Source organism: Haemophilus sp. SZY H35, from assembly GCF_018829705.1.
Taxonomy (GTDB): domain Bacteria; phylum Pseudomonadota; class Gammaproteobacteria; order Enterobacterales; family Pasteurellaceae; genus Haemophilus; species Haemophilus haemolyticus_K.
The window spans coordinates 1-42,711 of the sequence record NZ_JAHKJZ010000007.1; the positions used below are offsets into that span (position 1 = coordinate 1).

Consider the following 42,711-nt stretch of genomic DNA (forward strand, 5'->3'; position numbering starts at 1 on the left):
CTACTTAAAAAAGTAATTATGAATTTTCAGTTAAGCACCTATTAAGACTTCAAAATTAAAATATTTTAAAACAAGTCAATCAACAAGTGCCCACACAGATTGTCTGATATATTGTTAAAGAGCAAAAAACAACGACGCACTTGGAAACTTAAAGACTTCACAACAGTGCGTCGTTGTGTGCGGTGCATTATAGGGATTTTCAAAACCCTTGCAAGTACTTTTTTGTAAAAATATTTAAAAAAATGATCTTTTGATTAAACCTCAATCAATTTATATAAATTTTTCTCCAAAGCTAAACGCCCATTTCATTAATTTGATTAGCGAATTTCTTCACTTTATCCCAATTTGTATATTCGATCTCTTTCTTAGGATCTGTCTCGCCACCAGTAATTTTCATAATAATCTGAATCATAACACGATCAATCCATCTGTATCGTGGATAAAAGAGTGCACCTGCAAATACTGCGGCTAATTTAGGTTTCCATTCTGTACGTTGTAAAAATTTACGTACATAAGTATTACTTTCTGGATTATCTTTGCCTTCTTTACGAGCAGTTAAATTAACCCCAAAAAAAACCGCACTTTTTTGTTCAAGTTGATAACGATTGCTTTCAACAAAGCGATAAAGCGCTTTATTAAAGTGCCCATATCGTATAGATGCACCAACTATTACACGATCAAAAGACTCAATCGTATAATTTTCCATTAATGCATCTACATAAACCTCTCCATCAATATATCTAGATAAAAAATCAGCAATTTTTTTCGTCTGTCCATCATGGCTTGAATATAATATTAACGTTTTCATTAGTTTTTCCAAAAAGTAGGTGTAAATAAAGCGAGAAGAGTAAAAATTTCAAGTCGCCCACATACCATTGCGATAATTAAAATCCACTTAGCACTATCGGGTATACTCACCATATTACTATTTACTTCCCCTAGTGCAGGTCCTAAATTATTTAGGGTTGCCAATACGGCATTAAAGGCATTAAAAGGGTCAACACCACAAGCAACGACACCAAGTAAACAGATAATAAACACTAGAAGATAAGCTGAAAAGAATGCCCAAATACTACCAATCACTCTTTCATCTAACACATTTCTTCCCCACTTGATGGGATAAACTAAATTAGGGTGAACAACACGTTTAAGTTCTCGTTTCCCTTGTAAATACAGTACAAGTATACGTGCAACACGTAAACCACCACCGACAGAACCAGCACAACCGCCCATAAATGAAGCCAATATTAAAAGAACAGGTACAAAAGAAGGCCAAACAGTGAAATCAGAAGTTGTATAGCCCGTTGTCGTTGAAATAGATACCGTCTGGAACAATACTTGCTCAAAATCTTTCCATGATGAAGTAAAATAATTATGACTCCACATCACTAATGTACAGATTATTACTAGTATAGTCTGGATACTTATAAAAAAACGAAATTCAGGGTCACGTAGATAAATCTTAAAAAAATTCTCATGGCCAATGGTCGAAAACGCACGAAAGTGTAATCCAAAATTACAGGCGGAAATCAGTAAAAATAATACGGTGATCAAATTAACTAATGGACTATTGAAATAGCCGATACTCGCATCATGAGTTGAAAAGCCACCGATTGAAACAGTAGAAAAGCTATGAGTTATAGCATCAAAAACTCCCATCCCAGCCAACCAATATGCTAATGCACAAAAAACAGTTAAAGAAATATAAATCACCCAAAGAACTTTTGCTGTTTCAGTAATCCTTGGTCTAATTTTTTGTTCTTTCATTGGCCCCGACATTTCAGCTCTATAAAGTTGCATCCCCCCCACACCTAATAATGGAATGATAGCTATTGCGAGTACAATAATTCCCATTCCACCAAGCCATTGCAAAAATTGACGATAAAATAACATCGCTTTTGGAAGGTTATCCAATCCTCTCATCACTGTTGCACCAGTTGTCGTTAATCCAGAAAAGGCTTCAAATGCTGCTGAAGCAACTGTTAAATTTAGTACATCAAATAATAAAAATGGTAACGTCGCTAAACCACCTAGAACAAACCAAAATGCGACAACAATTAAAAAACCATCACGAGAACGCAATTCTTGTTTGTAGTGATGGCAAGGCCACCAGAGCAGTACGCCAACAGTCAAGCTAAAAGTAAATGCCTGTATGAAAGCTTTTCCGCCTCCATCACCATAAATCAATGCAATGAATGCCGGAATAAGCATCGTTCCGGAAAAACAGATAATCAGGATACCAATAATTCGTATTATAGATAAAATATGCACAGTTATTCGCCTATTCAATTGATTTAATCACTAGTTTTCCCATTGATTTATCTCTCAATTCTCTAACAAAAGATTCAACCGTTTGTTTACTAATACCCAATGTTAAAAATACTTGGGACTGAAAATTTTGAGCTAATATTTCTACTTCATACTTATCACAAAGTAACTGTACTAGACTCAATTGACTATAATGACAATCTAAACCAAAAAGGGAACGTTCTACTCTTATTTCTGTTTCTAATAATTTCAATGCTTGCTGTACTCCATTACTATAGGCTCTAACTAATCCTCCTGTACCTAACAAAATTCCACCATAATAACGTACCACTATAGCGCTAATTTCACCAATATTACTACCTTGAAGAACACTAAGCATTGGTTTACCCGCCGAACCTGATGGTTCGCCGTCATCAGAAAAAGCACATTGTAAAGAATCTACTGGATTTCCCATTACCGCAGCCCAACAATGATGGCGCGCTGCTCTATGCTCTCGTTTAATCTCTTCCAAAAAAGCTTTAGCTTCAGCGATCCCTGTAGTCCTCTGTAAATAAGTGATAAAACGGCTTTTCTTAATTTCTTCTTCAAAAATAACCGAACTTTTAGGAACAAGATACGCAAACATATTATTTTTGTTCATTTTTGATTACATCGGTCGTCACTAAAACAAGTAATTTATCAAATACGATATATTCACAATAATAAAAAAACCCAGTAAAACCTGGGTTATCATCTAATTATTTCACAACCGTAAATGTTAAAGGACCATATTCCATCTCTCCTAACTTAATAAAGATAGTATATTTACCTCGAGGATCTTTTTGATCAAAACTCCAACAATTTATTACTAATTTCCCATCGTTTAAGGAATCGCGCTGACTCGTTATTGTATGTGTTTTTTTATCTTCAGATAAAGTTACCATTCCTATATCTGATGAAATATAAAAATTTGCTTTAGCTGGAGATGTAAAAATCTCTGTGGCTTGAACTTTCTTTCCAAATGAGCCATTTATTCGCCAGCATAATTGTTGTTTTTTAGAAGAACGTGAAATTTCTAATTTATCCAATAAAACTGGCAGTTTACTTGATACATCATAAACACCTAAATAAAGACGAGATTGTTGTTCTTGAGCATTTGGTGTTTCAGAAAGAGCCACCTGAGCACTTAGACTTGCTGATAATGCAGCAATAATTAAAGCTTTTTTCATCATTATACCCCTCTTAATAGAGGTACTGATTATACAAAAAATCGCACAAAAATCTACCGCACTTTCATTTCACTTACTGAACAACCATAACACCAATACATCCCATATCAGCTAACATTAAATTCGATACACCAAATAAAAATGGGTAATTATTTGAAGAAACCTGATCAAACCGAACTAATATATGTGTTTTTCCTTTTACCCAAACAGTATCTTTCCAGGCTAACTCATCCGCTTGATAAATATGATCATCCTGACTTTCTACGACAAATTTTGCCCCCTGAATAGTAAACCCCACAGGTAAATTAGCATTTAAAATCCAACGCTCTACCGTACCTTTTCGAACCACTACATCAATTCTTCTAGGATCAAAACGTCTTTGATTAATTAGCCCATTCGTCACATCAATATTGAACTCACGAATTTGCGCTATAGGTTGAACTAACATTTCTGGTGCATCTGTATCAAAAGTAAGATTTAATGTCTTGCTAAAAACTGTAGCTTCACCTTGTGCTCGTAACTCAATAACTGTATTATCCAGTAAATCATCACCACTGCTAAAAATATTTTTTATCTTATCTAACACGTCTCGTTTTTTACCATCAATCAATGAAACAGAATCAACCTCACTCATATTAATAAGTACTTCAACTCGTTCTCCTGGAGCAAGAATCACAGACTGAATACTTTTTGCCTTAGGTAAAAACCCCAGATCCTTAGCAATCAATAGCATACTCTGCTCATTATCTAGACGTAAATCATAAGCTCGCGCTAAAGATGCATTTAATAATCGTAAACGAACCCAACCACGAACAACATTTAAATAGGGTGCTTCTATACCGTTAACTAATAAACGATTTCCAACAAAATTTGGTTGATTTTGCTTAAAAAGTTGAAGGCCATTACTATTAAATGACATATCCTGTAAAATCAAAGGGATATCATCTACACCATATTTATGAGGAATATTCGCCTGAATACTTTGCTCATCTTCAACTAACCACATTCCTACAAGCCCTCGGTATGTTTGATAAGCCGAATTCGCTAATATAGAAGAACGGTACCAACACGTTGCCGCAGCTTGCTCAATCGGTACTATCGGAGCCCAAGTCTCGTCTTTTTTTAATACCCGAGCAGCACCTCCAAAAAGCTCCCCTGAAGCCTGCAACCCTTGAATGGACAAAGCTATCGATTGCGGCAAATTATTATGGTAATTTAGTTTAGCAAAATTAGTTGATTTGATTTTTATCGTTGGCCCCAAATAATTGCCATTGAATCCCCATGCTGTTACATTATGCTTTCCATCTAATTCATAATTAACTTCCTGCATAGTAAGCACTATTGGACGTCCTCGACGAACTTCTATCAAAGGTGGAACAATTAATTTATCACGTACAGCAGCCCATAATGGCATTGGTAAACTAAAAAGTGCAGCTGAAATAGTAGTATTTTTTAATAATTGACGACGAGAGAAAGTTTGCATTTTAATTCCTTTTCGCAATTTCCATATCTAGTTCAGCAATGCGTTTCTCCATCAAATCATGACAATAAGTAGCAAGATCACGCACATTATCTTTGTTGTAACCTGAAACATCAATAGGATCTAACATTTCACAAATCACTATTCCATTATTCCAACGATTTAAATTAATTTTATTGTGTGTTGTTGAACAAACAACTGGAATAATTGGTACCCCCGCAGAAATTGCTGCATGAAACGCCCCTGTCTTAAAAGGCAATAACCCACGGCCTCGACTACGAGTACCCTCTGGAAACATCCAAATAGACAAATTGTCTTCATTAATCCGGTGAGCAAGTTGCGCCATAGTACTATGAGCTTTAGTCCGATTCTCACGATCTAAAAATATATTACCTGTAATCCAATATAGGATCCCAAAAAAAGGAATCCAAATTAAACTTTTCTTACCAACACTCACAGTTCTCGGACGAACCATATAAGATATCGTCACCATATCATAATTATTTTGATGATTGCCAATATAAATAGCTGGACTTAATTTATTGATAGAATTTGGAAAACGATATTCTACTTTCAAACCAAACAACGGATGTAAGCGCCCAAACCAACGAGCCATAATCCCTACATTACTCGGATTTTTAAACCTAATAAATGAATAAACTGTACCCAATACACAAATCAGAATACAACAAACTGTAACAATAAAAATTCTAAGCAGTTTTAACATATCTTGATCCTATTTAATTTTTTAATTCACATCTATAGTTAATAAACTAAAATATAGTTATATTTTTCAAATTATAACAAATTAAGTTATAGTTTACGTCTATCTAGAAGAGATTAATGGAATATTTATGAAACATTCTTATTTTATTTCTGATTTGCATTTAAGTGAAACAAAACCTGAATTAACCGCACTTTTTATAAGCTTTATACAAAACATCGAACCAGAAACTGAACAAGTTTATATATTAGGTGATTTATTCGATTTCTGGGTTGGTGATGATGAACAGTCCCCACTAATTATAAAAATAAAGAACCTACTAAAATCCTTGCATGATAAAGGAGTGCAATGTTATTTCCAACATGGAAATCGCGATTTTCTTATTGGAGAGCGTTTTTCAAAAGAAACGGGAGTTGAATTATTACCAGAATACAAGCTCATCAATCTTTACGGAAAAAATATCTTACTATGTCATGGTGATAGCCTTTGTATTGATGACACTGCCTATCAGAAATTTCGTAACAAAGTTAATAATAAGTGGCTACAACGAACATTTCTATGTTTACCATTAAAACTTCGAATAAAAATTGCTGAAAAAATCCGCTCTAAAAGTAATCAAGATAAACAAAAAAAATCAGTAAAAATCATGGATGTAAATAAAACATTCACTATACAAAAAATGCAGGAGTTTAATGTGGATTTGCTAATTCACGGACATACCCATAGAGAAAATATTCATAAAGAAGAGGGAATGACTAGAATTGTGCTGGGAGACTGGCGCAAGGAATATGCATCTATCTTAGAGTTAAGAGAAGATTCTCTCATTCATTTTAAGAAATAATAATCATGGACTATTAAATAATTTTCTAAAAATCCATAAAAACATATTAGAAACTAACGCTCTTCTACTTTATATCATTAATTCTCTAAATATATAAAAAAACCCACTATAAAGTGGGTTTTTCTTAAAATATCAACTACTATTCCGCAGATGCTGCATCAACAACTTCTGGGCGGTCAACTAGCTCAATATATGCCATTGGAGCATTATCACCTGCACGGAAACCACATTTCAAGATGCGAGTGTAGCCACCTGCACGTTGAGCAAAACGTGGACCTAATTCATTGAATAATTTTGCAACAGTTTCAACGTTGCGAGTACGAGCGAATGCTAAACGACGGTTTGCAACGCTATCTACTTTTGCTAATGTAATTAACGGTTCAACTACACGGCGTAATTCTTTAGCTTTAGGCAAAGTAGTCTTAATGATTTCATGACTAACTAAAGCACTTGCTAAGTTACGAAACATCGCTTGGCGATGGCTGCTATTACGGTTTAGTTGACGACCACTCTTACGATGGCGCATGATCTTATCCTTCTCAGAAAAATCTTAACCTATGACCAAACTAGTCTTCAGCAATACTTGCTGGTGGCCAATTTTCAAGGCGCATACCAAGTGACAAGCCACGTGAAGCGAGCACATCCTTAATTTCAGTAAGAGATTTCTTACCAAGATTAGGTGTTTTTAATAATTCAACTTCTGTACGTTGTACTAAATCACCGATATAATGAATTGTTTCTGCTTTCAAACAGTTAGCAGAACGAACTGTCAACTCTAAATCATCTACAGGACGTAATAAAATCGGATCAAATTCCGGTTTTTCTTCCTTAATTTCAGGTTGACGAACATCACGCAAATCAACGAATGCATCGAGTTGCTCTGCTAAGATTGTTGCAGCACGACGAATTGCTTCTTCAGGCTCAAGCGTACCATTAGTTTCTAACTCAATAACAAGTTTATCTAGATCAGTACGTTGTTCAACACGAGCTGCTTCAACATTATATGCAATGCGATCAACTGGGCTATAACAAGCGTCAACAAGTAAGCGGCCAATTGGACGCTCCTCTGCTTGACTATGAGTGCGAGCTGAAGCTGGAACATATCCTCTACCACGCTGAACTCGAATACGCATACTGATTGATGCATTTTCGTCAGTTAAGTGACAGATTACATGATTCGGATTCACAATTTCAACATCACCATCATGGGTGATATCCGCTGCAACAACAGGGCCAATTCCAGATTTATTTAGTGTCAGAATAACATCATCTTTATTCTGTACTTTAACCGCTAGACCTTTAAGGTTTAAAAGAACTTCAAGAATATCCTCTTGAACACCTTCCTTACTACTATATTCGTGCAATACGCCATCAATTTCCACTTCAGTTACAGCACAACCTGGCATTGAAGACAGAAGGATACGACGTAATGCATTACCTAGAGTATGGCCAAAACCACGCTCTAACGGCTCTAAGATCACTTTAGCATGAGTTGAACTAATTTGTTCAATATCTACTAAACGTGGTTTTAAAAATTCTGTAACAGAACCCTGCATTTTATCCTCTCTTTGCTTTTAAGCTTAACTATTATTTAGAGTAAAGCTCAACGATCAGATGTTCGTTAATATCTGCTGATAAATCAGAACGCTCAGGAACACGTTTGAACACACCTTCCATTTTTGCAGAATCAACTTCTAACCATGTTGGTTTTTCTCTTTGTTCTGCTAATTCTAATGATGCTTTAATACGTGCTTGTTTTTTAGATTTCTCACGAACAGCAACAACATCATTTACAGAAACTTGGAAAGATGGAATGTTAACAACACGACCATTTACAACAATCGCTTTATGGCTCACTAATTGGCGAGCTTCTGCACGAGTTGCAGCAAATCCCATGCGATAAACAACGTTATCCAATCTACCTTCTAATAACACTAATAAATTTTCACCAGTGTTACCTTTTAAACGGTTTGCTTCTTTATAGTAGTTACGGAATTGACGTTCTAAAATACCATAGATACGACGAACTTTTTGTTTTTCACGTAATTGACTACCATAGTCAGACAAACGCGGTTTACGAGCACCATGTTGACCAGGTGCTGTATCAATTTTACATTTTGAATCAATCGCACGCACGCCTGATTTAAGAAATAAATCAGTACCTTCACGACGGCTGAGCTTGAGTTTTGGACCCAAATATCTTGCCATTTTCTTTCTCCAACTATCCTATATACGTCTTAAACGCGACGTTTTTTCGGTGGACGACAACCGTTATGAGGAATCGGAGTCACATCAGTAATATTCGTGATACGGAAACCCGCTGCGTTTAACGCGCGAATTGTAGATTCACGACCTGGACCCGGACCTTTAACCATAACTTCCAAGTTCTTTAAGCCGAATTCTTTAACAATTTCAGCACAACGTTCAGCAGCAACTTGCGCAGCGAACGGGGTAGATTTACGAGAACCACGGAAACCTGAACCACCTGCAGTCGCCCATGCTAGAGCGTTACCTTGACGGTCAGTAATAGTAACGATTGTATTATTGAAAGATGCGTGAATATGTGCTACGCCATCTACGACTTGTTTTTTTACACGTTTACGTGCACGAACTGGTGTTTTAGCCATTCTTTATTTACCCCGACTATTTTTTGATCGGCTTACGTGGACCCTTACGGGTACGCGCATTAGTTTTAGTACGTTGACCACGTACCGGTAAACTACGACGGTGACGTAAACCACGATAACAACCTAAGTCTAAAAGACGTTTGATGTTTAGTGTTACTTCACGACGTAAATCACCTTCAACGGTAAATTTACCAACTTCGTCACGCAGTTTGTCAATCTGCTCTTCAGACAATTCTCTGATCTTAACATCTTCAGCAATACCCGCTGCAGCACAAATAGCTTTTGAACGAGTCTTACCAATACCGTAAATTGCAGTTAAAGCGATTACAGCGTGTTTGTGATCAGGAATGTTAATGCCTGCAATACGGGCCACTATGCACTCCTATTATTTTAACTAATTTGGTATTCTGATCTTGAAAAGCCCGTTTTCAGGATACTCAAACAGAATACCAAGGACATAAATGAGTTGAGCAGTATAACTGCTCAACTGGTTCTTTGCAAGAAAAAATATGAATTAACCTTGACGTTGTTTATGCTTAGGATCGCTGCACAATACACGTACAACACCTTCACGTTTAACAATTTTACAGTTACGACACATTTTCTTTACGGAAGCACGAACTTTCATTGCTTATCCTTTTCTACTAAATGAACAATTATTGTCCAAAACCTTTAAGGTTTGCTTTTTTCAACGCAGACTCATATTGAGACGACATTAAGTGACTCTGAACCTGCACGATGAAATCCATAATTACAACGACTACAATTAAAAGAGATGTTCCACCGAAGTAAAATTTAACATCCCAAGCCGATGTCATAATATAAGGAACTAAACACACAAACGTTACATAAAGACCGCCAATCAGTGTAAGACGAGTCATAACTTTATCAATATAACGAGAGGTTTGTTCCCCTGGTCTAATTCCTGGAATAAATGCACCAGATTTTTTTAGATTATCTGCTGTATCTCGCGGATTATACTGCATTGCAGTGTAAAAGAAGCTAAAGAAAATAATTGCTACAGCATAAACAAGTAAATAAAGAGGCTGACCAGGATTCAACAACATAGATAAGTTATTTAACCACTCAAACTTATCATTTTGTCCAAACCATTGAGTTAAGGTAGCTGGAAATAAAATAATACTTGAGGCAAAAATTGCCGGCATTACGTTTGCCATATTTACTTTCAATGGTAAATGTGTCGAATGACCACCTAAAATTTGACGACCTTGTTGACGCTTTGCATATTCAACGCGAATTCTGCGCTGTCCTCTTTCAACAAAAACAACGAAATAAGTTACTGCAAATACAATAGCTGCGATCAGAAGAAGCACTAATGGATGCATCTGTCCTTGACGAGCCTGCTCAATAGTTTGAAGTATAGCTGATGGTAAACCAGCTACGATACCGCCAAAAACAAGAATTGAAATACCGTTACCAATACCTCTTTCAGTAATTTGTTCACCTAACCACATGAGGAACATAGTTCCAGTTACTAAGCTAACAACTGAAGTGAAGTAAAAGCCAAATCCAACATTTGGCACTAAGCCAGGTAACATATTTGGTAAACCTGTTGAAATAGCTACTGCCTGAATGGTCGCAAAAACAACTGTCGCATACCGAGTATACTTAGAAATTTTACGTTGACCAGCAGCACCTTCTTTCTTTAATTCTGCTAAAGCAGGAGAAACCGTTGCAAGCAACTGAATTACAATAGATGCCGAGATATACGGCATAATACCTAATGCTAAGATAGATGCACGGCTTAATGCACCACCAGAGAACATGTTAAACATGTCAATGATGGTGCCTTTTTGTTGTTCAACTAATTGAGCTAGCACAGCCGCATCAATACCAGGAACCGGAATGAAAGAACCAATTCGGTAAACGATAAGCGCACCTAAAACGAAAAGTAATCGGCTTTTTAATTCACCTTTACCGCTATTAGTACTTCTTGCTTGATAACCTGGTTGTTTAGCCATTTGCTAATTATTCCTCAACTGAACCGCCAGCAGCTTCAATTGCTGCTTTTGCACCCTTAGTTACACGCAAACCACGAACTGTTACTGCAGATTTCACTTCACCCGCTAAAACTACTTTAGCGAATTGGATATCTTTAGTTAAGATATTTGCTGCTTTTAATGTTTCTAAGGTTACTACATTACCTTCAACTTTGGTTAACTCATTCAAACGAACTTCTGCAGTTACTGCAGCCTTCATTGAAGTAAAACCAAATTTTGGTAAACGACGGTATAACGGCATTTGACCACCTTCGAAACCGCGACGAACACCGCCACCAGTACGAGATTTTTGACCTTTATGACCACGGCCACCAGTCTTGCCTAAACCTGAACCAATACCACGACCGAGGCGTTTAACGCTATGCTTTGCACCTTCAGCCGGAGATAGAGTATTTAAACGCATCTCTTACTCCTCCACTTTAACCATGTATGAAACTTGGTTAATCATACCACGTACTGCAGGCGTATCAATTAACTCAACAGTGTGGTGCATATGGCGAAGACCAAGACCACGCAAGGTAGCTTTATGCTTCGGTAAACGAGCAATTGAGCTACGAACTTGTGTTACTTTAATAGTTTTAGCCATTATTCATTACCCCAAGATTTCATCAACAGTTTTACCGCGTTTTGCAGCAACCATTTCTGGTGATTTCATGTTTGCTAATGCATCAATAGTTGCACGAACAACGTTAATTGGGTTGGTAGAACCATACGCTTTAGAAAGAACGTTACGTACACCTGCAACTTCCAATACTGCACGCATTGCACCACCAGCGATGATACCTGTACCTTCGCTTGCTGGTTGCATAAATACACGTGAACCAGTATGAACACCTTTAACTGGATGCTGTAATGTACCTTCATTCAAAGCAACGTTAATCATATTACGACGTGCTTTTTCCATTGCTTTTTGGATCGCTGCTGGAACTTCGCGTGCTTTACCATAACCAAAACCTACTCGGCCATTACCATCGCCCACCACAGTTAATGCAGTGAAACTCATAATACGACCACCTTTTACAGTTTTTGATACACGGTTTACTGCGATTAGCTTCTCTTGCAGTTCACCAACTTGTTTTTCGATGTTTGACATCTCAATTTACCTCATTAGAACTGTAGACCAGCTTCACGTGCAGCGTCCGCTAAAGTTTGGACACGACCATGATATTTAAAACCGGAACGATCAAAAGCAACAGCTTGAACGCCTTTTGCTAATGCGCGTTCTGCAACAGCTTTACCTACTGCAGCAGCAGCATCTTTATTACCGGTGTATTTTACTTGCTCACGAATTGCTTTCTCAACAGTTGAAGCAGCGGCAAGCACTTCTGAACCGTTTGGTGCAATAACTTGTGCATAAATATGACGTGGAGTGCGGTGAATAACTAAACGAGTTACACCTTGCTCTCTCATCATATGACGAGCACGAGCTGCACGACGGATACGAGCTGATTTCTTATCCATAGTGTTACCTTAATTATTTCTTCTTAGCCTCTTTGATACGTACCACTTCATCAGCGTAACGTACCCCTTTACCTTTATAAGGTTCAGGACGGCGATAAGCACGAATATCTGCTGCAACTTGACCGATCAACTGTTTGTCTGCACCTTTCAACACGATTTCGGTTTGAGATGGACATTCTGCAGTAATACCTGCCGGCAAAGTGTGCTCTACTGGGTGAGAATAGCCTAAACTTAATGCAATTGCATTGCCTTTAAGTTGAGCTCTGTAACCTACACCCACCAATACTAATTTTTTAGTGAAACCTTCAGTAACACCGATAACCATAGCATTAACTAATGCACGAGCAGTACCCGATTGAGCATTTGCTTCAACAAAACCTTCACGTGGAGTGAACGTAAATTGTCCGTTATCTTGTTTTACTTCAACTGATTCATGAATTGTGCGAGATAACTCGCCATTTTTACCTTTTACTGTTAATAGCTGACCGTCGAGTTTAACTTCAACGCCGGCAGGAATATTAACAGGTGCCTTTGCAACACGAGACATTTTCCTACCTCTCTATTAAGCTACATAACAGATGATCTCACCGCCTAAACCTGCTTGACGAGCAGCGCGGTCAGTCATAACACCTTTAGATGTAGAAATAACTGCAACACCTAAACCGCCCATAACTTTTGGTAATTCATCTTTACGTTTGTAAATACGAAGACCAGGACGACTTACACGTTGGATGCTTTCTACAACTGGTTTGCCTTGGAAATATTTTAAAGTAATTTCCAATTCAGGTTTAGCACCTTCTAAAACTTTTACGCTTTCGATATAACCTTCAGCAGCTAATACGTTGGCAATTGCCACTTTTAGCTTGGAAGAAGGCATATTGATTGCAACTTTGTTCGCAGCTTGACCGTTACGAATACGGGTCAGCATATCTGCGATTGGATCTTGCATACTCATTGTACTTTTTCTCCGATTCCAAAATAAAGTGGTATATTACCAGCTCGCTTTTTTAAGGCCTGGGATTTCACCGCGCATTGCAGCTTCACGAACCTTAATTCGGCTTAAACCAAACTTACGTAAAACGCCATGAGGACGTCCAGTTTGGCGGCAACGGTTACGTTGACGAGATGGGCTAGAATCACGTGGTAAAGTTTGTAACTTTAACACTGCATCCCAACGATCTTCATCAGAGGCATTGACATCAGAAATGATTTTCTTTAATTCAACACGTTTTGCGTAGAATTTTTCAGCCAATTTAACGCGTTTTACATCGCGTGCTTTCATTGATTGTTTAGCCATTATAACCTGCCTTATTTACGGAATGGGAAATTAAAGGCAGCAAGTAGTGCTTGACCTTCTTCATCATTCTTAGCAGTAGTTGTGATAGTGATATCTAAACCACGTACACGATCTACTTTATCGTAATCGATTTCAGGGAAGATGATTTGTTCACGCACACCCATGCTATAGTTACCACGACCATCGAATGATTTCGCGCTTAAACCGCGGAAGTCACGAATACGTGGAACAGCAATTGTAATTAAACGTTCAAAGAACTCCCACATACGCTCACCGCGTAGTGTTACTTTACAACCGATTGGATATCCCTGACGGATTTTAAAGCCAGCAACAGATTTACGAGCTTTAGTTACTAAAGGTTTTTGACCGCTGATTGCTGCTAAGTCCGCTACTGCGTTGTCTAGCAATTTTTTGTCGGTCAATGCTTCACCCACACCCATATTCAGGGTAATCTTTTCGATTCGTGGGACTTGCATGACAGATTTGTAGCCGAATTTATTTTTTAATTCGCTTACTACTTGATCTCTGTAGTAATCATGCAGTTTCGCCATCGCATTACTCCAGTTTGTTAGATAATTTCATTGTTAGATTTGAAGAAACGTACTTTTTTGCCGTCTTCGAATCTAAAACCTACACGGTCAGCTTTATTTGTTTTAGGATTGAAAATCGCAACATTTGAAACGTCAATTGCAGCTTCTTTTTTCACTAAACCACCAGCTTTTCCTAATGCAGGAACTGGTTTTTCATGTTTAGTAATAATGTTGATACCTTCAACAAACACTTTACCGTTTGGTAACACTTTAGTTACCTTGCCACGTTTGCCCTTATCTTTACCAGTAAGAACAATTACTTCATCATTTTGACGGATTTTAGCAGCCATTACATTCCCCTTACAGTACTTCTGGAGCTAAAGAAATGATCTTCATGAATTTCTCAGAACGAAGTTCACGAGTCACTGGTCCAAAAATACGAGTACCGATTGGTTGCTCAGTGTTATTATTTAAAATTACACAAGCGTTACCATCGAAACGAATAACTGAGCCATCTGGGCGACGAACACCCTTCTTGGTGCGCACAACAACTGCTTTTAATACATCACCTTTTTTTACTTTACCGCGTGGAATTGCTTCTTTTACAGTAATTTTGATGATGTCACCAATCGCAGCATAACGACGGTGCGATCCACCTAGAACCTTGATACACATTACGCTGCGAGCGCCTGAATTATCAGCAACATCCAGCATAGTCTGTTCTTGGATCATATTAGTGCTCCGTTAAGATTAAAAAAACACCCTTTCGGGACGAACCTATCCGCACTACTCGGATAGAACGGCGGATAGGTAGCGGATTTTATCAAAAGAAAAAGAGAAAGGCAATGATAATTTACCTTTATCCTCTAAACCCATTTACTAAAAGTGCGGTTGAAATTTACAATACTTAAATGTAAAAAAGCCAATGGAATTAACCATTGGCCTTTTATTGTTACATTGTGAATTAAGCGATTACCGCTTTCTCAACAACACGAACTAAAGTCCAAGATTTGGTTTTTGATAGAGGGCGACATTCGCGAATCTCTACAGTATCACCAACTTTGGCTTCATTGTTCTCATCGTGTACGTGTAATTTAGTTGTACGACGGATAAATTTACCATATAAAGGGTGTTTTACCTTACGTTCAATAGCAACAACGAAAGATTTTTCCATTTTGTCGCTAACAACTTTACCTTGTACGCTACGAATTTTATCAGTCATTACTCACCCGCCTTTTCGGTTAATACAGTTTTTACACGTGCAATATCACGACGCACTTGTTTAGCCTGATGGGTTTGTTGAAGCTGACCGGTGGCTGTCTGCATACGCAACTTGAATTGTTCACCTAAAAGGTTTACTAATTCAGCATTCAGCTCTTCAACACTTTTTGTACGTAAATCTTGAGCTTTCATTACATCACCGTCTTAGTTACGAAAGTGGTCTTAACTGGCAATTTAGCAGCTGCTAATGCAAATGCGTTTCTTGCTACTTCTTCAGACACACCATCCATTTCATAAAGCACTTTACCCGGTTGGATTAAGGCTACCCAGTACTCAACGTTACCTTTACCTTTACCCATACGGACTTCTAATGGTTTTTCAGTAATTGGTTTATCTGGGAATACACGAATCCAGATTTTACCTTGACGTTTTACTGCACGTGACATTGCACGACGTGCCGCTTCGATTTGACGAGCGGTTAAACGACAACGACCAACTGCTTTTAAACCGTAAGTACCGAAGCTAACTTCAGTACCGCCCGCGATACCACGGTTGCGGCCTTTGTGAACTTTACGGAATTTTGTACGTTTTGGTTGCAACATTTAGCGTTTCTCCTTACTTACGACCTTTACCGCGAGGAGCCTTTTTAGGCTTGTCGGCAGGTTGTTGTTCTGATTGCGCAACGGCAGCCATTCCACCAAGAATTTCACCTTTGAAGATCCATACTTTAACGCCGATTACGCCGTAAGTTGTATGAGCTTCTGCAGTGTTATAATCGATGTCCGCACGAAGAGTATGTAGAGGTACACGACCTTCACGATACCATTCTGAACGTGCGATTTCTGCACCACCTAAACGACCACTAACCTCAACTTTGATACCTTTAGCACCTAAACGCATTGCGCTTTGTACCGCACGTTTCATTGCACGACGGAACATTACGCGACGTTCTAATTGAGAAGCGATGCTATCTGCAACTAATTTCGCATCTAATTCAGGTTTTTTCACTTCAGCAATGTTGATTTGAGCAGGAACACCAGCGATTTTAGACACTGCGTTACGTAATTTTTCAACATCTTCGCCTTTTTTACCGATTACGATACCAGGACGAGCTGTGTGAATAGTTACACGAATACTTTTAGCTGGACGCTCAATAGTAATACGTGAAACTGAAGCATTTGCTAATTCTTTATTTAAGAATTTGCGTACTTTGAAATCGCCTTCAAGATTGTCAGCGAAGTCTTGTGTATTCGCGAACCAAGTAGAGCTCCAAGGTTTAACAATACCTAGGCGAATACCATGTGGATGTACTTTTTGACCCATTGCTATTCCTCTACTTATTAACGATCTGACACAACCACAGTAATGTGGCTAGTACGTTTTAAAATACGATCTGCACGACCTTTAGCACGTGGCATAACACGTTTCATGCTAGGACCTTCATCAACGAAGATTTTAGCAACTTTAAGATCATCGATATCTGCACCGTCATTGTGCTCTGCGTTTGCAATAGCTGACTCTAAAACTTTCTTCACTAAAGCTGCTGCTTTTTTGTTAGTGAAAGTTAAGATTTCTAATGCTTGCGCAACTTTTTTACCACGAATTAAATCGGCAACTAAGCGAGCTTTTTGGGCAGAAGTGCGAGCGTAACGATGTTTTGCGATAGTTTCCATCTATTTACCTCTTATTTCTTAGCTTTCTTATCTGCCGCGTGACCGCGGTATGTACGAGTCGGTGCAAATTCACCAAGCTTATGACCGATCATTTCATCAGATACATAAACAGGAACGTGCTGACGACCATTATGGACTGCGATGGTCAATCCGATCATTGATGGAATGATCATTGAACGACGGGACCAAGTTTTGATTGGTTTTTTATCCCCGCTTTCCACCGCCTTCTCTACCTTCTTCAACAAGTGTAGGTCAAGGAAAGGACCCTTCTTGAGAGAACGTGGCATGGCTAATCCTCTTTAATTTAATCTATTATTTGCCACGACGACGTACGATATATTTATCAGTACGTTTGTTGTGACGAGTTTTCTTACCTTTGGTTTGAACGCCCCAAGGAGTTACTGGGTGTTTACCAAAGTTACGACCTTCACCACCACCATGTGGGTGATCTACTGGGTTCATTGCAGTACCACGAACTGTAGGGCGAATACCTCTCCAGCGGTTAGCACCAGCTTTACCCAATACGCGAAGCATATGTTCTGAGTTACCAACTTCACCGATTGTTGCAACACATTCAGCTAATACTTTACGCATTTCGCCAGAACGTAAACGTAAAGTTACATAGTTGCCTTCACGTGCGATGATTTGTACATAAGCACCAGCAGAACGAGCGATTTGACCGCCTTTACCTGGTTTTAATTCAACGTTATGTACTGTTGAACCAACTGGGATATTACGCATTGGTAATGAGTTACCCACTTTAATTGGTGAGTTTACGCCAGCTTGGATTTGATCGCCTACTGACAGACCTTTAGGTGCTAAGATATAACGGCGTTCACCATCTTTATAAAGCACTAAAGCAATGTTAGCAGAACGGTTTGGATCATATTCTAAACGCTCAACAACCGCTGGGATGTCTAACTTGTTACGTTTGAAATCGATTAAACGGTAGTGTTGTTTGTGACCGCCACCAATGTGACGAGTAGTAATACGACCATAGTTGTTACGACCACCAGTTTTAGACTTAGTATCTAGAAGAGGTGCGTAAGGTTTACCCTTGTGTAATTCAGGGTTCACGATTTTAACAACGTGACGACGACCAGCGGAGGTCGGCTTACATTTAACGATAGCCATTCTCTAATTTCCTCCGATTACTCTGCACTGTCCACGAAGTCCAAGTTTTGGCCTTCGGCTAAAGTTACATAAGCTTTTTTCCAGTCGCTGCGACGACCCATTTTGCTACCACGGCGTTTAGTTTTACCTTTAACAACCACGGTACGAACAGAGTCAACTTTTACTTCAAATAATTGAGCAACAGCAGCAGCAATTTCAGCTTTGTTCGCATCTAAAGCAACTTTAAGTACAACAGTGTTAGATTTTTCAGCATTGTTAGTTGCTTTTTCAGAGATGTGCGGTGCACGTAGCACGCTTAGCAAACGTTCTTGACTCATGCTAGGATCTCCTCAATTTGTTTCACAGCGTCAACAGTAACAATCACTTTATCGAAAGCGATTAAGCTAACTGGATCGATACCTTGAACATCACGTACATCAACTTTGTATAAGTTACGTGCTGCTAAGAATAGATTTTCATCTAAACTTGCTGTGATAATTAATGCATCTTCAACTGCTAAATCTTTTAATTTTTGTACTAAAACTTTAGTTTTTGGTGCATCTAATTCGAATTTTTCAACAACAACCAAACGGTCTTGACGAACTAATTCAGAAAGAATGCTTTTGATAGCACCACGGTACATTTTCTTGTTCACTTTTTGGCTGTGATCTTGTGGTTTAGCCGCGAAGGTTATACCACCAGAACGCCAGATTGGTGATTTGATATCACCAGCACGAGCACGACCTGTACCTTTTTGACGCCAAGGTTTTTTACCTGAACCAGACACTTCAGCACGAGTTTTTTGCGCACGAGTACCTTGACGCGCACCTGCTGCATAAGCAACAACAACTTGGTGGATCAACGCTTCGTTAAACTCACGTCCGAAGGTAGTTTCAGAAACAGTTAGTGCGTTTGCACCTACAACTTGTAATTCCATCTCTATCTCCTAGACTTATGCTTTAACTGCTGGCTTAACGATAACATCGCCATTGATAGCACCAGGTACAGAACCTTTTACTAATAGCAATTTACGCTCAGCATCTACACGAACAACTTCAAGTGATTGAACAGTTACACGTTCAGCACCTAAATGTCCTGCCATTTTTTTACCTTTAAACACACGACCTGGAGTTTGGTTTTGACCAATAGAACCAAGTACACGATGTGATAAAGAGTTACCATGAGTCGCATCTTGAGTACGGAAGTTCCAACGTTTAACACCACCTTGGAAACCTTTACCTTTAGAAGTACCGGTAACATCTACTTTTTTAACATCTGCAAAGATGTCAACATTGATTTCTTGACCTAAAGTGAATTCTTCACCTTCAGTACGAAATTCCCATAAACCGCGACCAGCTTCAACACCTGCTTTCACGAAATGGCCTGCTTCAGGTTTAGTTACACGATTCGCTTTTTTAGAACCAGTAGTAACTTGAACTGCAGTATAGCCATCGTTTTCAAGAGTTTTAACTTGAGTTACGCGGTTGGCTTCGATTTCGATAACGGTAACTGGTACAGAAACACCGTCTTCATTGAAGATACGGGTCATACCAACTTTACGACCGACTAAACCAATCATTGTAATAACCTCTTAATTAACCTAGGCTGATCTGCACGTCCACGCCGGCAGCCAAATCTAAACGCATTAATGCATCAACAGTTTTTTCTGTTGGCTCTACGATATCTACTAAACGTTTGTGAGTACGAATTTCGTATTGGTCACGTGCGTCTTTGTTTACGTGTGGAGAAATCAACACGGTGAAACGCTCTTTACGAGTTGGTAAAGGAATTGGACCACGAACTTGTGCACCAGTACGTTTAGCTGTTTCTACGATCTCCGCAGTAGATTGATCGATCAAACGGTGATCGAAAGCTTTTAAGCGGATACGGATTCTTTGGTTCTGCATTAGACCAGAGCTCCAATAAAATTTAGCTAATAAAAAACTAACACCAATCACAATTCTAACTTCAAAATAGAAAAGGAGGTGCAAGTTACCTGTTATATAGTCTCCAAATCGGAAACATTGTTTAGCGTGACATATCGTCATGCACGTTTAATAAATGATTACATTAAACGGCTTTCACATTGAAAGCCTGCAAATACTACACAAAAGTTAAACAAATTGCAAGGGATTTATTCAAAGCAAATAAAAAGTGCGGTCATTTATCACCATATTTTCTCATCGAACACTTAGAAAAATCACCGCACTTCACATATTAAAATTAATGATGGTTATCTAATAGCGTAATATGTCGTTTTGCTACAATCCACGCACCAACATATCCCATAATTAAACAGCACACTAATAAGAATACAAATTCGCCAACGCCTAATCCATTCAAACTGAATTGAACGGCAAAAATATCCGTTACATATTTCACTGCAGAAGTAAAATAGCTGATAATAAAGCTACTAAAAATTGCTGCAACTAACCCGCCTAACACCGCATAAATCATCCCTGTATAAAGATAAGGACGAAGAATAAATTGATCTGTTGCACCAAGCAATTTCATCACATCAATACTTGATCGGCTACTGTACACATCAGAGCGAATGCTGTTACCAATAACCAAAAATACCGCTATCGTCATTAATACAGTACAGAAAATTGCCACATGGGCAATTAACCAAGAAAGTGCGGTTAATTTTTCCATCCAGTCGTTATCCAAGCGAACTTCTTGTACCCCTTTAATTTTAGTTAAATTGGTACGTAACTCATCACGTTTTTCTGAAACATTAAAGTCGCTCGTTGGTTTTACCATAACGACCGCAGGTAATGGATTATCATCTAGAATTTCTAATTCTTCACCAAAGCCAGACCAGCTTTTAAATTCCTTTAAACTTTCTTGGCGAGAGACATAATTCAGTGATTCCACTCCATCTTGTTGACGGATTTTCTCTACCACTAAATTCGCATCTTCTTCACTTAAATTCTTATGAAGATAAATCGTCAATTCACTTTCAGGATAAAATTGAGTGGTTGCTAAATGTAAATTTTTCCACATTAAATAGCTCACGGTTGGGATTGTCAGAGATACAGCAATCACCAAAATCGTGAGCAGCGTGCCAAATTTACGTTGCCATAAATCCGTCCATACTGCACGCAAAGTATAGGCTATTTGAACAAAAAAGGATGCATCCGTTGGTCGGCTCATGATTATTCCTTAATAACGTAAATAACCTTGTTCAAGTACAAGACAAGGTTTTGGTTTTTGTTGAATTAAATTAATGTCGTGAGTAGCAATTAACACGGTCATTCCGAGGCGATTAAATTCTTCAAACAAATTAAAAATGCCTAAAGAAAGTTCATCGTCTAAATTACCCGTTGGTTCATCCGCTAGTAAGAGTTGAGGTTTATGCACAATCGCACGTGCAATATCAACGCGTTGCTGCTCCCCTCCAGAAATTTGTGGTGGCAAATAGTGCGCTTTATTACGCAACCCTACACGATCTAAAGATGCCATCGCACGTGTATGCGCATCTTTTGGATGCATACCTGCAATAATCAATGGCAATGCCACATTTTCCACCACCGTACGATCTGTTAATAAACGATAATCTTGGTGAACCATACCAATTTGGCGACGCAAAAATGGAATTTCATATTTTGACAAGCGAGTAATATCGTGTCCGTTAAACCAAATTTGACCCGCGTTGGCTTTTTCCATCCCCATAATAAGCTTGAGTAATGTACTTTTCCCTGCGCCTGAATGCCCAACTAAGTAAGTCATACTTCCCACTGGAAGATGAAAATTCAAGCCTTGTAACGCGGGCTGCGTTGCACCATGATAGGCTTTAGAAACATTTGAGAACTTAATCACAATTTTTCCTTATTCTTTTTATTCTTCTTCATGAACGAATAATGCCTCAATAAATTCTTTGGCATTAAACTCACGTAAATCTTCAATTTTCTCACCTACACCGATATAGCGAATAGGCAACTTAAACTGATCGGCTATGGCAAAAATCACGCCGCCTTTTGCCGTGCCATCTAATTTAGTTAGAGAGATCCCTGTTAAACCGACAGCCTCATTAAATAACTTCGCTTGGCTAACAGCATTTTGTCCTGTCCCAGCATCCAGCGTAAGCATAATTTCATGTGGAGCAGTTTCATCATATTTTTTCATAACACGAACAATTTTTTTCAGTTCGTCCATTAAGTTATTTTTATTTTGTAGACGACCCGCTGTATCCGCAATAAGAATATCAATATTGCGTGCAGCCGCTGATTGCATCGCATCAAAAATCACCGATGCAGAATCAGAGCCAGTGCTTTGCGCAACAACTGGAATGTGATTGCGTTCTCCCCAAACTTGAAGCTGCTCAACAGCCGCCGCACGGAAAGTATCGCCCGCCGCAAGCATCACCGATTTTCCTTCAGCCTGAAATTTACGTGCAAGCTTACCAATTGTCGTCGTTTTACCTACGCCATTTACGCCCACCATTAAAATAACATAAGGTTTCTTCGTAGTATCAATCACAAGAGGCTGTGCCACTGGCTCAAGAATATCCGCCATTTCTGCTTTTAATTGTTGATATAAAAGCTCAGCATCTTGTAATTCTTTGTGACTTGCATGTTCAGTCAAATTTTTGATGATTTTACTTGTTGTCGGCACGCCAATATCCGCAATCAAAAGTTGTTCTTCTAATTCTTCAAACAACTCGTCATCAATTTTCTTTCCTAAGAAAAAACTACGAAAACCTGCGCCAATATTTTGTTTGGTTTTCAGTAATCCCTTAACTAAACGACTAAAAAAGCCCCCTTCACTTGGCTTTTCGCGAGTTTCAATTTCAACAACAGGCTGAAGCTCATCTTTAATATCTTCAACAATTTCAGATTCAACCACGGCTTCTGTAACCGGAAGATCATCTTCTAAATTTTTTAATTCGATGATTTCTTCGACTGGCTCAAATTCGGTTGAAATTTCCTGTATTTTTTCTTCTTCAACTATTTCATTCGTCTCAATACTTTCAGCTAAAAACGGCTTAGAATCCACCGCACTTTCTACTGCCTCTAATTCAGACGGTTCTTCAACTAAATCATGAGTTTCAAGTTTTTCAATAGATGGCTCGATATCTTTAATCTTTTCTTCTTCAATTGTCGGCTCAATTTTAGGTTCATCTTGCTTTTTATTACGCCCAAATAACGACGCCCAAAATCCGCCTTTTTTATTTTCTTCAGCCATAAAATGCTCTCTTAACTGTAATCCGATAAAAATGTCGTTTATTCTAGCAAAAAATCGTCTAAACTAAGCACAATTTTCAATAAAAATCGAATCTTTATGAAAAAAATACAAACGCCAAATGCAAAGGGCGAGGTTCGCATTATTGCTGGGCTATGGCGAGGGCGAAAACTTCCAGTATTAAATTCAGAAGGCTTACGCCCGACTGGCGATAGAGTGAAAGAAACGCTTTTTAATTGGTTAATGCCTTATATCCATCAGTCTGAATGTTTAGATGGCTTTGCGGGAAGTGGTTCATTAGGTTTTGAAGCACTTTCTCGCCAAGCGAAAAAGGTGACTTTTTTAGAATTAGATAAAACCGTCGCCAATCAATTAAAAAAGAATTTGCAAACGCTCAAATGCTCATCAGAACAGGCTACAGTGATTAATCAAAGTAGTTTGGATTTTCTAAAACAGCCACAAAATCAACCGCACTTTGATATCGTGTTTTTAGATCCACCCTTTCATTTTAATTTGGCAGAACAAGCAATTAATTTGCTTTGTGAAAATAATTGGCTAAAACCCAATGCGTTAATTTACGTAGAAACAGAGAAAGATAAACCACTCATCACACCTCAAAACTGGACGTTATTGAAAGAAAAAACGACAGGAATGGTGAGTTATCGTTTATATCAAAATTAGAGAAAAAATTATGTTAGATATTGTTTTATACGAACCAGAAATTCCCCAAAATACGGGCAATATTATCCGCCTTTGCGCCAATACAGGATTTCGCTTGCACTTAATTGAACCGCTAGGTTTCACTTGGGATGATAAACGCTTACGCCGCTCAGGTTTGGATTATCACGAATTTGCGGAAATCAAACGCCACAAGACTTTTGAAGCCTTTTTAGAAAGCGAAAAACCCAAACGTCTCTTTGCACTTACAACAAAAGGCAGTCCAGCACATAGCCAAGTGAAGTTTGAACTTGGTGATTATTTAATGTTTGGCCCAGAAACTCGTGGTATTCCAATGTCAATTTTAAATGAAATGCCGATGGAACAAAAAATCCGTATTCCAATGACAGCCAATAGTCGCAGTATGAACTTGTCTAATTCAGTCGCAGTAACGGTTTATGAAGCTTGGCGACAATTAGGCTATGAAGGCGCAATCAATTTACCTGAAGCCAAATAAAAAAATAGGTGATCGATAAAATCAACTCGATCACCTGTTTTTTTAAACTGCCTTATTCACCCAGTGAGTAAGGCAATACGACATACTCTAGCGCTACCCCATTTAGTAAGCGAAATTTTTGTTGAGCTGTCGTGTCGTTATTCATCACAACTTGCAACCATAAAACACCATCTAAATTAACCGCACTTGTAATCGTGCCGGTTTTTCGCCAATTAGATTCAATCTGCATTTCGATTTCACTGCCAATTTCCACTTCCTGCTGGGTTTGAGCTTTAAAGACAAACATTGAGCGTTTATTCGCACCACGATATTTCGCACGAGCTACGGTTTCTTGCCCAATATAGCAACCTTTAGTAAAAGAAATGGCTTGCTCAATTACCTGTAAATTTAGCGCTTGTGGGATAAATTCATTTTGCGTTTGTGAGCTTAAATTTGGCAATCCCGATTGAATATCGGCTACATCCCAAATTTTTTCATCGCCACTAAAATTCACTGGCAATTCGGTTTCATTCAATAAAATTGAACGTTGTCCATCAATTTCCAAGGAAAATTGCGGTGTAATTTTTCCACATTTTTCACCTATCACGCCAATGATTTGCCAATCACGTAAATCAAAACTCACTTTGGAAAATACCGCATATTTTTTCAAGGCATCTAGCCCACTTGGCAAAAGATCTTTCTTAACGAGTAAAAAGAATTGTTCACTACTTATTTTAAACAAACGGTAAATTGCATTCATTTTACCTTTTGGATCACAGTGAGCAGTAAGTGTTGTTGCTCCACTTGCTAATCGCATAACATCCGTCGTTAACTGCCCTTGCAAATATTTTTCTGCATCCACACCATGTGCCTCAATCAGTTGATATTGAGTAAGAGAAATAAATTGAGACATTCTACTTTCCTATTCTAAATTCTGAATTTGCTCACGCATTTGTTCGATAAGCACTTTTAGCTCAACCGCAGAAGCCGTGATATCGGCATTAATGGATTTGGACGCAAGGGTATTGGATTCACGATTCAATTCTTGCATCATAAAATCTAATTTACGACCAACTGCACCGCCTTTTTTCAAAATATTCGTGGTTTCTTTCACGTGCATTTGCAGGCGGTCAAGCTCTTCCGCTACATCAACACGTTGAGCCAATAAAATCATTTCTTGTTCCACACGTTGCGGATCAAGATTAATTTGAGCATCTTCAAAACGCTGCAATAAACGTTCACGCTGCCATTGTAAAACTGCCGGCATTTGTGACCGCACTTTATCCGCTTCCACGGCAATAGCATCCAAGCGTTGTTGAATAATATCGTTCAGTTTTTCCCCTTCACGACCACGCATTGCAATAAAATCTGTCAGCAAATCATCAAAGGCTGTCAACAAATCTTGACTAATCGCATCTAAGTCTTGCTCTTGCGCTTCCACCACACCGGGATAACGCAAGACATCCGTCAAATTAATTTCACCTTCTCCAGCCTGAGCTTTAATCCATTGTAAAGATTGAATAACTTGATTCGCAAGCTCTTTATTTAAATTCAATTCTGCATTTGTTTGTTTTTTTGTTTCAATGCGCAAAGAACATTCAATTTTACCGCGAGTAAGACTTTGACGAAGTTTCTCACGCAACGTGTTTTCTAATCCGCGAAATTGCTCGGGCAAACGGAAAAAGTTTTCTAAATAACGTTGGTTAACGGAACGAATTTCCCATACCGCATCGCCCCAATCTTTTTTCACTTCAAGGCGTGCAAAGGCGGTCATACTGTAAATCATAAGCTCTCCTATTTTGTCTTAGCTTTGTCTTAGTTGATTCGCTAAGTATTTTAACGAGATGAACACAGAAAGGGAAAAGAAAAGTGCGGTGAATAATAAAGATATTTTGTATTCTGTTGTTTACACTCTGTAAATTTTAAAATACAATAATTGTAAATTTTACATTACACCATAAGGGGCAAACATGAACAAAACTGTAGGCAGCACACTTCTCGTTGCCGGCACGATGATTGGCGCGGGAATGTTGGCTATGCCACTCACTTCCGCCGGTATCGGATTCGGCTTTACTTTAGTCTTATTATTAGGGCTTTGGGCATTATTAACTTTTAGCGCACTTTTATTCGTTGAGCTCTATCAAACTGCGGAAAGTGATGCGGGTATCGGCACACTCGCTGAACAATATTTTGGTAAAGCAGGACGCATTATTGCCACAGCCGTGCTAATTATTTTCTTATACGCATTAATTGCCGCTTATATCAGCGGTGGCGGTTCACTACTAAAAGATTTATTACCAGAAAGTTTTGGCGATAAAGTTAGCATCTTATTATTTACCGTGATTTTCGGTTCATTTATTGTCATCGGCACACATAGCGTAGATAAAATTAATCGCGTGTTATTTTTTGTGATGCTTGCGGCCTTTACTGTGGTGTTAAGCTTAATGTTGCCAGCAATCAAATTTGATAACTTAATGGCGACACCAATTGATAACGCTTTAATTATCTCTGCAAGTCCTGTCTTTTTCACGGCATTTGGTTTCCACGGTTCTATTCCAAGTTTAAATAAATACTTAGACGGTAACGTAAAAGCATTACGCATTTCTATTTTGGTCGGTTCAGCCATTACCCTTTGCGCTTATATTTTGTGGCAAATGTCGACGCACGGCTTGCTCACACAAAATGAGTTCTTACAAATCTTAAAAGAAGATGCCACCTTAAATGGTTTAGTAAAAGCAACGCTTGCTATCACTGGCAGTAACATGATCGCAGGTGCGGTAAAATTATTCTCAACTTTGGCGCTGGTTACTTCTTTCTTAGGCGTAGGGCTTGGCTTGTTGGAATGTATCGAAGATTTATTAAAACGATCCTTTAATATTTCTGCAGGGCGCATCTCACTTGGCTTAATGACGTTCATTCCACCACTCGTATTTGCGCTTTTCTATCCTGAAGGTTTCATTTTAGCGCTAGGCTACGCGGGCCAAATGTTTGCATTCTATGCCGTAGTATTGCCAGTGAGTCTGGTTTGGAAAGCTCGTCGAGCTCACACCAATTTGCCATACAAAGTATGGGGAGGAAATCTAACTTTAATTATCGTATTGGTATTAGGCGTAATCATTACATCCATTCCATTTGCGATTCGTGCGGGTTACTTGCCATTTGTTGTGGGTTAATAATATAAATATCAAAAAACGTCATTCAATTAATCTGTACCCCAAAAGTTAGGCTAAATAACTAATTGAGGTACAGATTTTTTATAATCTTGGACTGAAAAGAAGAATATTTTTATGGCAAGGAATTTGAATAAATAAACGAAATCATCAAACTTTATATTAGCTATTAAAACGAAGAACAAATAAAATTACACCATAAGCTGCTACTTATCTTTATAAAAAACTAAATCATTGATTTTCTTTTAATTTTCTTAATAACGCAATTTCTCTTTCTAACCCATTTATAATTTTATCTTTTTGAACCAATAATTCATCTTTATGGCTTAATATTAATTGTAATTGTTGAATAGTTTTTTCTAAATTTTCATTTCCAATTGCAAACAAAAAATTATTTGAGTTGCTTGATTCAGTTACTGTATTATTAAAATACACTTTTTCAGCTCCCCCCATAGAGAGCAACTCACAAATATCCATATTAAATACTTCAGAGATCTGTTCTAAACGAGATAGATTTGAACGCACTTCACCTCGTTCAATTTTCCCATATCCCGTTACTGACATCCCTAATTTATCCGCCATATTTTCTTGCGATAACTGGTGTTGTTCGCGTAACTGACGGATTTTCTCATTAATTTTCATACATTGCCCTCTCAAGGTAAACTGTTATCTTAATTAGGTAACTAACTGTAACTGTTGGTTTATTGTACATAATTTCGACCAAAATTATAATTCTTTTGGATTTTTTCTCCTACTTTTATTTATTGAGGTTCCTATGAAATTAAAAAATGTAACTATTGCAACAGCACTTTTAGCTGTATTAACAGGCTGTGGAAGTAGTGGTGGCAATTCAAGCACACTAAACACCAATCAACCAACCGCTCAAAATGAACAAAATCGTCAGCAAGTAACTGATGCTAAGAAAGCTGAAGAAGCTCGTAAAGCCGAAGAAGCGCGTAAAGCTGAAGAAGCTCGCAAAGCCGAAGAAGCTCGCAAAGCCGAAGAAGCTCGCAAAGCCGAAGAAGCTCGCAAAGCTGAAGAAGCTCGTAAAGCTGAAGAAGCTCGTAAAGCCGAAGAAGCTCGTAAAGCCGAAGAAGTGCGTAAAGCTGAAGAAGCTCGCAAAGCCGAAGAAGCTCGCAAAGCCGAAGAAGCTCGCAAAGCTGAAGAAGCTCGCAAAGCTGAAGAAGCTCGTAAAGCTGAAGAAGCTCGCAAAGCTGAAGAAGCTCGCAAAGCTGAAGAAGCTCGTAAAGCTGAAGAAGCGCGTAAAGCCGAAGAAGCTCGTAAAGCTGAAGAGGCTCGTAAAGCTGAAGAAGCTCGTAAAGCCGAAGAAGCTCGCAAAGCTGAAGAAGCCCGCAAGGCTGAAGAAGCCCGTAAAGCCGAAGAAGCTCGTAAAGCCGAAGAAGCTCGCAAAGCTGAAGAAGCCCGTAAAGCTGAAGAGGCTCGTAAAGCCGAAGAAACTCGTAAAGCTGAAGAGGCTCGTAAAGCTGAAGAAGCTCGCAAAGCTGAAGAAGCCCGTAAAGCCGAGGAATACCAAGCAGGATTATTAAAAGCACAATCAATAAAAGAAACAAAAATAGGGCAGGCACTTCCTTATCACTTAGGCAATAATGAAATCGGATATATTGATCGTAGCAAACAAAGCATATCTCAAGATGGTAAATTAACTAAATTTTCTGGAGGAACATATATTTATAATCAACCCTACTCTATTGTTATTGCAAATACTGAAAGTGAGAATATTCAAAATGATGTTGATTTAACACCTGAATGGTATGCTTATGATGTGGATGTTGCAGGTTTAGCAACCGAGGAGAAAAATATTCCAACGAATGGAAAAGCCACCTATATGGGGCAAGGATTTTTTAATGGAGCTACCGCAACATTTATATATAACGTAAATTTTAATATTAAAAAAGGTCAAGGTAGATTAACTGAAATGGGCGGCTCAGGAAAATTAACCTTACAAGAAGCAGATATTAAGCGTATTAATTTAAAAGGTAATAATATTATTGGCGTAGAAGGAAAAGCAGAATCATCTTATAATCATTTAGTTGATGGTCACTATCAATTAGGATTCTTTGGTCCTAATGCAGAAGAAGTTTCTGGTTTAGCAACTTTCTCTATGGAAGAAAAGAGAAAAACAGCTGGAACAACAAAAAACGATCATAATAAATTTGAGTTTGGTTTAGGTGGCACCCGCGGTGAAATTCAAAAATAACCTTTCTGTAGGGGAGAATTACATTCGCTCTGATATTCCACCGATGTTTTAGAGCAAATGCGATTTACCCCTACAAGAAAATGCCGTTTGAAGTGGATTTAAACGGCATTTATTTTTCATCATACCCCAACAAGGTAACTTATCATAACAGCAAGTATATGGTTCATTTTTAATTGCAAACCTATAATTCATCATTTCTTTTCTCATCTGTAATATCATGAAAAAACTCGCAAATTTCCTTATTATTCTACCGCTTGCAACACAAGCAGAAACCTTTCACGCACCTCAACCTGTATTCTTTGAGAACAACGTTTTGCCAAAACAGGCAGAGCCGCAAATAAAAACGCAGTCTAAAGCAGAGAGTGTACCCACATCTTCATTTGCCCTTTCTGATGCAGATAGCACCAAAACCAAGCTCGAGAAGTTGATTAACAATGGTGTAGTAAAGCAACAATGGCATTTGTTGAAGCAGCTACTGCCGTTGTATCAACAGCAGGCGAATTATGATGAAACGCTTTATCGTTACGCAATGGGGGCGATGTTGCGGGCAGAAAAAGAATACCCACAGGTAATTTCGCTTTATCAGCAGATTTTAGCCGAGAAGCCAGAGTTAGCTTATCCGCGTTTTGATTTGGGTGTGATGTTGTTTGAAAACAAGCAATATCGCCAGGCGAAAGCAGAGTTAGAACGTGCTAAGCCCGAACTTTCACCACAAATGCAGCAGCTTACCGAACGTTATATGCAAGCAATGGCGGAGCGGCAAAGCTGGCAGCCTGATATGGAGCTACAATATACCCAAACCGATAACATAAACAACGCCTCTTCTCAGCAAGATATTATATTGGGAGGATTGAGATTTAAAAAAGATGCGGACTCCTTGCCGCAAAAGGCACACGGTTTTCGCTACAGTGTGGGTGTAAACCGTGAATTGAACATATCCGGCAATCATTTTGTTACAGCAAATGGTCGTTTTGGTGGGGTGCATTATTGGGATAACCAAGATTATAGCGAAAAATCGCTGTATGCCTCGCTCGGTTATCGATACCGTTCTGCATTGCAAGCAGTCGGATTTTCCCCATTTTTTGAACAGAATTGGCTCGGCTCACCATGTTATAGCAAAAATTTTGGTGCAGTTGCAGATTTTCGTCGAGAATTGACTGCTTACTGGGCAATGTCAGGATCTTTTTCGCATACGCAAAAACGCTATGCACAAGAAAGCGTGGCTCGCCGTCATAATGGTTACTTAAACGGTGTTTCACTTTCGTTAAGCTATCAAGCCAAGCCGAATTGGTTGCTTTTTAGTGGTGTGGAAGGCAGTGTTGATCATAGTAAAGATAAAGCAGAATCTTCTCTTCGCCGTGGGGTGAATATTGGTTCGGTGTGGAAACTTAAAGAGTTTGTCAGCCATATTAGCTTACGTTATGTGAAGCGAGATTTTCGTGCGGAGAATTTTTATTTTCCAACCAAAAAACGCCAAGATAAAGAATATAGCTTGAATGTGTCGATTGGGAATAACCGTTTGCAATGGTTAGGTTTTGTGCCGAAGTTGAATTATCGTTATCGTAAAATTGATAGCAATATTCCAGAATTTTATTCAAGAAAAAGTGGGGAATGGTTTATTTCTGTGGAAAAAGATTTTTAAGTTCAGAATACCAATAACCGTTTACAGATTGATCTGCACCTAAATGTTGGACTAAATAACCATTCAGGTGCAGATTTTTATAATTAAACAGATGAATTTTGAATAATGTTATCACATGATAAATTTTTTAATGCGTTTTATGGCTTGTGCTATATAAAATTTTGTCCGTATACGCCAAAGCAATTGCCGACACCAAAAAGCCCAAGTGCAACAGCAATTGCCACATCATGGTTTTTTCTGGTGTATTGCTTGCGTTCACAAAGGTTTGCAACATATGGATAGATGAAATGCCGATAATAGACATAGAAAGTTTAACCTTCAATACCGTCGCATTTACATGGCTCATCCATTCAGGCTGATCGGGGTGATTACGCGTACGCAATTTGGATACGAAAATTTCATAGCCACCGATAGTCACCATCACAAGCAAGTTTGCGATCATCACGACATCAATCAAATTCAACACACCCAACATAATCGTGTTGGAATCCATCTCATTGACATTAATCACCAATGCCCATAAGCCTTTAATAAACTTATAAGAGTAGATCGCAAGAGTGACAATCAACCCCAAATAAATCGGTACTTGCAACCAGCGACTAGCAAAAATTATTTTCGCGATAATATTCGATTGTTCGTTATATTTCGCATAAGGATCAACAGGTTTGTTTTCTTCCATTAGATTTTATTCCTAAATTAAATAGTGGGTTAAATAAACAAAAACCGCAAGAAAATAGCAGTTTTTTTGAAAATAGCAATAAAGAAATCGAGTTATTCTTATTTTATTTTTACATTTGAAGGGGAGGAAATTGATTCTCTCAAAATACAGGTCGGCTCCAACACTAAAGTGCGGTAATTTTCATTGGGTTCTTGTATACGTTGCAATAAAGTCTCAACAGCAAGCTTACCTAATTCAGCTTTAGGTTGACTGATTGTAGATAAAGAAGGGAAAAGATAACGAGCTAATTCAATATCATCGTATCCCATGATAGAAATATCTTGCGGAATACGTAAACCTTGATTCTGAATTGCCTGATAGGCGCCAATGGCAATAGTATCGCTACAACAGAAAATAGCCGTTGGTCTATCTAATAACGCAAGCAGTTTTTGCGCCCCAACTATCCCTCCTTCAAAATCAAAATGACTTTCTACAATCCAATCGGGATTTAAAACTATATTAGCTTCAGACAAAGCTTTCTTATATCCCTGCAAACGATTTTTAGCTACTGACTTTCTGAGATTACCCGTAATAATGCCAATTTTCTGGTGTCCCGCATCAACCATAGATTTCGTTGCAAGATAACCGCCACGTTCTGAGTTCTCTAAAATTTTGTCTGCATTTAACTCGGTAAACCACCAATCCATCACAACTAAAGGCAAAGATACTTCAAGCTCCATATCCGCCTGAAAACGACTATCTCCGCACATCAGTAATACACCATCTACTTGTTTATGTATTAAGGTTTGTAGATTTTGCTGTAAACGCTTGGAATCACCACCCGTTGTAGCAATAATGAGATTATATTGATTTTTCTGACAATATTGCTCCACTCCAGTCATAACTTCAGAGAAAAAAGGATTATTAGTCGCAGTAACAAGCAACCCTATCGTTTTTGTCGTTTTTACCTTTAAGCTACGAGCTATATAAGAAGGCGTATAATTAAGTTCAACAACTATACGCATTACCTTATCTCGAATTTCATCACTGACAAAACGAGATCCATTAATCACATGAGAAACAGTAGACGTAGATACTTGCGCCAATCGAGCAATATCTTTCATTGTTGCCATAAAACACCTAAAAAATTGACCGCACTTTAAACATGAGCCAGAAATTCTAATGTTTCTTGACGAGTAGGAATAGATGGTTGAGCGCCTTTACGTGTTACACTAATCGCTGCTGCCGCCTGACCAAATCTAACGGCCTTTTCAAAGGATTGACCTTCTAGCAAGGCTGTAACAAATCCACCATTAAATGTATCACCCGCAGCCGTTGTATCTACTGCTTTTACACGGAAACCGTTAATTATACGAGTTTCACCATTTTGGCTAACAAATACACCTTTCTCACCTAATGTAATCATGACACAATCAATTCCTTTTTTATGGAAAACTTGAGCAGCTTCCACCGCACTTTGTTCATCACTCACTCGTACACCAGTAAGGATTTCAGCTTCTGTTTCATTTGGTGTAATGATATCAATCATACTTAATAAGGTGTCCGATAAATCTCTCGCAGGCGCAGGATTTAGTACGACTTTCACACCATTTTCTTGAGCAATTTTTGCAGCGAGCTCCACACCTGAAATAGGTGTTTCTAACTGCATTAACAAATAATTAGATTGAGCAATTTTTGCTTCACTATGCTGTACCAATTTTTCATCTAAATATGCGTTTGCTCCACGAGCTAATACAATGCTATTTTCACCTGATTGAGCTACTTGAATAAATGCCATTCCCGTCATTTCTTGAGAAATAGAATGAATATTTATCGTATCAATTCCCTCTTGTGAAAATGCATTTTTCATTGTTTCGCCTATAACATCGGAGCCAACACAGCCAATAAACTCTACATTTGCCCCTAACCGAGCAGCAGCCACCGCCTGATTTGCACCTTTTCCACCATAGATAAGCTGGTAATTATCACCAGTTAATGTTTCACCAGGCTTAGAAAAATAAGGAACAGAAATCACATGATCAGCATTAATACTGCCAAGAACGATGAGTTTTTTGTTCATGTTAAACTCCTTGAACAATTAAAATTTGTCTTTATAAATTTAAAGAGACATGGATCTGAAGAAACTGGAACTCCCCCTGCCATTAATGTAGTCTGTCGCATATAAGCAAGGGGGAGATACAAAGTGATACAATAACTATTCACTAATTACTTTTAAATCTACTGGGATTTTTGATTCCACTTTTTCACCTTTTAAGATTTTATCAGCTGTAACAACACCCAATGAACCAATAAGATCAGGTTGTTGTGCAATAGTTGCAGCCATTTTTCCACCTTTCACCGCTTTAACACCATCATCTGTACCATCAAATCCCACAACAAGGGCTTTTTTGTTAGATGCTTTAATTGCCCGTAATGCACCTAATGCCATCTCATCATTTTGAGCAAAAATAGCCTGTACATCTCCTTTTGAGGCAAGCAAATTTTCCGTTACATTCAAACCTTTTGTACGATCAAAGTCCGCAGGCTGACTAGCTAATACATTAAACTTATGTGCAGTGATGGCTTGTTTAAAACCTTCACCTCGTTCACGCGCTGCAGATGTACCTGCAATACCTTCAAGTTGGATAACCTTAGCTCCATCACCTAATTTTTGTGCAATGAAATCCCCTGCCATTTTTCCGCCTGCTATATTGTCAGATGCGATATGACTTACTACTTTTCCTTTAGCTGCACCACGATCTAATGTAATAACTGGAATATGATTACGGTTTGCAATCGCCACTGCATTACCAACAGCTTCAGAATCAGTTGGATTGATCAATAGTACTTTTGCACCACGCACTGTTAAATCTTCAACATTAGCAAGTTCTTTAGCTGGGTCATTTTGTGAATCAAGCACGACTAATTTATAGCCTAATTCATCAGCTTTTTTCTGTGCGCCATCTTTCAATGTGACAAAAAATGGGTTATCTAATGTAGACACGGCTAAAGCGATCGTGTCTTGCGCAGATGCTGAACCAGTAACAGCCAAACCTAATAATACAGCAGAAGTAAGAGCGGTTAGTTTTTTCATAATTTCTCCTTGAAGTGAATTACAGTTTTTTCGTACCAAGATAGTTATCGGCTAAAACGGCAACCAAAATAACCAACGCTTTTGCTATCATCTGATAGTAAGATGAAATATCTAATAAATTTAATGCATTATTTAAAAAACCAATAATTAATGCGCCAATGAGGGTTCCCATTACACGGCCCTTACCACCCATCAAACTCGTTCCCCCAACAACAACAGCAGCAATAGCATCCAATTCATAAGATACACCAGCAGTCGGTTGTGCCGAGGATAAACGTGAAGTAACAATTAAACCTGCTAATGCAGAAAGGAAACCACTGACAGCAAAAACAAATACTTTGATTTTATTGACGTTAATACCAGAAAGTTGGGTCGCTGCCTCATTTCCACCTAAAGCATAAATATAGCGACCGATTGGTGTGTGTTTCAAAATATACCAAGCCACTGCAAACACGGAGCTCATAATCCAAATTGGTACAGGAATACCTAAGAAATATCCAGTACCAATACCAGCAAATATATCCGCATTATCAGAAAAACCAGTCGTAATAGGACGACCATCTGTATAAACCATTGTTATACCACGTAGTAAGGTCATGGTAACCAAAGTAGCAATAAAAGCCTGAACTTTTCCTTTTGCAACAATTACACCACTTACACCACCAAGAAGTGTTCCAATCAATAAAACAACAGGAACTACTAAAAAAATAGGCAATTCAATACTTACCATTGAGGCTGCAATAGCACCGGTCAATGCCAATACAGATCCAACAGAAAGATCTATTCCCGCAATTAAGATAACAAAGGTCATCCCAACTGCAATAATCGCATTAACTGAAGTTTGACGTAAAATATTCAAAATATTATCTACGCTAAAAAAATCAGGATTAATCACTGATACAATTGCGATAAGAATAATCAACGCAATAAAAGAACGCTGTTCAATCAAAAATCTTCCTATTTGAAAATTAGATGTTTCATTTTTCATCATACTTACCTACTCTTATTTACCAATAGCTGCTGCTAATAACTTTTCTTGTGTTGCCTCTTCACGAGAAAATTCTGCACTAACTTTACCTTCACGCATGACCAACACTCGATCACTCATACCAAGCACCTCTGGCATATCCGATGAAATCATCAAAATACTCAAACCATCCTTCTTAAACTCATTGATAAGTTGGTAAATTTCTTTCTTAGCACCAACATCTACACCACGAGTAGGTTCATCTAAAATCAACACATTTGGGCGAGTCATTAACCCACGAGCAATTGCCACTTTTTGTTGATTTCCACCAGACAGTAAACCTACCTGTTGATCACGACTAGGAGTCTTAATATTAAACATCAAAATAAAATCATCGACTGCCATTTTTTCTGCTTGATGACGAATATTGCCTCTGTTAGAAAAATGATCGAGAGATGTCAGCGACATATTTTCTTTTACCGACATACCTAAAATTAAACCATCACCTTTACGATCTTCGGATATATACACAATGCCATTATCTAAACCATCTTGAGGAGTGTGATTCTCAATATCCTGATTTTTTAACCGCACTTTACCGCTTGTTTTTGGTAATGCGCCGTAAAGTAACTTTCCAAGCTCAGTTCTTCCTGCGCCCATTAAACCGGAAACGCCCACAATCTCGCCAGCATGAAGCGTAAATGAAACATCATCAATGCCACTACCACTCAGATGCTCCACACTCAACACACATTCACCTTTTTTTCGTGCCAAGTGTGGATATTGTTCATCCAAGCGACGACCTACCATCATTTCAATTAAATCGTCTTCAACAATATCAGCTACTACACGCTCACCAATGAATTGCCCATCTCTCAGAACCGTTACATCATCGCAAATCTGAAAAATTTCTTTTAAACGATGGGAAATATAAACAATGCCACGATTTTCAGCTTTAAGTTCACGAATAACATTAAATAAAGACTCTGTTTCAGTATCGGTTAATGCATCCGTTGGTTCATCCATAATGATTACTTGAGATTCAAAACTTAGTGCTTTTGCAATCTCAACCATCTGCTGTTCACCAATAGAAAGTTCTGAGCATAATTTTTTACTACTATGGGTTACACCTAAACGAGCTAACAGTTTATCTGCCTCGGTATACATTTTTTGCCAATTAATTGCCCCCCACGAGGTTTTAAATTCACGACCAAGGAAAATGTTTTCAGCAATCGTGAGATTGCCGACCAAATTCAGCTCTTGGTGAATAATACTAATACCCGCCTCTTGTGATTCTTTTGGGCCTTTAAAGGTCTCTTCCTTACTGAGATACTCAATAGTGCCAGCATCTTTTGAATAAATACCAGTAAGCACCTTCATCAAAGTCGATTTACCTGCACCATTTTCACCCATCAATGCCATAACTCGACCAGAATAAACTGATAAACAGGCATTACTTAAAGCCTTCACACCAGGGAAAGATTTATCAATGCCAGAAATTTTAAGTAAGGTTTCCATAATTTCACCTAAATTAAAATGGCACACCAGAATATAAAATTACATTAGCATAAGGAGAACACTCACCACTTCGAACAATCGCTTTGCTTTGGTGTGTATATTTTTTAAAAGTTTCATGTGATACAAACTCTATCTGAAGCTTATTACCTTGATTAGTCTCAATTTGACTAAGTTTAGATAAAAGTGCGGTAAAAATTTCAGGATTTTTTTCTTTAATTTCTTCAGCAATCACTACTCGCTCGACATACATCTCAGTGATCACTGTATCTAAAGTTTGTAAAAAACTTGGCACTCCCGCAGTTAATGCCAGATCTATACGTTCCACACTTAATGGAATAGGAAGCCCCGCATCACAAATCGTCAAGCTTTCTGTGTGACCAAGAGAAGCAATACAACGAGAAAGTTGTGCATTTAATAACATCGTTTTTTTCATATATTTCCTCTTTCCACCCTTATCGAAACGTTTCGATAAGATAAATATAAAGAACAAAAACAGAAAAACAACTGAGAAATTTCAAATTTGAGATATTAATCACAAAATTTTTTGATTAGATAAAATAAAAAACTCTCCGACCAAATTCACATTTAATCGGAGAATAAATTATTTGAAATTATCTTAGTTCAACGTATCCAACCTAGCCAAATCGATCTGATTATTCAATAACTCCACATCGGGCATCGTTTTATTCGCTTTTGCGGAAAGGGTTTTAAATCGTTCAACTTTACCAACTAAACCTTGTTGGCCAACAAGTGCGGTTACTGTGCTGTTGTATTGGTTGCTGACAGTGGAAAGCGTATTGCCGAGCTTACTTAAACGTTCTGCGACCAAGCAAATTTGGTTATAAATTTCACCCGCTTTTTCAGCGATTTCTTTTGCCTCAGCATTACCGCGTTCGATGCGCCAGAGGTTTGCTACGGTGCGTAAAATCGGCATTAAGGTAGTGTGAGAAACCATAATTACATTACGTTCATAACCGTAATTAAATAAAGCAGGATCAGATTTTAAAGCCTCAATATACGCGGGTTCCACTGCAATAAACATAAGAACAAAATTTGGGCTACGCATGCCAATAAGATTGCTGTAATCTTTTTTATGCAGATCATTAATATGACTTTTCAATGCGGATATATGTTCTTTTAATAAACGCTCTCGTTCAAAATCATCGTCAGAATTCACCGCACTTTCGTAAGCCACCAATGACATTTTGCTGTCGATAATTAAGTGTTTTTCATCAGGTAAATTCAACACAAAATCAGGGTAATTGCGTCCGCCTTGTTCATCTTTAAAATGTGCTTGAGCACGGTAATGCACATTTTCTTCAAGCCCAGCCAGTTGCAACGCTCGTTCTAATTGCACTTCGCCCCAGTTACCTAACGTTTTCTTTTCGCCTTTCAGTGCAGAAGTTAGATTACTCGCCTCTTGCGACATATTCAGACCAATTTCCAGCACTTTTTTAATTTCCGCTTCCAAGCCTGCATTACCTTTCACGGACTCGGAGTGAATTTCATTAACACGTTTTTGGAAACCTTCAATTTGCTCTCGGAAAGGCTTGAGCAACGTTTCCAAGGCAGTTTGATTTGATTGACTAAATGATCGACTTTTTTCATCTAAAATCCGATTAGCTAGATTTTGAAATTCCACGCCCAACTGCTGTTTGGATTGTTCAAAGTTCTGTTGTTGAGCTGAAAAATGTTTTTCTTTCTCTGCTAACGTTGTTTTTAATCCAGTTAACTCTTGGGAAAGTGCGGTCAATTTTTCGGTTAAATGTTGTTGTTCCTGTTCTTTACGAGATAACTGGCTTTGGCTATGTTGCAACTGGGCATTCAAACTTTCTGCTTGCGCAGAAGCGATCCCGAAGCGTTCTTTTAATGCAGTAATTTGCTCCGCGATGGTGGAATGGCGAGCCTGCTCCTCATCTAATTCTTGGGTAAGATAGTGAATTTTTTCATCACGCTCATTGAGTCGAACTAACAAGCCTTGGCTTTCTGTTTGAGCTTTAATAATTTGCTGTTCTAATTGATTTTTAAGGCTATTTATCCCATCAAATTTTGATGCCAGTTGATTATAGTCTTCTGTGGTTTTATGAAGTATTTTATGAAGTAAAGCGTATTTCTGCTGAAATAGAATCAGCAGTAAAATCAAGACAATAGAAACAACGCCCATCACCCATAATAACGACATATCCGACATAACGCCCCCTTTAATTTAAGGTCTGAATTGTACCATAGAAATCCGTCTATCTCCTTCTATGGAAGGCGATAATCTCAATTAACAAAAAACCCGACTTTCGCCGGGTTTTTATTTTACTTACAAGTTAATTACCATTGGTAGCCAACACTTGCACTTGCACCTGCATGGCCTTGTGAATTGCTGTTTACTGTGAATTTAACCCCAACTTTACCATTATCTGATAAACGAGAGTAACCCACCGCTAACGCATTTTGTCCACGATATGTACCTGCACCGACAGACACCATAGATTTACCTGCTGTCGTAACATGATATAACCCACCTGATGCTAAAGCACCTGCAATACCTGCACGTAAACCTTTATCAACATTATTGATTTGATTGCTGATATTACCTGCAACATATTTCAATTGGTTTACATTCACAGCATCAGTGCCATCTTTACCTGGAGCAACATTAGTAATACGTTTACCACCAGCGTTGATACCGTTTTCGTTGATATTAACGTCACCCACTTTCACTTTGTTTGCAGTGACAGAGCTTACGTTAATATCATCTTTCATCGATACTTTCACACCGTTTTCATCTGCAGTCGTGGTAATGTTTTTACCATCACCATTGACAGCCACCTTGCTACCTAGTTTTTTCACACCGGTCGAACCTTTATCTGCATTAAAGGTTAAACCTTCGTTTGTTACTTTATCGTATGCCTTAACGCCTTTACCAATATCACCTTTCGTTTTATCTGAAAGATCAACGGTATAGTCAGTCACAGTTGTTGAACCATCTTTATGCGTATTAGCCGCTTTTGTCACTTTAACGTGATCAGAACCAGCTTCAACTGCTGCAGAAGTATCATTAGCACTCACTTTATAGATAGTTTGACCATTAGCACCTGTACTTGATCTCACATCAATATTATCCCCTGCGGTAACTTCAGTTTTCGCAGCGTTTAATTGTTTGACGTTTACTGCATCAGTATCTTTTTCACCAGCTTTTACATTGGTAATACGTGTTGCATTATTGTTACCATCAGATACTTTTAAACCTTCAGATGTTTGAGTTAATTTAACTTTTACCTTACCAGTTGTATCAATGATGTTAATGCCTTCAACTTCAGGTGTTTTCTTAATGGAAACAGTAACAGTATTGCCATTTACTGCGGTCATTACATTTTTACCCTTGTCAAATTGGTCAGCATCAGTATTACCTTCACCGCCTTTAATATTAACAGTTGTGTTTAACTTCGCTTTATGAGCTGTACCGCTATTACCGGCGAAAGTTAATCCGCCTTCAGCAACCTCAGATTTGAAGTCTTTCAACTGTTTTACATTTACTGCGTCAGTGTCATTTTCACCCTCTGCAACATTGGTTATTTTGTTACCGCCGTTGTTTAAGCCTTGGTTTGTTAAGGAAACAGTCTTATTGGTAACACCATTCAGATCTGCCGGTGAATTAATTGTAATGCCATTATTATTCACCACAGTATCACCAATAGTCACAGAGCCTTTATCGCCTAAGTTCACTTTTTCAGCTAATTGAACGTGTAATTTGCCATCTTTTGCATTCACGCCAATATTGCCTTCAGTTAAGTTGCCTTTTGCACCGCCTACAATATCCAAACGCTCATTTGCTTTTTTAGCAATCACGTTACTTTCCGCTTGATTGTCTTTTGCTGCCACATAATTATCGCCAGCATATTTTTGACCATCATCAAGCGTTGCTAATTCGTGAGTTTTATCAGAGCTTCCCGGTTTAGTTGGGTCAGCTTTCTCAACGTAAACTAGACGTGTTTCACCATCTTTGCCATCCACGCCCACTTTGCCATCTTGACCTTTAATGGTTAAGCCGTTTTTACCATCTTTACCATTTAAGCCGATAGAGCCGTCTTTACCGTTGATTGCAACAGCAGAACCGTCTTTACCGTTCACGCCGATAGAGCCATCAACGCCGTCTTTACCCGGTTTGCCATCAGCCCCTGGTGTACCTTTCTCTCCAACAACAACTTGATTTTTCAAGCCGTAAGTGTAAGTCACGTTACCGTCATTCACGTCTTGTTTTAAAGTCAAGTTATCGCTTGCAGCAAAGTTGACAGATTTGCCTGATGCAACTGTGGTTTCTGTTCCTGTTCCCACTAGGTTTGAACCTGTTGCATTTGTTTTAAAGCTATAATCTTTGATTTTGCTTGCTAAGCCGCTTAAATCAATTTTAGCTTCAGTGTTTGCTACAACTTTTCCATTGCCATCGGTATAAGTCAGTGTAACTGATTTATCTGTGTCATTATAAGTGTATGTGGTTGGTGTAATATGGCGTTCAGTTGATTTTAACTGTTTCACATTCACCGCATCATTGTCATCCTCACCGGCTGCCACATTAACGATTTTGTTTTTACCGTTATCTAAGCCGTTAGCGGTCAAGGTAACGTTGGTTTTGCCCGCCTCTTTAGCTTTAA

General features: G+C 38.3%; 55 protein-coding genes. 6 read left to right on the top strand and 49 right to left on the bottom strand.

Features of this window, described 5'->3' with window-relative positions; all coding sequences use genetic code 11:
• Positions 1-292 precede the first annotated feature (292 nt).
• The 6 genes from hemG to KP710_RS08885 all read right to left on the bottom strand — a co-directional run bounded on the left by hemG (position 293) and on the right by KP710_RS08885 (position 5,683).
• On the bottom strand, positions 293-808 hold the full coding sequence (gene hemG, locus KP710_RS08860; protein ID WP_048952558.1) for a menaquinone-dependent protoporphyrinogen IX dehydrogenase: 516 nt from the start codon (positions 806-808) through the stop codon (positions 293-295).
• Positions 808-2,271 carry a TrkH family potassium uptake protein gene (locus KP710_RS08865; RefSeq protein ID WP_048952557.1) on the bottom strand — a complete coding sequence of 488 codons (1,464 nt, stop codon included), beginning with the start codon at positions 2,269-2,271 and terminating at the stop codon, positions 808-810. The genes hemG and KP710_RS08865 overlap by 1 nt, the downstream gene beginning before the upstream one ends.
• A gap of 10 nt (positions 2,272-2,281) precedes the next feature.
• Positions 2,282-2,893: a YigZ family protein gene (locus KP710_RS08870; RefSeq protein WP_048952556.1), complete on the bottom strand. Its 612-nt coding sequence runs from the start codon at positions 2,891-2,893 to the stop codon at positions 2,282-2,284.
• 112 nt (positions 2,894-3,005) lie between these two features.
• On the bottom strand, positions 3,006-3,479 hold the full coding sequence (locus tag KP710_RS08875) for a PM0630 family protein (protein WP_252346396.1): 474 nt from the start codon (positions 3,477-3,479) through the stop codon (positions 3,006-3,008).
• 70 nt (positions 3,480-3,549) lie between these two features.
• Positions 3,550-4,959, bottom strand: a complete 1,410-nt coding sequence (locus KP710_RS08880) for a multicopper oxidase domain-containing protein (RefSeq protein ID WP_048952554.1) — start codon at positions 4,957-4,959, stop codon at positions 3,550-3,552.
• Between the two features lies 1 nt (position 4,960).
• Positions 4,961-5,683 carry a 1-acylglycerol-3-phosphate O-acyltransferase gene (locus tag KP710_RS08885; protein ID WP_048952553.1) on the bottom strand — a complete coding sequence of 241 codons (723 nt, stop codon included), beginning with the start codon at positions 5,681-5,683 and terminating at the stop codon, positions 4,961-4,963.
• Between the two features lie 127 nt (positions 5,684-5,810).
• Here KP710_RS08885 and lpxH point away from each other — a divergent pair, with 127 nt between their 5' ends.
• The gene (lpxH, locus tag KP710_RS08890; protein WP_048952552.1) at positions 5,811-6,521 is read left to right on the top strand and encodes a UDP-2,3-diacylglucosamine diphosphatase; all 711 of its coding nucleotides are present in this window, start codon (positions 5,811-5,813) and stop codon (positions 6,519-6,521) included.
• 139 nt (positions 6,522-6,660) lie between these two features.
• On the opposite strand, the gene rplQ is transcribed toward lpxH, so the two are convergent.
• The 31 genes from rplQ to ftsY form a co-directional block, all read right to left on the bottom strand.
• A complete protein-coding gene (gene rplQ / locus KP710_RS08895; RefSeq protein WP_048952551.1) occupies positions 6,661-7,047 on the bottom strand; it encodes a 50S ribosomal protein L17 in 387 nt (128 codons plus the stop codon).
• Positions 7,048-7,087: 40 nt separating this feature from the next.
• The gene (locus KP710_RS08900) at positions 7,088-8,077 is read right to left on the bottom strand and encodes a DNA-directed RNA polymerase subunit alpha (RefSeq protein ID WP_005625865.1); all 990 of its coding nucleotides are present in this window, start codon (positions 8,075-8,077) and stop codon (positions 7,088-7,090) included.
• A gap of 31 nt (positions 8,078-8,108) precedes the next feature.
• Positions 8,109-8,729, bottom strand: coding sequence for a 30S ribosomal protein S4 (rpsD, locus tag KP710_RS08905; protein WP_005625866.1), 621 nt, complete (start codon positions 8,727-8,729; stop codon positions 8,109-8,111).
• 29 nt (positions 8,730-8,758) lie between these two features.
• The gene (gene rpsK, locus KP710_RS08910) at positions 8,759-9,148 is read right to left on the bottom strand and encodes a 30S ribosomal protein S11 (RefSeq protein ID WP_005543603.1); all 390 of its coding nucleotides are present in this window, start codon (positions 9,146-9,148) and stop codon (positions 8,759-8,761) included.
• 16 nt (positions 9,149-9,164) lie between these two features.
• Entirely contained in the window at positions 9,165-9,521 is a 357-nt protein-coding gene (gene rpsM / locus KP710_RS08915) for a 30S ribosomal protein S13 (RefSeq protein ID WP_005625867.1), read from the bottom strand.
• Between the two features lie 141 nt (positions 9,522-9,662).
• Positions 9,663-9,776 carry a 50S ribosomal protein L36 gene (rpmJ, locus tag KP710_RS08920; protein ID WP_005625868.1) on the bottom strand — a complete coding sequence of 38 codons (114 nt, stop codon included), beginning with the start codon at positions 9,774-9,776 and terminating at the stop codon, positions 9,663-9,665.
• A gap of 28 nt (positions 9,777-9,804) precedes the next feature.
• Complete coding sequence (secY, locus tag KP710_RS08925) at positions 9,805-11,130, bottom strand: preprotein translocase subunit SecY (RefSeq protein ID WP_005625869.1); 1,326 nt, start codon at positions 11,128-11,130, stop codon at positions 9,805-9,807.
• A gap of 7 nt (positions 11,131-11,137) precedes the next feature.
• On the bottom strand, positions 11,138-11,572 hold the full coding sequence (gene rplO / locus KP710_RS08930; protein ID WP_048952549.1) for a 50S ribosomal protein L15: 435 nt from the start codon (positions 11,570-11,572) through the stop codon (positions 11,138-11,140).
• 3 nt (positions 11,573-11,575) lie between these two features.
• Positions 11,576-11,755: a 50S ribosomal protein L30 gene (gene rpmD, locus KP710_RS08935; protein WP_005543631.1), complete on the bottom strand. Its 180-nt coding sequence runs from the start codon at positions 11,753-11,755 to the stop codon at positions 11,576-11,578.
• A 6-nt stretch (positions 11,756-11,761) separates the two neighbouring features.
• Positions 11,762-12,262, bottom strand: a complete 501-nt coding sequence (gene rpsE, locus KP710_RS08940) for a 30S ribosomal protein S5 (RefSeq protein WP_005625871.1) — start codon at positions 12,260-12,262, stop codon at positions 11,762-11,764.
• Between the two features lie 14 nt (positions 12,263-12,276).
• On the bottom strand, positions 12,277-12,630 hold the full coding sequence (gene rplR, locus KP710_RS08945) for a 50S ribosomal protein L18 (RefSeq protein WP_005625873.1): 354 nt from the start codon (positions 12,628-12,630) through the stop codon (positions 12,277-12,279).
• A 13-nt stretch (positions 12,631-12,643) separates the two neighbouring features.
• Positions 12,644-13,177 carry a 50S ribosomal protein L6 gene (gene rplF / locus KP710_RS08950; RefSeq protein ID WP_009500767.1) on the bottom strand — a complete coding sequence of 178 codons (534 nt, stop codon included), beginning with the start codon at positions 13,175-13,177 and terminating at the stop codon, positions 12,644-12,646.
• A gap of 15 nt (positions 13,178-13,192) precedes the next feature.
• Positions 13,193-13,585, bottom strand: coding sequence for a 30S ribosomal protein S8 (gene rpsH / locus KP710_RS08955; RefSeq protein ID WP_005625877.1), 393 nt, complete (start codon positions 13,583-13,585; stop codon positions 13,193-13,195).
• Positions 13,586-13,621: 36 nt separating this feature from the next.
• A complete protein-coding gene (rpsN, locus tag KP710_RS08960) occupies positions 13,622-13,927 on the bottom strand; it encodes a 30S ribosomal protein S14 (protein ID WP_005625879.1) in 306 nt (101 codons plus the stop codon).
• Between the two features lie 11 nt (positions 13,928-13,938).
• On the bottom strand, positions 13,939-14,478 hold the full coding sequence (gene rplE, locus KP710_RS08965; protein ID WP_005625881.1) for a 50S ribosomal protein L5: 540 nt from the start codon (positions 14,476-14,478) through the stop codon (positions 13,939-13,941).
• 17 nt (positions 14,479-14,495) lie between these two features.
• Positions 14,496-14,807 carry a 50S ribosomal protein L24 gene (gene rplX / locus KP710_RS08970; RefSeq protein WP_048952548.1) on the bottom strand — a complete coding sequence of 104 codons (312 nt, stop codon included), beginning with the start codon at positions 14,805-14,807 and terminating at the stop codon, positions 14,496-14,498.
• Positions 14,808-14,817: 10 nt separating this feature from the next.
• On the bottom strand, positions 14,818-15,189 hold the full coding sequence (rplN, locus tag KP710_RS08975; RefSeq protein WP_005548786.1) for a 50S ribosomal protein L14: 372 nt from the start codon (positions 15,187-15,189) through the stop codon (positions 14,818-14,820).
• 232 nt (positions 15,190-15,421) lie between these two features.
• Positions 15,422-15,679, bottom strand: coding sequence for a 30S ribosomal protein S17 (gene rpsQ, locus KP710_RS08980; RefSeq protein WP_005625886.1), 258 nt, complete (start codon positions 15,677-15,679; stop codon positions 15,422-15,424).
• On the bottom strand, positions 15,679-15,870 hold the full coding sequence (gene rpmC / locus KP710_RS08985) for a 50S ribosomal protein L29 (RefSeq protein WP_005625888.1): 192 nt from the start codon (positions 15,868-15,870) through the stop codon (positions 15,679-15,681). Before rpmC ends, rpsQ begins: the two co-directional genes overlap by 1 nt.
• A complete protein-coding gene (rplP, locus tag KP710_RS08990) occupies positions 15,870-16,280 on the bottom strand; it encodes a 50S ribosomal protein L16 (protein WP_005625890.1) in 411 nt (136 codons plus the stop codon). Before rplP ends, rpmC begins: the two co-directional genes overlap by 1 nt.
• Before the next feature lie 13 nt (positions 16,281-16,293).
• The gene (gene rpsC / locus KP710_RS08995) at positions 16,294-17,001 is read right to left on the bottom strand and encodes a 30S ribosomal protein S3 (RefSeq protein ID WP_005625894.1); all 708 of its coding nucleotides are present in this window, start codon (positions 16,999-17,001) and stop codon (positions 16,294-16,296) included.
• A 17-nt stretch (positions 17,002-17,018) separates the two neighbouring features.
• On the bottom strand, positions 17,019-17,351 hold the full coding sequence (rplV, locus tag KP710_RS09000; protein WP_005625897.1) for a 50S ribosomal protein L22: 333 nt from the start codon (positions 17,349-17,351) through the stop codon (positions 17,019-17,021).
• An 11-nt stretch (positions 17,352-17,362) separates the two neighbouring features.
• Positions 17,363-17,638: a 30S ribosomal protein S19 gene (gene rpsS / locus KP710_RS09005; RefSeq protein ID WP_005539416.1), complete on the bottom strand. Its 276-nt coding sequence runs from the start codon at positions 17,636-17,638 to the stop codon at positions 17,363-17,365.
• Between the two features lie 25 nt (positions 17,639-17,663).
• Positions 17,664-18,485 (bottom strand): 50S ribosomal protein L2, encoded by an 822-nt coding sequence (rplB, locus tag KP710_RS09010; protein WP_005625898.1) that lies wholly within the window; start codon positions 18,483-18,485, stop codon positions 17,664-17,666.
• Between the two features lie 17 nt (positions 18,486-18,502).
• Positions 18,503-18,802: a 50S ribosomal protein L23 gene (rplW, locus tag KP710_RS09015; RefSeq protein WP_005625900.1), complete on the bottom strand. Its 300-nt coding sequence runs from the start codon at positions 18,800-18,802 to the stop codon at positions 18,503-18,505.
• Positions 18,799-19,401 (bottom strand): 50S ribosomal protein L4, encoded by a 603-nt coding sequence (rplD, locus tag KP710_RS09020; RefSeq protein ID WP_005625901.1) that lies wholly within the window; start codon positions 19,399-19,401, stop codon positions 18,799-18,801. Before rplD ends, rplW begins: the two co-directional genes overlap by 4 nt.
• Before the next feature lie 15 nt (positions 19,402-19,416).
• A complete protein-coding gene (gene rplC / locus KP710_RS09025) occupies positions 19,417-20,043 on the bottom strand; it encodes a 50S ribosomal protein L3 (RefSeq protein WP_005632753.1) in 627 nt (208 codons plus the stop codon).
• Positions 20,044-20,059: 16 nt separating this feature from the next.
• Complete coding sequence (rpsJ, locus tag KP710_RS09030) at positions 20,060-20,371, bottom strand: 30S ribosomal protein S10 (RefSeq protein ID WP_001181005.1); 312 nt, start codon at positions 20,369-20,371, stop codon at positions 20,060-20,062.
• 316 nt (positions 20,372-20,687) lie between these two features.
• On the bottom strand, positions 20,688-21,620 hold the full coding sequence (gene ftsX, locus KP710_RS09035) for a permease-like cell division protein FtsX (RefSeq protein WP_048952547.1): 933 nt from the start codon (positions 21,618-21,620) through the stop codon (positions 20,688-20,690).
• Positions 21,621-21,629: 9 nt separating this feature from the next.
• Complete coding sequence (ftsE, locus tag KP710_RS09040) at positions 21,630-22,286, bottom strand: cell division ATP-binding protein FtsE (RefSeq protein ID WP_005635730.1); 657 nt, start codon at positions 22,284-22,286, stop codon at positions 21,630-21,632.
• 18 nt (positions 22,287-22,304) lie between these two features.
• Entirely contained in the window at positions 22,305-23,651 is a 1,347-nt protein-coding gene (gene ftsY / locus KP710_RS09045) for a signal recognition particle-docking protein FtsY (RefSeq protein ID WP_165818760.1), read from the bottom strand.
• A gap of 96 nt (positions 23,652-23,747) precedes the next feature.
• On the opposite strand from ftsY, the gene rsmD reads away from it, so the two are divergent.
• Both rsmD and trmL read left to right on the top strand, forming a co-directional pair.
• Positions 23,748-24,329 carry a 16S rRNA (guanine(966)-N(2))-methyltransferase RsmD gene (gene rsmD / locus KP710_RS09050; protein ID WP_048952545.1) on the top strand — a complete coding sequence of 194 codons (582 nt, stop codon included), beginning with the start codon at positions 23,748-23,750 and terminating at the stop codon, positions 24,327-24,329.
• 10 nt (positions 24,330-24,339) lie between these two features.
• Positions 24,340-24,822 carry a tRNA (uridine(34)/cytosine(34)/5-carboxymethylaminomethyluridine(34)-2'-O)-methyltransferase TrmL gene (gene trmL / locus KP710_RS09055; protein ID WP_048952544.1) on the top strand — a complete coding sequence of 161 codons (483 nt, stop codon included), beginning with the start codon at positions 24,340-24,342 and terminating at the stop codon, positions 24,820-24,822.
• Positions 24,823-24,874: 52 nt separating this feature from the next.
• On the opposite strand, the gene ygfZ is transcribed toward trmL, so the two are convergent.
• Positions 24,875-25,714 (bottom strand): CAF17-like 4Fe-4S cluster assembly/insertion protein YgfZ, encoded by an 840-nt coding sequence (gene ygfZ, locus KP710_RS09060; RefSeq protein WP_111407992.1) that lies wholly within the window; start codon positions 25,712-25,714, stop codon positions 24,875-24,877.
• Positions 25,715-25,723: 9 nt separating this feature from the next.
• Positions 25,724-26,587 (bottom strand): YicC/YloC family endoribonuclease, encoded by an 864-nt coding sequence (locus KP710_RS09065; protein WP_046939605.1) that lies wholly within the window; start codon positions 26,585-26,587, stop codon positions 25,724-25,726.
• A 184-nt stretch (positions 26,588-26,771) separates the two neighbouring features.
• Between KP710_RS09065 and KP710_RS09070 the strand changes: the two genes are divergently transcribed.
• Entirely contained in the window at positions 26,772-27,974 is a 1,203-nt protein-coding gene (locus KP710_RS09070) for an aromatic amino acid transporter (RefSeq protein WP_215771102.1), read from the top strand.
• A gap of 228 nt (positions 27,975-28,202) precedes the next feature.
• On the opposite strand, the gene KP710_RS09075 is transcribed toward KP710_RS09070, so the two are convergent.
• A complete protein-coding gene (locus KP710_RS09075; protein WP_048952540.1) occupies positions 28,203-28,613 on the bottom strand; it encodes a helix-turn-helix domain-containing protein in 411 nt (136 codons plus the stop codon).
• Positions 28,614-28,746: 133 nt separating this feature from the next.
• On the opposite strand from KP710_RS09075, the gene KP710_RS09080 reads away from it, so the two are divergent.
• Positions 28,747-30,189 carry a factor H binding protein domain-containing protein gene (locus KP710_RS09080; RefSeq protein WP_215771103.1) on the top strand — a complete coding sequence of 481 codons (1,443 nt, stop codon included), beginning with the start codon at positions 28,747-28,749 and terminating at the stop codon, positions 30,187-30,189.
• Positions 30,190-30,406: 217 nt separating this feature from the next.
• On the top strand, positions 30,407-31,831 hold the full coding sequence (locus tag KP710_RS09085) for a surface lipoprotein assembly modifier (protein ID WP_215771104.1): 1,425 nt from the start codon (positions 30,407-30,409) through the stop codon (positions 31,829-31,831).
• 127 nt (positions 31,832-31,958) lie between these two features.
• Here the strand turns inward: KP710_RS09085 and KP710_RS09090 are convergent, their stop codons facing one another.
• From KP710_RS09090 to KP710_RS09130, 9 genes are all read right to left on the bottom strand, one after another.
• Positions 31,959-32,510, bottom strand: coding sequence for a TIGR00645 family protein (locus tag KP710_RS09090; RefSeq protein WP_005635695.1), 552 nt, complete (start codon positions 32,508-32,510; stop codon positions 31,959-31,961).
• Between the two features lie 98 nt (positions 32,511-32,608).
• Positions 32,609-33,622, bottom strand: coding sequence for a substrate-binding domain-containing protein (locus KP710_RS09095; protein ID WP_111407996.1), 1,014 nt, complete (start codon positions 33,620-33,622; stop codon positions 32,609-32,611).
• A 26-nt stretch (positions 33,623-33,648) separates the two neighbouring features.
• The gene (rbsK, locus tag KP710_RS09100; RefSeq protein ID WP_111407997.1) at positions 33,649-34,569 is read right to left on the bottom strand and encodes a ribokinase; all 921 of its coding nucleotides are present in this window, start codon (positions 34,567-34,569) and stop codon (positions 33,649-33,651) included.
• A 135-nt stretch (positions 34,570-34,704) separates the two neighbouring features.
• On the bottom strand, positions 34,705-35,583 hold the full coding sequence (rbsB, locus tag KP710_RS09105) for a ribose ABC transporter substrate-binding protein RbsB (protein WP_111407998.1): 879 nt from the start codon (positions 35,581-35,583) through the stop codon (positions 34,705-34,707).
• Positions 35,584-35,602: 19 nt separating this feature from the next.
• Complete coding sequence (gene rbsC / locus KP710_RS09110; RefSeq protein WP_165818761.1) at positions 35,603-36,571, bottom strand: ribose ABC transporter permease; 969 nt, start codon at positions 36,569-36,571, stop codon at positions 35,603-35,605.
• Positions 36,572-36,586: 15 nt separating this feature from the next.
• A complete protein-coding gene (rbsA, locus tag KP710_RS09115) occupies positions 36,587-38,068 on the bottom strand; it encodes a ribose ABC transporter ATP-binding protein RbsA (protein WP_111408000.1) in 1,482 nt (493 codons plus the stop codon).
• A 13-nt stretch (positions 38,069-38,081) separates the two neighbouring features.
• Entirely contained in the window at positions 38,082-38,501 is a 420-nt protein-coding gene (rbsD, locus tag KP710_RS09120; RefSeq protein WP_005644544.1) for a D-ribose pyranase, read from the bottom strand.
• A gap of 183 nt (positions 38,502-38,684) precedes the next feature.
• Positions 38,685-40,259, bottom strand: coding sequence for a DNA recombination protein RmuC (locus KP710_RS09125; protein ID WP_215771105.1), 1,575 nt, complete (start codon positions 40,257-40,259; stop codon positions 38,685-38,687).
• 128 nt (positions 40,260-40,387) lie between these two features.
• Positions 40,388-42,711, bottom strand: a 2,324-nt coding sequence (locus KP710_RS09130; RefSeq protein ID WP_215771106.1) for a YadA family autotransporter adhesin, incomplete at its 5' end; no start/stop codon positions are given.

Coding starts and splice junctions, on each gene's coding strand:
- ygfZ (WP_111407992.1), bottom strand. CDS start 25,714: ATGTCTCAATTTATTTCTCTTACTCAATATCAACTGATTGAGGCACAT.
- rpmC (WP_005625888.1), bottom strand. CDS start 15,870: ATGAAAGCTCAAGATTTACGTACAAAAAGTGTTGAAGAGCTGAATGCT.
- lpxH (WP_048952552.1), top strand. CDS start 5,811: ATGAAACATTCTTATTTTATTTCTGATTTGCATTTAAGTGAAACAAAA.
- KP710_RS09075 (WP_048952540.1), bottom strand. CDS start 28,613: ATGAAAATTAATGAGAAAATCCGTCAGTTACGCGAACAACACCAGTTA.
- rplR (WP_005625873.1), bottom strand. CDS start 12,630: ATGGATAAGAAATCAGCTCGTATCCGTCGTGCAGCTCGTGCTCGTCAT.
- rpsN (WP_005625879.1), bottom strand. CDS start 13,927: ATGGCTAAACAATCAATGAAAGCACGCGATGTAAAACGCGTTAAATTG.
- rpmD (WP_005543631.1), bottom strand. CDS start 11,755: ATGGCTAAAACTATTAAAGTAACACAAGTTCGTAGCTCAATTGCTCGT.
- rplO (WP_048952549.1), bottom strand. CDS start 11,572: ATGCGTTTAAATACTCTATCTCCGGCTGAAGGTGCAAAGCATAGCGTT.
- rpsH (WP_005625877.1), bottom strand. CDS start 13,585: ATGAGTATGCAAGATCCAATCGCAGATATGCTGACCCGTATTCGTAAC.
- KP710_RS09125 (WP_215771105.1), bottom strand. CDS start 40,259: ATGTCGGATATGTCGTTATTATGGGTGATGGGCGTTGTTTCTATTGTC.
- rpsS (WP_005539416.1), bottom strand. CDS start 17,638: ATGCCACGTTCTCTCAAGAAGGGTCCTTTCCTTGACCTACACTTGTTG.
- KP710_RS08880 (WP_048952554.1), bottom strand. CDS start 4,959: ATGCAAACTTTCTCTCGTCGTCAATTATTAAAAAATACTACTATTTCA.
- rpsQ (WP_005625886.1), bottom strand. CDS start 15,679: ATGACTGATAAAATTCGTAGCGTACAAGGTAAAGTTGTTAGCGACAAA.
- KP710_RS08875 (WP_252346396.1), bottom strand. CDS start 3,479: ATGATGAAAAAAGCTTTAATTATTGCTGCATTATCAGCAAGTCTAAGT.
- rpmJ (WP_005625868.1), bottom strand. CDS start 9,776: ATGAAAGTTCGTGCTTCCGTAAAGAAAATGTGTCGTAACTGTAAAATT.
- KP710_RS08870 (WP_048952556.1), bottom strand. CDS start 2,893: ATGTTTGCGTATCTTGTTCCTAAAAGTTCGGTTATTTTTGAAGAAGAA.
- KP710_RS08885 (WP_048952553.1), bottom strand. CDS start 5,683: ATGTTAAAACTGCTTAGAATTTTTATTGTTACAGTTTGTTGTATTCTG.
- KP710_RS09065 (WP_046939605.1), bottom strand. CDS start 26,587: ATGATTTACAGTATGACCGCCTTTGCACGCCTTGAAGTGAAAAAAGAT.
- rplE (WP_005625881.1), bottom strand. CDS start 14,478: ATGGCGAAACTGCATGATTACTACAGAGATCAAGTAGTAAGCGAATTA.
- rbsC (WP_165818761.1), bottom strand. CDS start 36,571: ATGAAAAATGAAACATCTAATTTTCAAATAGGAAGATTTTTGATTGAA.
- rbsB (WP_111407998.1), bottom strand. CDS start 35,583: ATGAAAAAACTAACCGCTCTTACTTCTGCTGTATTATTAGGTTTGGCT.
- rbsK (WP_111407997.1), bottom strand. CDS start 34,569: ATGAACAAAAAACTCATCGTTCTTGGCAGTATTAATGCTGATCATGTG.
- KP710_RS08900 (WP_005625865.1), bottom strand. CDS start 8,077: ATGCAGGGTTCTGTTACAGAATTTTTAAAACCACGTTTAGTAGATATT.
- rpsK (WP_005543603.1), bottom strand. CDS start 9,148: ATGGCTAAAACACCAGTTCGTGCACGTAAACGTGTAAAAAAACAAGTC.
- KP710_RS09080 (WP_215771103.1), top strand. CDS start 28,747: ATGAAATTAAAAAATGTAACTATTGCAACAGCACTTTTAGCTGTATTA.
- rbsD (WP_005644544.1), bottom strand. CDS start 38,501: ATGAAAAAAACGATGTTATTAAATGCACAACTTTCTCGTTGTATTGCT.
- KP710_RS09085 (WP_215771104.1), top strand. CDS start 30,407: ATGAAAAAACTCGCAAATTTCCTTATTATTCTACCGCTTGCAACACAA.
- ftsY (WP_165818760.1), bottom strand. CDS start 23,651: ATGGCTGAAGAAAATAAAAAAGGCGGATTTTGGGCGTCGTTATTTGGG.
- rbsA (WP_111408000.1), bottom strand. CDS start 38,068: ATGGAAACCTTACTTAAAATTTCTGGCATTGATAAATCTTTCCCTGGT.
- secY (WP_005625869.1), bottom strand. CDS start 11,130: ATGGCTAAACAACCAGGTTATCAAGCAAGAAGTACTAATAGCGGTAAA.
- rplV (WP_005625897.1), bottom strand. CDS start 17,351: ATGGAAACTATCGCAAAACATCGTTACGCTCGCACTTCTGCCCAAAAA.
- rpsC (WP_005625894.1), bottom strand. CDS start 17,001: ATGGGTCAAAAAGTACATCCACATGGTATTCGCCTAGGTATTGTTAAA.
- rplF (WP_009500767.1), bottom strand. CDS start 13,177: ATGTCTCGTGTTGCAAAGGCACCTGTTAATATTCCTGCCGGCGTTGAA.
- KP710_RS09070 (WP_215771102.1), top strand. CDS start 26,772: ATGAACAAAACTGTAGGCAGCACACTTCTCGTTGCCGGCACGATGATT.
- rpsE (WP_005625871.1), bottom strand. CDS start 12,262: ATGTCAAACATCGAAAAACAAGTTGGTGAACTGCAAGAGAAGCTAATC.
- rplB (WP_005625898.1), bottom strand. CDS start 18,485: ATGGCTATCGTTAAATGTAAGCCGACCTCCGCTGGTCGTCGTCACGTT.
- hemG (WP_048952558.1), bottom strand. CDS start 808: ATGAAAACGTTAATATTATATTCAAGCCATGATGGACAGACGAAAAAA.
- rplN (WP_005548786.1), bottom strand. CDS start 15,189: ATGATCCAAGAACAGACTATGCTGGATGTTGCTGATAATTCAGGCGCT.
- rplC (WP_005632753.1), bottom strand. CDS start 20,043: ATGATTGGTTTAGTCGGTCGTAAAGTTGGTATGACCCGTATCTTCAAT.
- rpsJ (WP_001181005.1), bottom strand. CDS start 20,371: ATGCAGAACCAAAGAATCCGTATCCGCTTAAAAGCTTTCGATCACCGT.
- rpsD (WP_005625866.1), bottom strand. CDS start 8,729: ATGGCAAGATATTTGGGTCCAAAACTCAAGCTCAGCCGTCGTGAAGGT.
- trmL (WP_048952544.1), top strand. CDS start 24,340: ATGTTAGATATTGTTTTATACGAACCAGAAATTCCCCAAAATACGGGC.
- rplQ (WP_048952551.1), bottom strand. CDS start 7,047: ATGCGCCATCGTAAGAGTGGTCGTCAACTAAACCGTAATAGCAGCCAT.
- rsmD (WP_048952545.1), top strand. CDS start 23,748: ATGAAAAAAATACAAACGCCAAATGCAAAGGGCGAGGTTCGCATTATT.
- rplW (WP_005625900.1), bottom strand. CDS start 18,802: ATGAGTCAAGAACGTTTGCTAAGCGTGCTACGTGCACCGCACATCTCT.
- KP710_RS09095 (WP_111407996.1), bottom strand. CDS start 33,622: ATGGCAACAATGAAAGATATTGCTCGATTGGCGCAAGTATCTACGTCT.
- ftsX (WP_048952547.1), bottom strand. CDS start 21,620: ATGAGCCGACCAACGGATGCATCCTTTTTTGTTCAAATAGCCTATACT.
- rplP (WP_005625890.1), bottom strand. CDS start 16,280: ATGTTGCAACCAAAACGTACAAAATTCCGTAAAGTTCACAAAGGCCGC.
- KP710_RS09090 (WP_005635695.1), bottom strand. CDS start 32,510: ATGGAAGAAAACAAACCTGTTGATCCTTATGCGAAATATAACGAACAA.
- rplX (WP_048952548.1), bottom strand. CDS start 14,807: ATGGCTGCTAAAATCCGTCAAAATGATGAAGTAATTGTTCTTACTGGT.
- rplD (WP_005625901.1), bottom strand. CDS start 19,401: ATGGAATTACAAGTTGTAGGTGCAAACGCACTAACTGTTTCTGAAACT.